The sequence below is a fragment of the Vreelandella halophila genome, from assembly GCF_019903425.1.
GTDB lineage: Bacteria > Pseudomonadota > Gammaproteobacteria > Pseudomonadales > Oleiphilaceae > Halospina > Halospina halophila.
This window is the reverse complement of the sequence record NZ_JACHUZ010000013.1, coordinates 2,420,711-2,477,827: the sequence shown is the minus strand read 5'-3', so window position 1 is coordinate 2,477,827 and position 57,117 is coordinate 2,420,711. Positions and strand designations below refer to the sequence as shown.

At 59.5% G+C, this 57,117-nt stretch carries 55 protein-coding genes (2 of these 55 only partly in view); 36 read left to right on the top strand and 19 right to left on the bottom strand.

What is annotated here, in order from left to right:
• The 6 genes from H4I92_RS15800 to H4I92_RS17040 form a co-directional block, all read right to left on the bottom strand.
• Nucleotides 1-409 carry the 5' portion of a cupin domain-containing protein gene (locus tag H4I92_RS15800; RefSeq protein WP_077531482.1) on the bottom strand. 779 nt of this gene lie to the left of the window's left edge, so only the first 409 of its 1,188 coding nucleotides appear in the window; the start codon lies at nt 407-409; its stop codon lies off the left edge, out of view.
• 28 nt (nt 410-437) lie between these two features.
• Nucleotides 438-1,835, bottom strand: a complete 1,398-nt coding sequence (gene purB, locus H4I92_RS15795) for an adenylosuccinate lyase (RefSeq protein ID WP_077531481.1) — start codon at nt 1,833-1,835, stop codon at nt 438-440.
• Nucleotides 1,836-1,904: 69 nt separating this feature from the next.
• Complete coding sequence (gene hflD / locus H4I92_RS15790; RefSeq protein WP_077531480.1) at nt 1,905-2,531, bottom strand: high frequency lysogenization protein HflD; 627 nt, start codon at nt 2,529-2,531, stop codon at nt 1,905-1,907.
• Nucleotides 2,528-3,694, bottom strand: coding sequence for a tRNA 2-thiouridine(34) synthase MnmA (gene mnmA, locus H4I92_RS15785; protein WP_077531479.1), 1,167 nt, complete (start codon nt 3,692-3,694; stop codon nt 2,528-2,530). The genes hflD and mnmA overlap by 4 nt, the downstream gene beginning before the upstream one ends.
• Before the next feature lie 34 nt (nt 3,695-3,728).
• Nucleotides 3,729-4,178 carry an NUDIX hydrolase gene (locus tag H4I92_RS15780; RefSeq protein ID WP_077531478.1) on the bottom strand — a complete coding sequence of 150 codons (450 nt, stop codon included), beginning with the start codon at nt 4,176-4,178 and terminating at the stop codon, nt 3,729-3,731.
• 126 nt (nt 4,179-4,304) lie between these two features.
• On the bottom strand, nt 4,305-4,625 hold the full coding sequence (locus tag H4I92_RS17040) for a cold shock domain-containing protein (protein ID WP_077531477.1): 321 nt from the start codon (nt 4,623-4,625) through the stop codon (nt 4,305-4,307).
• A 314-nt stretch (nt 4,626-4,939) separates the two neighbouring features.
• Here H4I92_RS17040 and clpS point away from each other — a divergent pair, with 314 nt between their 5' ends.
• Both clpS and clpA read left to right on the top strand, forming a co-directional pair.
• Entirely contained in the window at nt 4,940-5,293 is a 354-nt protein-coding gene (gene clpS, locus H4I92_RS15770; RefSeq protein WP_077531808.1) for an ATP-dependent Clp protease adapter ClpS, read from the top strand.
• A gap of 14 nt (nt 5,294-5,307) precedes the next feature.
• On the top strand, nt 5,308-7,593 hold the full coding sequence (clpA, locus tag H4I92_RS15765) for an ATP-dependent Clp protease ATP-binding subunit ClpA (protein ID WP_077531476.1): 2,286 nt from the start codon (nt 5,308-5,310) through the stop codon (nt 7,591-7,593).
• Between the two features lie 103 nt (nt 7,594-7,696).
• Here the strand turns inward: clpA and infA are convergent, their stop codons facing one another.
• The 9 genes from infA to H4I92_RS15720 all read right to left on the bottom strand — a co-directional run bounded on the left by infA (nt 7,697) and on the right by H4I92_RS15720 (nt 14,465).
• On the bottom strand, nt 7,697-7,915 hold the full coding sequence (gene infA / locus H4I92_RS15760; protein WP_077531475.1) for a translation initiation factor IF-1: 219 nt from the start codon (nt 7,913-7,915) through the stop codon (nt 7,697-7,699).
• A 122-nt stretch (nt 7,916-8,037) separates the two neighbouring features.
• Nucleotides 8,038-8,778 carry an arginyltransferase gene (locus H4I92_RS15755; RefSeq protein ID WP_077531474.1) on the bottom strand — a complete coding sequence of 247 codons (741 nt, stop codon included), beginning with the start codon at nt 8,776-8,778 and terminating at the stop codon, nt 8,038-8,040.
• Nucleotides 8,775-9,488, bottom strand: a complete 714-nt coding sequence (gene aat / locus H4I92_RS15750; RefSeq protein WP_077531473.1) for a leucyl/phenylalanyl-tRNA--protein transferase — start codon at nt 9,486-9,488, stop codon at nt 8,775-8,777. Before aat ends, H4I92_RS15755 begins: the two co-directional genes overlap by 4 nt.
• A gap of 9 nt (nt 9,489-9,497) precedes the next feature.
• Nucleotides 9,498-10,442: a thioredoxin-disulfide reductase gene (gene trxB / locus H4I92_RS15745; protein ID WP_077531472.1), complete on the bottom strand. Its 945-nt coding sequence runs from the start codon at nt 10,440-10,442 to the stop codon at nt 9,498-9,500.
• A gap of 69 nt (nt 10,443-10,511) precedes the next feature.
• Nucleotides 10,512-11,429, bottom strand: a complete 918-nt coding sequence (locus H4I92_RS15740) for an AAA family ATPase (protein ID WP_218668238.1) — start codon at nt 11,427-11,429, stop codon at nt 10,512-10,514.
• On the bottom strand, nt 11,429-12,331 hold the full coding sequence (locus H4I92_RS15735) for a carbon-nitrogen hydrolase (RefSeq protein ID WP_077531471.1): 903 nt from the start codon (nt 12,329-12,331) through the stop codon (nt 11,429-11,431). Before H4I92_RS15735 ends, H4I92_RS15740 begins: the two co-directional genes overlap by 1 nt.
• On the bottom strand, nt 12,324-13,367 hold the full coding sequence (locus tag H4I92_RS15730; RefSeq protein WP_143512739.1) for an agmatine deiminase family protein: 1,044 nt from the start codon (nt 13,365-13,367) through the stop codon (nt 12,324-12,326). The genes H4I92_RS15735 and H4I92_RS15730 overlap by 8 nt, the downstream gene beginning before the upstream one ends.
• 49 nt (nt 13,368-13,416) lie before the next feature.
• Nucleotides 13,417-13,794 carry a hypothetical protein gene (locus tag H4I92_RS15725; protein WP_143512738.1) on the bottom strand — a complete coding sequence of 126 codons (378 nt, stop codon included), beginning with the start codon at nt 13,792-13,794 and terminating at the stop codon, nt 13,417-13,419.
• Nucleotides 13,795-13,868: 74 nt separating this feature from the next.
• Entirely contained in the window at nt 13,869-14,465 is a 597-nt protein-coding gene (locus H4I92_RS15720; RefSeq protein ID WP_143512736.1) for a PilZ domain-containing protein, read from the bottom strand.
• 92 nt (nt 14,466-14,557) lie between these two features.
• On the opposite strand from H4I92_RS15720, the gene H4I92_RS15715 reads away from it, so the two are divergent.
• Together H4I92_RS15715 and H4I92_RS15710 are read left to right on the top strand one after the other, a co-directional pair.
• Complete coding sequence (locus H4I92_RS15715) at nt 14,558-15,799, top strand: lipoprotein-releasing ABC transporter permease subunit (protein WP_077531468.1); 1,242 nt, start codon at nt 14,558-14,560, stop codon at nt 15,797-15,799.
• Nucleotides 15,792-16,481: an ABC transporter ATP-binding protein gene (locus H4I92_RS15710; protein ID WP_077531467.1), complete on the top strand. Its 690-nt coding sequence runs from the start codon at nt 15,792-15,794 to the stop codon at nt 16,479-16,481. The genes H4I92_RS15715 and H4I92_RS15710 overlap by 8 nt, the downstream gene beginning before the upstream one ends.
• On the opposite strand, the gene H4I92_RS15705 is transcribed toward H4I92_RS15710, so the two are convergent.
• On the bottom strand, nt 16,462-16,995 hold the full coding sequence (locus H4I92_RS15705) for a DUF2062 domain-containing protein (protein ID WP_077531806.1): 534 nt from the start codon (nt 16,993-16,995) through the stop codon (nt 16,462-16,464). The genes H4I92_RS15710 and H4I92_RS15705 overlap by 20 nt on opposite strands.
• A 52-nt stretch (nt 16,996-17,047) precedes the next feature.
• On the opposite strand from H4I92_RS15705, the gene H4I92_RS15700 reads away from it, so the two are divergent.
• The 12 genes from H4I92_RS15700 (at nt 17,048) to prpD (ending at nt 29,384) form a co-directional block, all read left to right on the top strand.
• Entirely contained in the window at nt 17,048-19,114 is a 2,067-nt protein-coding gene (locus H4I92_RS15700) for a ComEC/Rec2 family competence protein (RefSeq protein WP_179105743.1), read from the top strand.
• A 36-nt stretch (nt 19,115-19,150) separates the two neighbouring features.
• A complete protein-coding gene (locus H4I92_RS15695) occupies nt 19,151-19,786 on the top strand; it encodes a MotA/TolQ/ExbB proton channel family protein (protein ID WP_077531465.1) in 636 nt (211 codons plus the stop codon).
• Nucleotides 19,783-20,211, top strand: coding sequence for an ExbD/TolR family protein (locus H4I92_RS15690; protein WP_077531464.1), 429 nt, complete (start codon nt 19,783-19,785; stop codon nt 20,209-20,211). The genes H4I92_RS15695 and H4I92_RS15690 overlap by 4 nt, the downstream gene beginning before the upstream one ends.
• A complete protein-coding gene (gene msbA, locus H4I92_RS15685; RefSeq protein WP_077531463.1) occupies nt 20,201-21,961 on the top strand; it encodes a lipid A export permease/ATP-binding protein MsbA in 1,761 nt (586 codons plus the stop codon). Before H4I92_RS15690 ends, msbA begins: the two co-directional genes overlap by 11 nt.
• Before the next feature lie 17 nt (nt 21,962-21,978).
• Nucleotides 21,979-23,004: a tetraacyldisaccharide 4'-kinase gene (gene lpxK, locus H4I92_RS15680; protein ID WP_077531462.1), complete on the top strand. Its 1,026-nt coding sequence runs from the start codon at nt 21,979-21,981 to the stop codon at nt 23,002-23,004.
• Nucleotides 22,997-23,188, top strand: coding sequence for a Trm112 family protein (locus H4I92_RS15675; protein ID WP_077531461.1), 192 nt, complete (start codon nt 22,997-22,999; stop codon nt 23,186-23,188). The genes lpxK and H4I92_RS15675 overlap by 8 nt, the downstream gene beginning before the upstream one ends.
• A gap of 11 nt (nt 23,189-23,199) precedes the next feature.
• On the top strand, nt 23,200-23,982 hold the full coding sequence (gene kdsB, locus H4I92_RS15670; RefSeq protein WP_077531460.1) for a 3-deoxy-manno-octulosonate cytidylyltransferase: 783 nt from the start codon (nt 23,200-23,202) through the stop codon (nt 23,980-23,982).
• A 6-nt stretch (nt 23,983-23,988) separates the two neighbouring features.
• Nucleotides 23,989-24,474, top strand: a complete 486-nt coding sequence (locus H4I92_RS15665) for a low molecular weight protein-tyrosine-phosphatase (protein ID WP_077531459.1) — start codon at nt 23,989-23,991, stop codon at nt 24,472-24,474.
• Nucleotides 24,471-25,508, top strand: coding sequence for a UDP-N-acetylmuramate dehydrogenase (murB, locus tag H4I92_RS15660; RefSeq protein WP_077531458.1), 1,038 nt, complete (start codon nt 24,471-24,473; stop codon nt 25,506-25,508). Before H4I92_RS15665 ends, murB begins: the two co-directional genes overlap by 4 nt.
• Before the next feature lie 78 nt (nt 25,509-25,586).
• On the top strand, nt 25,587-26,468 hold the full coding sequence (prpB, locus tag H4I92_RS15655; protein WP_077531457.1) for a methylisocitrate lyase: 882 nt from the start codon (nt 25,587-25,589) through the stop codon (nt 26,466-26,468).
• A 37-nt stretch (nt 26,469-26,505) separates the two neighbouring features.
• The gene (prpC, locus tag H4I92_RS15650; protein WP_077531456.1) at nt 26,506-27,630 is read left to right on the top strand and encodes a bifunctional 2-methylcitrate synthase/citrate synthase; all 1,125 of its coding nucleotides are present in this window, start codon (nt 26,506-26,508) and stop codon (nt 27,628-27,630) included.
• A gap of 266 nt (nt 27,631-27,896) precedes the next feature.
• Nucleotides 27,897-29,384: a 2-methylcitrate dehydratase gene (gene prpD, locus H4I92_RS15645; protein WP_077531455.1), complete on the top strand. Its 1,488-nt coding sequence runs from the start codon at nt 27,897-27,899 to the stop codon at nt 29,382-29,384.
• 89 nt (nt 29,385-29,473) lie between these two features.
• On the opposite strand, the gene H4I92_RS15640 is transcribed toward prpD, so the two are convergent.
• Together H4I92_RS15640 and tviB are read right to left on the bottom strand one after the other, a co-directional pair.
• Complete coding sequence (locus tag H4I92_RS15640; RefSeq protein WP_218668237.1) at nt 29,474-30,184, bottom strand: PEP-CTERM sorting domain-containing protein; 711 nt, start codon at nt 30,182-30,184, stop codon at nt 29,474-29,476.
• Between the two features lie 164 nt (nt 30,185-30,348).
• Nucleotides 30,349-31,629: a Vi polysaccharide biosynthesis UDP-N-acetylglucosamine C-6 dehydrogenase TviB gene (gene tviB / locus H4I92_RS15635; protein ID WP_077531454.1), complete on the bottom strand. Its 1,281-nt coding sequence runs from the start codon at nt 31,627-31,629 to the stop codon at nt 30,349-30,351.
• A gap of 216 nt (nt 31,630-31,845) precedes the next feature.
• Here tviB and H4I92_RS15630 point away from each other — a divergent pair, with 216 nt between their 5' ends.
• From H4I92_RS15630 to H4I92_RS15585, 10 genes are all read left to right on the top strand, one after another.
• Entirely contained in the window at nt 31,846-33,267 is a 1,422-nt protein-coding gene (locus H4I92_RS15630) for a TIGR03013 family XrtA/PEP-CTERM system glycosyltransferase (protein ID WP_077531453.1), read from the top strand.
• Between the two features lie 98 nt (nt 33,268-33,365).
• On the top strand, nt 33,366-34,001 hold the full coding sequence (locus H4I92_RS15625) for an XrtA/PEP-CTERM system exopolysaccharide export protein (RefSeq protein WP_077531452.1): 636 nt from the start codon (nt 33,366-33,368) through the stop codon (nt 33,999-34,001).
• A 23-nt stretch (nt 34,002-34,024) separates the two neighbouring features.
• On the top strand, nt 34,025-35,560 hold the full coding sequence (locus H4I92_RS15620) for an XrtA system polysaccharide chain length determinant (RefSeq protein WP_077531451.1): 1,536 nt from the start codon (nt 34,025-34,027) through the stop codon (nt 35,558-35,560).
• Complete coding sequence (locus H4I92_RS15615; RefSeq protein ID WP_218668236.1) at nt 35,557-36,456, top strand: P-loop NTPase family protein; 900 nt, start codon at nt 35,557-35,559, stop codon at nt 36,454-36,456. The genes H4I92_RS15620 and H4I92_RS15615 overlap by 4 nt, the downstream gene beginning before the upstream one ends.
• A 28-nt stretch (nt 36,457-36,484) precedes the next feature.
• Complete coding sequence (locus H4I92_RS15610; RefSeq protein WP_179105742.1) at nt 36,485-37,762, top strand: outer membrane beta-barrel protein; 1,278 nt, start codon at nt 36,485-36,487, stop codon at nt 37,760-37,762.
• A 3-nt stretch (nt 37,763-37,765) separates the two neighbouring features.
• On the top strand, nt 37,766-38,644 hold the full coding sequence (locus tag H4I92_RS15605) for an XrtA system polysaccharide deacetylase (RefSeq protein ID WP_077531449.1): 879 nt from the start codon (nt 37,766-37,768) through the stop codon (nt 38,642-38,644).
• A complete protein-coding gene (locus H4I92_RS15600) occupies nt 38,644-39,798 on the top strand; it encodes a glycosyltransferase family 2 protein (protein WP_077531448.1) in 1,155 nt (384 codons plus the stop codon). The genes H4I92_RS15605 and H4I92_RS15600 overlap by 1 nt, the downstream gene beginning before the upstream one ends.
• A gap of 196 nt (nt 39,799-39,994) precedes the next feature.
• Nucleotides 39,995-41,167 (top strand): glycosyltransferase, encoded by a 1,173-nt coding sequence (locus tag H4I92_RS15595; RefSeq protein ID WP_179105741.1) that lies wholly within the window; start codon nt 39,995-39,997, stop codon nt 41,165-41,167.
• A 93-nt stretch (nt 41,168-41,260) separates the two neighbouring features.
• Complete coding sequence (locus tag H4I92_RS17100; RefSeq protein ID WP_143512732.1) at nt 41,261-42,238, top strand: glycosyltransferase; 978 nt, start codon at nt 41,261-41,263, stop codon at nt 42,236-42,238.
• A gap of 126 nt (nt 42,239-42,364) precedes the next feature.
• Nucleotides 42,365-43,759 (top strand): phenylacetate--CoA ligase family protein, encoded by a 1,395-nt coding sequence (locus H4I92_RS15585; RefSeq protein WP_143512730.1) that lies wholly within the window; start codon nt 42,365-42,367, stop codon nt 43,757-43,759.
• A gap of 108 nt (nt 43,760-43,867) precedes the next feature.
• Here H4I92_RS15585 and H4I92_RS15580 read toward each other — a convergent pair whose 3' ends face one another.
• Complete coding sequence (locus tag H4I92_RS15580) at nt 43,868-45,283, bottom strand: hypothetical protein (protein WP_077531445.1); 1,416 nt, start codon at nt 45,281-45,283, stop codon at nt 43,868-43,870.
• 231 nt (nt 45,284-45,514) lie between these two features.
• Here H4I92_RS15580 and H4I92_RS15575 point away from each other — a divergent pair, with 231 nt between their 5' ends.
• The 10 genes from H4I92_RS15575 to H4I92_RS17095 all read left to right on the top strand — a co-directional run.
• Nucleotides 45,515-46,507 (top strand): polysaccharide pyruvyl transferase family protein, encoded by a 993-nt coding sequence (locus H4I92_RS15575; protein ID WP_077531444.1) that lies wholly within the window; start codon nt 45,515-45,517, stop codon nt 46,505-46,507.
• Nucleotides 46,497-47,564, top strand: a complete 1,068-nt coding sequence (locus tag H4I92_RS15570) for a glycosyltransferase family 4 protein (RefSeq protein WP_077531443.1) — start codon at nt 46,497-46,499, stop codon at nt 47,562-47,564. The genes H4I92_RS15575 and H4I92_RS15570 overlap by 11 nt, the downstream gene beginning before the upstream one ends.
• A 347-nt stretch (nt 47,565-47,911) precedes the next feature.
• The gene (locus H4I92_RS15565; protein WP_077531442.1) at nt 47,912-49,021 is read left to right on the top strand and encodes a glycosyltransferase family 4 protein; all 1,110 of its coding nucleotides are present in this window, start codon (nt 47,912-47,914) and stop codon (nt 49,019-49,021) included.
• A 79-nt stretch (nt 49,022-49,100) separates the two neighbouring features.
• Nucleotides 49,101-51,032, top strand: coding sequence for an asparagine synthase (glutamine-hydrolyzing) (gene asnB, locus H4I92_RS15560; RefSeq protein WP_077531441.1), 1,932 nt, complete (start codon nt 49,101-49,103; stop codon nt 51,030-51,032).
• A gap of 20 nt (nt 51,033-51,052) precedes the next feature.
• Nucleotides 51,053-52,294, top strand: coding sequence for an ATP-binding protein (locus tag H4I92_RS15555; protein WP_179105740.1), 1,242 nt, complete (start codon nt 51,053-51,055; stop codon nt 52,292-52,294).
• A gap of 1 nt (nt 52,295) precedes the next feature.
• On the top strand, nt 52,296-52,913 hold the full coding sequence (locus H4I92_RS15550) for a GNAT family protein (RefSeq protein WP_143512728.1): 618 nt from the start codon (nt 52,296-52,298) through the stop codon (nt 52,911-52,913).
• Between the two features lie 235 nt (nt 52,914-53,148).
• Nucleotides 53,149-54,309: a GNAT family N-acetyltransferase gene (locus H4I92_RS15545; protein ID WP_077531439.1), complete on the top strand. Its 1,161-nt coding sequence runs from the start codon at nt 53,149-53,151 to the stop codon at nt 54,307-54,309.
• Nucleotides 54,310-54,324: 15 nt separating this feature from the next.
• Nucleotides 54,325-55,485 carry a glycosyltransferase gene (locus H4I92_RS15540; protein ID WP_077531438.1) on the top strand — a complete coding sequence of 387 codons (1,161 nt, stop codon included), beginning with the start codon at nt 54,325-54,327 and terminating at the stop codon, nt 55,483-55,485.
• Entirely contained in the window at nt 55,485-56,468 is a 984-nt protein-coding gene (locus H4I92_RS15535) for a polysaccharide deacetylase family protein (protein WP_077531437.1), read from the top strand. Before H4I92_RS15540 ends, H4I92_RS15535 begins: the two co-directional genes overlap by 1 nt.
• Nucleotides 56,465-57,117: the start of an O-antigen ligase family protein gene (locus H4I92_RS17095; RefSeq protein WP_143512726.1), read on the top strand. It continues 745 nt past the right edge of the window; only the first 653 of its 1,398 coding nucleotides appear in the window; it begins with the start codon at nt 56,465-56,467; its stop codon lies off the right edge, out of view. The genes H4I92_RS15535 and H4I92_RS17095 overlap by 4 nt, the downstream gene beginning before the upstream one ends.

Here is a 57,117-nt window from a genome sequence, read left to right as displayed (position 1 = left end):
GGAAGACATCGTAGCGGTCGAAATGCGGGCCGACGCTGCCGCCCACGGGCGCAAAGCTGGCCATGATGTCGTCCAGGCGCCAGTTGGGCACGAAGCGGAAGTACTCCAGCAACTCCGCCGCCTCCGGTACCCAGTGGTCCAGGCCCTGGACCAGCAGGGTCCAGTCCCGGTCCGGAAGCGACTGCAGGTAGGTCTCCTCAAAGGGTCCGTTGTGCAGCTGCCAGGGTTTGTCGTTCTCCGTCTCGAAGACAAGGCGGGATTCCACCGCCTCCTCGCAGGCCAGTCCGGCAAGCTCGTCCACCGACACCGGTGACTCGAGATCCGGAAAGGCGTTGCGGATGATCAGCGGCTTCTTCTGCCAGTAGTCGCTGAGGAAGGTCTCGATGCTGGTTTCGCCGAGTACGGACATGAGGTTTTGCGGCCTTTGGTTTCAGGGGTCACTTCGGGGAACGGTCGCGGATCGCGCGCGCCTGTTCCGCGGCATTACCGGTGTAGCGCGCCGGCGTCAGGCTGCGCAGCTGCTCCCGGGCCGTTTCGGGGATATCCAGACCGTCGATGAACTCATGGATGGCGTCGGGGGTCATATCCCGGCCGCGCGTGAGTTCCTTGAGCTTCTCGTAGGGCTTTTCCACGCGGTAACGGCGCATCAGGGTCTGTATGGGCTCGGCCAGGATCTCCCAGGCCTGCTGCAGATCCTCGTCCAGGCGCTGTGGGTTGATCTCCAGCTTGGAGAGGCCCTTCAGGGTGGCCTGCCATGCGATCAGGCTGTGCGCCAGGCCCACGCCCAGGTTGCGCAGGACGGTGGAGTCGGTCAGGTCGCGCTGCCAGCGGGAGATGGGCAGCTTGGCCGCGAGATGGTCGAGTATGGCATTGGCCAGCCCCAGGTTGCCTTCGGAGTTCTCGAAGTCGATGGGATTAACCTTGTGGGGCATGGTGGAAGAGCCCACTTCGCCGGCAACGGTGCGCTGCTTGAAATAGCCCAGGGAGATGTAGCCCCAGAGGTCGCGGTCGAGATCAATCAGCGCCGTATTGAAACGGCTCAGGGCGTTGAAAAGCTCGGCCACGCAGTCATGGGGTTCGATCTGGGTGGTGTAGGGGTTCCAGCTCAGGCCCAGCCCCTCCACGAAGCCGCGGCTCAGCGTCTCCCAGTCCACTTCCGGATAGGCGCAGAGGTGGGCGTTGTAGTTGCCCACGGCGCCGTTCATCTTGCCCATGAGCGCCGTGCCACGCAGCTGCTCGCGTTGGCGGGCCAGGCGGTAGGCGCTGTTGGCCAGTTCCTTGCCCACAGTGGTGGGCGAGGCGGTCTGGCCATGGGTGCGCGCCAGCATCGGCTGTTCGGCGAGCTCTTCCGCCATGCCCTGGAGGCGTTCCAGCAGCTCGTCCATGGTCGGCAGGATCTGGGTGTCCATGGCCTCGCGCAGCATGAGCGCGTGGGAGAGGTTGTTGATGTCCTCGGAGGTGCAGGCGAAGTGGACGAACTCGGAGATGTCAGCAAGCTCAGGCAGCGAATCACTGACCGAGGCGATGCGCTCCTTGATGAAATACTCCACCGCTTTCACGTCATGGTTGGTGGTGCGCTCGGTGGCCTTGATGGTCTCGGCGTCCTCCAGGCTGAAGCCGGTTACCAGATCGTCCAGGAAGCGGTTTGCGGCATCCGAGAAGGAGGGCACCTCGGGGATGTCCTGCTGGGCGGCCAGGTGCTGGAGCCAGCGTACTTCGACGGTGACCCGGGCGCGGATGAGCCCGTATTCGCTGACGATTTCACGCAGCGGCGCCACTTTGCTGCCATAACGACCGTCGACGGGCGAAATCGCCGTGAGGGCGTTCAGATCCATGGAGACAAGCCTCTCGTGCAATGGGTAAAGACCCTATTATACACAAGCGGGCAGGGTGCAGGCAGGCGCTCAGTCGAGGTCGTGAAGGATGCCATCGGCGATGGCGACATGGCGCTTGCGGCGGAAGAGCAGCTGCCAGCGCCGGCCACCCAGCTGGCGCCAGAGTACCGCGGAGCGGATACCGGCCAGAAGGCAGGCACGTATTCGAACCGCATTCTCTTCAATTTCAAGGTACTGGCGGTGACCGTTCACGTTGATTTTGATCCGGAAGGTGCTGAGTGTGTCCTGGTAGATGCTGGCCAGGTTGCGCTGTACGTTCGGGTGGGTTGGGCCGAAGTGCTCGACGGTGCGCCGTGCCTGCTCAATGCGTTCACCGATGGTGTCCATCATGTCCGGCTGCTTGCGCAGGCGTGCTTCAAGCTGGACCAGGCTCAGGCTGTAGCGCAGGATCTGGGTGTCCTGGCCAGCGGGCTGTTGGCCCATGGCCCGGCGCAGGGTTTTAAGGCCCTCGCGCAGGCCGTAAAGGTCGCCGTAGACATCCAGTGTGTTGCCGGGGTCCGTTTCAAACAGGGAACGGATGGTGGTTTCCAGCGGATCCTGTGGACACTGGCCCTTGGTGGCCGTGTGGTGCACCAGGCTGGCAGCCTGGAAAATGCCGGCCAGCGCCAGGGTCTGGTCACGCAGACTACCGCTCACGCGGACTGCCCCTGAATGGGAATGGATTCGCCGGGTGAGCCAGCCTCGTCCATGAAGGTGCGCTCGATGACGCCCCCGCCGAGGCAGATCTCACCCTGATAGAACACCACCGACTGGCCGGGCGTGACCGCACGCTGGGGCTCATCGAAAAGGACACGATAGCCATCCCCGGCCGCCTCCAGGGTGCAGCTCTGGTCGGGCTGGCGATAACGGTTCTTGGCCACGCAGCGCAGCGGCAGTTCTGGCGCCCCAGTGATCCAGTCGATGTGCCATGTGTACAGGCCGCGCCGGTAGAGCAGGGGGTGCTGACCGCCCTGGACAGCGACCAGGACGTTGCGGTCCAGGTCCTTGTCCGCCACGTACCAGGGCTCGGTGCTGTAACCGGAAAGCCCCCCGATTCCAAGGCCCTGGCGCTGGCCAATGGTGTGGTACATCAGGCCCTGGTGACGCCCGATCACATCACCGTCGGAGGTTTCGATGTTCCCGGGCTGTGCCGGCAGGTACGTCTTGAGGAAGTCGCTGAAGCGGCGCTCCCCGATAAAGCAGATGCCGGTGCTGTCCTTCTTGTCATGGGTGACCAGGCCGGCGTCTTCCGCGATCCGGCGGACTTCGCCCTTATCCATGTCCCCGAGCGGGAAGAGGGTTCGTGCCAGGCGCTCACCGGCCACGGCATGCAGGAAATAGCTCTGGTCCTTGTTGCCGTCGAGCCCCCGAAGCAGCTGGGCCTGGCTGCCGTCACCGATGACGCGGCGGCGGGCGTAATGGCCCGTTGCGATGTAATCGGCACCCAGTGTCACCGCATGGTCCAGAAAGGCCCGGAACTTGATCTCCTTGTTGCACAGGATGTCCGGGTTGGGGGTGCGGCCGGCGCTGTATTCGGCCAGGAAGTGCTCGAACACCCGGTCCCAGTATTCGCCGGAGAAGCTGGCGGTGTACAGCGGAATCCCGATGCGCCCGGCCACGGCCTGGGCATCTGCCAGATCCTCCATGATGGTGCAGTGCTCGGTACCGTCCGCCTCGTCCCAGTTCTTCATGAACAGGCCTTCCACGCGGTAGCCCTGCTGTTTGAGCAGCAGGGCAGCCACGGAGGAGTCGACACCGCCGGACATGCCGACGATGACGTGGGGCGCGGTCGCGTTACCGGGATTCTGTACTTCGGTCATAGGGCGCCTATTGTAGGGGATTGGCGCGGGTGCGTCACTGCGGCTCGATTTCCCGGATCAGATCCAGCGGGAAACGGCGGCCACTGCGGTAGTCACTGATGCAGTTGGCGACCAACGGGCTGCGCAGCTGATCACTGCGGGCATCGAGTTCCTCGGGGGTGAGCCAGTGTGCGGCGATAATGCCGTCATCAAGGGCGTCCGTTTCCCTGGGCCCAGCTTGGCCAATGAAGGCATAGCGGTGATAGGTGAGTCCGTTGTGGGGGGAGCGGAACACATAGATGCCGAGAAAGGCCTCAAGCGTTACGAGGTAGCCGGTTTCCTCCAGGGCCTCGCGCCGCGCGGCCTCCAATATGGATTCGGCTTCCTCGATGTGGCCTGCTGGCTGGTTGAGAACCACGGCGCCTTCGCTGTGCTCCTCCACCATCAGGAACCATTCGCCGTCGGGGACGACAACGGCAACGGTGGCATTGGGCTTCCACTGCATCGGGCAAACTCCGGTCTGACACTGATGGATGCAGACTCTAGAATGCTGAGTGGCGGAAGGGAAGAGCGGACGCAGACCACCATTGCGGGGCACCATGGATGCCCCGACAGGGGAAGCGGGGCGTATTCAGGCTGTCTGCCGCTGGGATTCCGGCTGTCGTGCACGCGACTCGTTGCCTGCGCCAGCAGCAGTGCTGTTTTCCTGTGACGCGGTCTCACTGCCTTCCCTGCGCCGTGACGGCGCTTCATGGGGGATGATGTTGACCGCGTGGATGCCCTTGGCACTGGGTTGTTTCTCGAATTCAACACGCTGGCCCGCCTTGAGCGTCTTGTAGCCTTCCATCTGGATGGAGGAGAAATGGACGAAGAGATCCTCGCTCTCTCCCTCCTCAATGATGAAGCCGTACCCCTTGGCGTTATTGAACCACTTGACCTTGCCCTGATGCATCACTTCCTCCTTGCTCTCAGAGAATCCCTGACTGCCGACTGCCTGGTTGGCGTCTGGAGGCGGTTCCCCCGAACCGCTCCTGGTCACAGCGGGCGAATGGGCGAATGAATGTAACGCTTTGTAAAATCATCAGGGAAACTGTTGACCAAAAATCCACCAGAGTCAAGAGACGTATGACCAATTTGAGGACTGGTCGTGGGTGAGCTGGGCGGGTGTCGGGCGGGATGAACGTGATAAAATCCAGTCAGGCGATGGTGAGCATAGCCGGAATCCGTACATGGCGACACATTATGATTGAAGACAGGTTCGTAAAGATGGATCAGGCTCTACTAGTATGGAATCAGGATGGTGGAGAAGAAGACCCGGGCCAGGACGACGGCACCGCCGTTGAAACGGAGAAACCCGAGGTCAAGCACCCCTCGCTGTACCGGGTGGTGCTGATGAATGATGACTACACGCCGATGGACTTCGTCGTGGAGGTTCTAATGACCTTCTTCGCCATGCCGGAGGAAAAAGCGACACAGATCATGCTGGCGGTACACACTCAGGGCAAAGCGGTCTGTGGCGTCTATACTCGGGATATAGCGGAAACGAAAGCGGCCCAGGTGAATCAATATGCTTCCGAGCACGATCATCCGCTGCTGTGTGAGATTGAACGAGCTGACTGAAACCGGGGTGGCCCATGCTCAGTAAAGACCTCGAACTGACCCTCAACGAGGCATTCCGTAACGCGCGGGACAAGCGTCATGAGTTCATGACCGTGGAGCATCTGCTGCTGGCATTGCTCGACAACGAATCCGCCGTACGCGTGCTCAAAGCCTGCGGGGCCGACCTGCCGCGACTGCGCGAGGAGCTCAACGACTTCGTGGATTCCACGACGCCGCTGATCCCCTCCAATGACAGTGAGCGCGAGACCCAGCCCACGCTGGGGTTCCAGCGCGTGCTGCAGCGGGCTGTGTTCCATGTGCAGTCCTCCGGCAAGAAGGAGGTAACCGGCGCTAACGTGCTGGTGGCCATCTTCAGCGAGCAGGAAAGCCAGGCGGTATTTGTGCTCAAGAAGCAGAACATTGCCCGCATCGACGTGGTGAACTTCATCTCCCACGGCATCTCCAAGGTGTCAGGGCCGGATGAGAAAGAAGGTGGTTCGGAGTCGGAATCGATGCAGCAGGAAGAAAGCGCGGAGGAAGGCACCAGCTCCAATCCTCTGGAAGCCTACGCCCAGAACCTCAACGAGCGCGCCACCCAGGGGCATATCGACCCACTGATCGGGCGCGAGCACGAAGTGGAGCGCACCATCCAGATCCTGGTCCGCCGGCGCAAGAATAACCCGCTGCTGGTGGGCGAGGCCGGTGTGGGCAAGACCGCCATCGCCGAGGGCCTGGCGAAGAAGATCGTTGACGGCGACGTACCGGACGTGATCAAGAACGCCGAGGTGTTCTCGCTGGATCTGGGCGCGCTGCTGGCCGGCACCAAGTACCGGGGTGACTTCGAGAAGCGCCTCAAGGCACTGCTGGCGGAACTCAAGAAGCGCGAGCACGCGATCCTGTTCATCGATGAGGTCCACACCATCATCGGCGCCGGTTCGGCCTCCGGTGGTGTCATGGACGCCTCCAACCTTCTCAAGCCCATGCTTGGCTCCGGCGAGATGCGCTGCATTGGCTCCACCACCTTCTCGGAGTTCCGCGGAATCTTCGAGAAGGACAGTGCCCTGGCGCGGCGTTTCCAGAAGATCGATGTGAACGAGCCGAGCGTTGAGGACACCTACCGGATCCTCAAGGGGCTCAAGACCCACTTCGAGAAGCATCACGAACTCAAGTACACCGACAAGGCGCTGCGCAGTGCCGCGGAGCTGGCCGGGCGCTACATCACCGACCGGCACCTGCCGGACAAGGCCATCGACGTGATCGACGAGGCCGGCGCGCGCCAGCAGCTGTTGCCGGTATCCAAGCGCCGCAAGGTGATCAACGAAGGCGCCATTGAGGACATCGTGGCGGCCATTGCGCGGATTCCACCGAAGAACGTCTCCACCTCGGACAAGGACGTGCTGCGCAACATCGAGCGCGACCTGAAGATGACCGTCTTCGGTCAGGATGAGGCTATCGAGTCCCTGTCCACCGCCATTAAGCTGGCCCGCGCCGGCCTCAAGGCGCCGGAAAAACCCGAAGGGGCCTTCATGTTTGCCGGCCCCACGGGGGTGGGCAAGACCGAAGTCACGCGCCAGCTTGCCAGCCTTCTGGGCATCGAGCTGGTGCGCTTCGACATGTCCGAGTACATGGAGCGCCACACGGTGTCACGGTTGATCGGGGCGCCTCCGGGCTACGTGGGCTACGATCAGGGCGGGCTGCTGACCGAGAACGTCAACAAGCACCCGCACTGCGTGCTGCTGCTTGACGAGATCGAGAAGGCGCACCCGGAAGTGTTCAACTTGCTGCTGCAGGTCATGGACCACGGTACGCTCACGGACAACAACGGGCGCAAGGCGGACTTCCGTCATGTGATCCTGGTGATGACCACCAATGCGGGCGCAGAAGTGCTGACCAAGCGCTCCATCGGCTTCGCCAACCAGGACCACAGCACCGACGGCATGGAGATCATCAACAAGACTTTCACGCCGGAGTTCCGAAACCGTCTGGATGGCATCATCCAGTTCCGCTCGCTCAGTCCGGAGATCATCTCGCACGTGGTCGACAAGTTCCTTACGGAGCTTCAGGCCCAGCTGGACGAGAAGCAGGTGGTTCTGCACGTGGACGACGAGGCCAAGCTCTGGCTGGCCCAGCACGGCTACGACGAGAACATGGGCGCTCGCCCCATGGGCCGCCTGATCCAGGAGAAGATCAAGAAGGGTCTGGCGGAGGAGATCCTGTTCGGACGCCTCTCGAAGAACGGCGGCGACGTCTCCATCCATGTGAAGGACGACGACCTGGCGTTCGAGTTCGAGACGGAAGAACCGGCAGAGCCTGTCGAATAACGACAGGCCCCGTAATGGAAAACCCCGGTATCCCTCGGATGCCGGGGTTTTTTAATGCCGGAACGTTACGGCAGCGGGACGGGGCTCCCGCTAATGGACGGTGTTAACGGTAACGGTAGGTGATCCGGCCCTTGCTCAGGTCATAGGGCGTCAGCTCCACCTTGACCTTGTCGCCGGTCAGGATGCGGATGTAGTTCTTGCGCATCTTGCCCGAGATGTGAGCGGTAACGGTGTGCCCGTTCTCCAGCTCCACACGGAACATGGTGTTGGGAAGGGTATCGACGATCACGCCTTCCATTTCAACGGCATCGGACTTTGCCATTCAGTTGCTACTCCGTACTTTGATGAAACGCTGGTATGCGCCCGGCAGGGAATGAACAGAAAACGGCGTATGCCGGGGCAGAGTGGCGCAATTCTGCCTTAATTTGCGTTCATTGCCAAATATCAGGCGGGCGAATTGTGCAGGATGCCGTCGCTGGTGACCAGCTCGGTCCAGTGCCCGCTCACCAGCTGCTCCAGCGGGCGGAAACGGGTTTTGTAGTTCATCTTGCGGCACTGGCGGATCCAGTATCCCAGATACAGGTGCGGCAGGCCGCGCCTGTGGGCCTCCTGGACCTGCCACAGGATTGCGAAGGTGCCCAGACTGCGTTTTTCCTCGCCGGGCTCAAAAAAGGTGTAGATGGCCGATAGGCCGGTATCGAGCACATCCACCACTGCGACCGCGATCAGCCGCCCCTCGCGCCGCATCTCCAGGAAGAAGCCGTCGATGCTGCCCTCGATCAGAAAAGAGGTGAACTGTTCCCGGCTGGGCGGGTACATGTCGCCGTCGTGGTGGCGTTCCACAACATAGCGCTCATAGAGGTCGTAGATTTCCTCGTCGAAGCGTACCGGCGTCTGGATCAGGGTCAGGTCGCGATTGTCGCGTCGCACGCGGCGCTGGGAACGGTCCGGTTGGAAGCGGGCGACCGGGATACGCACCGGGATGCATGCATTGCAGCCGCGGCAGTGCGGGCGGTAGTAGTGGGAGCCGCTGCGCCGGAAGCCCAGCTCCGTGAGCTGGGTATACAGGTTGCGGTCCACCTCTGCCCGGGGATCGACGAACATGGTCGTTGCCTGACGGTCAGTCAGGTAGCTGCACGGATGCTCAGGAGTGGCAAAGAAGATCAGCGTCTTGAGACTGCTCATGTATCGGACTCCCGGCCCCAGAACCAGTCCATCCGCCAGTCGTGCCCGGCGGGACGGTCCACCTTCTCTCTGAGTATAGCCAAAAAGCGCCGGCGTGAAATCCGTTCGGCGCCCAGGCTCAATAGATGACTGTTTTCCACCTGACAGTCCAGCAGAGCATAGCCCCAGCGTTCAAGCTGACGGGCCACGTGCACGAACACGATCTTGGAGGCGTCCCGCTCTCGGCTGAACATGGATTCCCCGAAGAAGCAGCGGCCGATGGCGACCCCATAGAGGCCGCCCACCAGCTCGCCGTCGGCGTTCCAGGCTTCGAAGGAATGAGCATGGCCGAGCTCATGAAGGTGGCAGTAGGCCGCTTCCATGTCGCCCGTGATCCAGGTGCCTTCGGCGCGCAGGCGGCCGCAGTCGCGGATCACGTCCTCGAAGGCGCAATCCACCGTGATGCGCAGTTCATCCCGGTTCAGCCGGCGGCGCAGGCTGCGGGCAATATGAACACGCGACGGGAAGAGCACACAGCGCGGGTTGGGAGACCACCACAGAATGGGCTGGTCGTCCGAGAACCAGGGGAAGATCCCCAGGCTGTAGGCCCGGATGAGGCGTTCGGGGTGCAGGTCGCCCCCGATGGCCAGTAGCCCGTCCGGTTCCTCCAGGGCCGTTTCCGGATCCGGGAACCAGTGGGAGCGCGTGTCCAGCCAGGGGAGCGCGGACATGGTCGCTGGTCAGGCGAGGCCGTCGAGGTATTTCTCGGCGTCCAGCGCCGCCATGCAGCCGAACCCGGCCGAGGTCACCGCCTGGCGGTAAACGTGGTCGGCCACGTCACCCGCGGCGAAAACACCGGGCACGCTGGTCTCTGTCGCCATGCCTTCCAGGCCACTGCGGATCCGGATATAGCCACCGCTCATATCCATCTGACCCTCGAAGAGGTCGGTATTGGGTTTGTGGCCGATGGCGATGAAAACGCCGGCGACATTCAGATCCCGGGTTTCGCCGGAGTGCTTGTTCTTCAGGCGGGCGCCGGTGACACCGGTAGCATCACCCAGGACTTCGTCCAGGGTGTGATCCCAGATGATGTTGACGTTGTCCTTGGCGAACAGCTTGTCCTGGAGGATCTTTTCCGCACGCAGCTGGTCGCGGCGATGGACGAGGGTAACGCTGTTGGCGATGTTAGACAGGTAGAGCGCTTCCTCCGCGGCGGTGTTGCCGCCGCCGATCACGGCCACATCCTGGTTGCGGTAGAAGAAGCCGTCACAGGTGGCGCAGGCGCTCACGCCCTGGCCCATGAACTTTTCCTCGGATTCCAGGCCCAGGTACATGGCGCTGGCGCCCGTGGCGATGATCAGGGCATCGCAGGTGTAGGTGCCGGAATCACCGGTCAGGGTGAAGGGGCGCTGGCTCAGGTTGGCGCCGTTGATGTGGTCGTACACCAGCTCGGTGTTGAAGCGCTGGGCGTGATCCTTCATGCGCTCCATCAGGTCCGGGCCCTGGAGGCCCTCAATATCGCCGGGCCAGTTCTCGACGTCCGTGGTGGTGGTGAGCTGGCCGCCCACCTCGATGCCGGTGATGAGCGTCGGATTGAGGTTGGCGCGCGAGGCGTAGACGGCCGCCGTGTAGCCCGCGGGGCCGGAGCCGAGAATGATCAGGCGATGATGGTTGCTGTCGCTCATGCTGTTCCTCTATCGGAAAGTCGGTGTCAATCAATGGTACCCATGGTAACGCCGGGGCAGGGGCCGGCGCTACACGATAACGGGCACGTCGCGCAGGATCCGCTGGGAGAGCATCTCCTGCCGGTTGTGATGGTCATCCACCAGGCGGTGTTCAACCACGCTGGGCAGAACCGCCTGGACGTCGTCCGGGAGTACGTGACCACGGCCCTCCAGCAGCGCCCAGGCGCGGGCGGCCCGCAGCAGGCCCAGACCCGCCCTGGGAGAGAGCCCGTACAGAACGCCCGGGATGTCCCGGCTGTAGGCGAGGATGCGCTGGATGTAATCCAGAAGGGTGTCGGAGACGCTGATCTCGGGCAGTAGCGCCTGCATCCGCTGGAGGGATTCCGGTGACAGCAGTGGCGTCAGCTCAGCAGTCATGTGGCGCCGGTCTCGGCCCATGAGAAGCTCACGCTCGGCGCGTTCGTCCGGGTAGCCCAGGGTCAGGCGCATCAGGAAGCGGTCCAGCTGGCTTTCCGGCAATGGAAAGGTGCCGCGCTGGTCCAGCGGGTTCTGGGTGGCAATGACGAAGAACGGCTCCTCCAGCGGGCGGGTTTCCCCCTCGATGGAGACCTGGCGTTCCTCCATGGCTTCAAGCAGCGCGCTCTGGGTGCGGGGCGAGGCGCGGTTGATCTCGTCCGCCAGGATCACCTGGGCGAAGATCGGGCCGGGATGGAATACCAGGTCGCCGGCTTCCTTGTCGTACATGGAGAACCCGAGCAGGTCCGCCGGCATCAGGTCGCTGGTGAACTGGATCCGGTTGTAGCTGAGCCCGAGTGTGCCGGAGAGCGCGTGGGACAGCGTGGTCTTGCCCATACCCGGAATGTCTTCGATCAGCAGGTGCCCCTGGGCGAGTACGCAGCACAGCGCCAGGCGCACTTGCTCACGCTTACCGAGCAGGACCCGGTTGAGCTGATCGGCGGTCTGCTGCATCAGGTCGGCGTTCTGCATCAATCCCTCACGCGTCGGGTCAGTTGCTCGTAGGCGTCCACGCGGCGATCCCGCAGATACGGCCAGATACGCCGCAGGCTGTCGGTTTGGTCAGGGTCGATGATCGCCAGGAGGATGTCGTCGCCCTCCGCCTCGCTGCGCGCCAGGAATTCGCCCTGGCCGCCGCAGATGAAGCTGTTGCCCCAGAACTGAATGCCGTTGCCGGAGCCATCCGGGGCTTCCTCGAAGCCATGGCGGTTGGGCGCGATCACGGGCAGGTTGTTGGCAATGGCATGGCCCCGCTGGACGGTCACCCAGGCATCCAGCTGGCGTACCTGTTCGTCGCCATCGTCTTCGGGCGCCCAGCCGATGGCGGTCGGGTAGATCAGAACCTCGGCGCCGGCCAGCGCCATCAGGCGCGCGGCTTCCGGGTACCACTGGTCCCAGCACACCATGACCCCGAGCCGGCCGAGGCGGGTCTCGATGGGACGGAAGGCCTCTGGGCTGGCATCGCCGGGCGTGAAGTAGAATTTCTCGTAGAAGCCCGGATCGTCCGGGATATGCATCTTACGGTAGCGGCCGACCAGGCTGCCGTCGCTGTCCAGCACCACCGCCGTATTGTGATGAACCCCCGCCATGCGCTTCTCGAAGACGGACCCCACGATCACGACTCCGAACTCGGCCGCCAGTTCGCCCAGGAAACGGGTGGTAGGGCCGGGAATGGATTCGGCCCGGTCGAAGACGTCCGTGGCTTCCTCCTGGCAGAAATAGGGGCCGGTGTGAAGCTCCTGCAGGACCACCAGATCAGCCCCACGCTCCGCGGCGCTCTCGATCAGGCGCGCGGAATGGGCCAGGTTGGCATCGCGATCCGCACCACAGCTCTGCTGGATGGCAGCGGCGGAAAACGGGCGGTTATCAGGCATTGGGCACGGCTCCCGGTGGCAGCTGCATGGTCAGGCAGTGAAGGCTGCCGCCCTGGTGGATCAGCGGGCAACACTGGACGCCCTGAACCCGGCGATCCGGGAAACAGTCGGCCAGGACACGGCAGGCCTCGTCATCCTGTGGCACGCCATAGCATGGCACCAGTACGGAGTGGTTGGTAATCAGGAAGTTCGCGTAGGTGGCTGGTAGCCGGTTGCCGTCGCCGTCGTACACCGGGTCCGGCCAGGGCAGGGCCGTGAGCCGGTAGGGCTGACCGTCGGCATCCCTGAACGCCGCGAGTTCCCGGGCCATTGCCTGCAGCTCCGGGTAATGCTCATCGTCCGGGGCATTGCAGCCCTGATAGACGATGTGGCCGGCGTCGGTGAAGCGGGCCAGTGTGTCGATGTGACCATCGGTATCGTCACCTTCCAGGTGGCCGTGATCCAACCAGAGTATGCGCTCCGCGCCGAGCCGCTCATGGAACCATTGCGTCATCCGCTCGAACGCCGGCTCAGGGTTGCGACGATTGGGGTTGAGGACGCAGGGGCGGTTGACCAGCAGGGTGCCCAGGCCGTCGGTTTCCAGTGCGCCGCCTTCCACCACCAGGGAGTCACTTTCCAGGGGCAGGCTGCCCAGTGCGCCCTGGGTGTGGAGAGCCTGGTTGACCGCGTTATCCAGGTCAGAGGGGAACTTGTTGCCCCAGCCATTGAAGGTCGCGTCCAGTAGGCGCCACTCAGTGCCATTGCTCAGCGCCAGGGGACCGAAGTCGCGGGCCCAGGTATCGTTGGTGGCCACGACCACGGTGTGCAGCCGGCCCTGATCCGTTCCGGAAACAAGGTGGTCATGGAGATCAAGGGACTGGCGCTCACTGTTGACGCAGAGGATGAGGTCCTGCTCGGCCAGGATCGCCCGTGCTATGGCGGTGAAGGTGGGCTCGGCGCGATCGGCGAGGCCAGCCCAGTCGGAATCCGGCTGGGGCCAGGCCATCAGGACAGAGCCCTGGTTTGCCCATTCGGCGGCTAGACGGAAACGGCTCACGGCTCCGGGGACCTCCGGTGTCGATTCTGGGCGCGTAACAATACCGGGTTCAGTCCGTGCTGTCAGGCTCCACGACGGTGTCGATGACCCATTCGCCTTCGAAGACCACGACAAAGCGCGGGTACTGCCAGCGTGTGATCGGCGGCTCACCCACGGGGCCCTGGCGGGACTCCGGAGCACCGAAGCGGCTCTCGACGGAGTCCATGCTCTCACCCCGGCGTGGGGTGCGGACATTGCCTTCCTGCTGGATCTTCAGGCTGAGGGGGCGGGTGGTGCGCTCGGCCTGCTGTTCCTGCTGGTCGCGAGCGCTGTCCGCGTCGGATTCGGGGTTGGCCATCTGCTGGGCAGGGGCCAAGGATGCCGCCAGAGGCAGTAGTGTGAGCGTGGCAAGCCGGCAACAGAATTGTCGGGGAGTCAGTGTACGCATGATTGTGGTTCCGGTGAGACTCGGTGATCCATGAGTGTTTCCCTAACTATAGCGTAAGAGGCGGCTGCGTCGAGTCAGGGGGTGTCTCCGCGCTGCTCACGGCGCTGTCGGGCCTGCTGGCGCTCCCGGGCCTGGAGCCTGAGCACATGCCGGGCGATCTGCTGGCGCTCGGCATCCTCCATGTTGTGGAACTGGAGGTGCAGGCGGTTGCCGTTGTCCGTTTCATCCACGGATACCACGCGGCCATAGGCGGCAACCTGGCTGAGTTCGGGCATCAGGGTCAGGCGCACGGCCATCAGTGAATCCAGCTCGGGCACGGGGTCCGTGGTGATGAAGGAGAGGCCTCCCTCACTGAGGGTGACATGAACCCACTCACTGTCTTGCAAGGGATTCTGCTGAAAGGTCATAATCCGCGCCACCGTGTCGAGCTTCTCGTTGAGGGCACGGGCAAGCTGGGAGAGGACCCGGTCGCTTTCCGAAAGCAGCCCGAGCTGATGACGGATCTCCGCATCATGCCGGCGCAGCTCCTCCTCCAGTGGAAGCGTTTCACCGCCCTCGAAGAGGGTTTCCGGGGGACCGTCTGGTTCCCCCTCGAGTTGACGGCACTCGAGGCCCACGCGGTCCTCGATCCGGTAGAACTGGCGACGCTCGGGATCGTGTTCTGATGGCATGACGTTCTCCTGGAGCCGATCCCTCTGAGTGTAACAGTGATTCATGACAGTGCAGGCGCGGCCGACCTGCCCAAGGATTCCGGTAACCATCTATGTTCAGACCCCTTTCCGTATTCATCGGCCTGCGCTACACCGCCGCCAAACGACGCAACCACTTCATCTCCTTCATTTCCCTAGTCTCGATGCTGGGCCTGATCCTCGGGGTTATGGTGCTGATCACCGTGCTTTCGGTCATGAACGGCTTCGACCGGGAGTTGCGTGAGCGCATTCTCGGCATGGTGCCGCACGCCGTGGTCCAGAGCCCCGAGGGCATGGAAGACTGGCGCGATGTGGCCCGGGTCGCCGAGTCAAACCCCAAAGTGACGGGCGTGGCGCCTTTCTCACGGGCGGAAGGCATGCTCACGGGAAGGGGGGAAGTGCAGGGCGCACTCATCAACGGCGTTGACCCGGAGCATGAACCCGACGTCTCGATCATCCAGAAACACATGACCCATGGCAGTCTATCGAACCTCAAGGCGGATGAGTTCGGCATCATCCTGGGGGAGGCGCTGGCACGGCGCCTGGGTATCCGAATGGGAGACCGGGTGACGGTGGTGCTGCCGGAGGCGTCCGTTTCTCCGGCGGGTGTGCTGCCTCGGATGAAACGGTTCACGCTGGTAGGCACCTTCAGCGTCGGGGCGGAACTCGACAGCACCTACACCCTGATCCACTACCGGGACGCGGGCAAGCTGCTGCGGCTCGGCGACCGCGCCCAGGGGGTGCGGATCCAGGTGGAGGAGCTCTTCCAGGCCCCGATGGTGGCCAACCGCATCGCGCAGTCGCTGCCGGGTGCCTACCGGACCATGAACTGGACGCAGACCCACGGTAACCTGTTCCAGGCGATCCAGATGGAGAAGACCATGATCGGCCTCCTGCTGATGTTCATCGTGGCGGTGGCCGCGTTCAACATCGTCTCGGCGCTGGTCATGGTGGTGACGGACAAGAAGGCGGATATCGCCATTCTCCGGACCATGGGCATGACCCCGGCCGGCATCATGGCGGTGTTCGTCATCCAAGGCGGTGTGATTGGTGTGGGCGGCACCCTGATTGGCACCGGCCTGGGCGTACTGCTGGCGCTCAACATCAGCAGCGTCATCGAGTGGGTTGAGAGCGTTCTGAGCATGCAGTTCCTGAGCGCGGATGTGTACTTCATCAGCTACCTGCCGTCCGAGCTTCAGCTTAACGACGTGCTCATTGTGGGCGGCGCGGGCCTGGCCATGAGCCTGCTTGCAACCATCTACCCGGCGTGGCGTGCCTCCCGGGTGCAGCCGGCGGAGGCCCTGCGTTATGAGTGAGACACCGATCATCCAGTGCCAGGACCTGGCCAAGACCTACCGCGAGGGACGTGAAACCCTGCGCGTGTTCTCGGATGTGAACCTGAGCGTTGCACCCGGGGAAACACTGGCCATCGTGGGCAGCTCAGGCTCGGGTAAGACCACGCTGCTCAACATGCTGGGTGGGCTGGACCGGCCCAGCGAGGGAGCGGTCTGGATCGACGGCGAGGACATCCACGGCATGCGCGAGCGTGAACGCTGCCGCTTCCGCAACCGCACACTGGGGTTCGTGTACCAGTTCCATCACCTGCTGGCGGAATTCAGCGCGCTGGACAACGTGGCCCTCCCGGCGGCATTGGGTACTTACAGCCCCCGGCAGGCGCGGGCGAAGGCCCGGGACCTGCTGGAACGCGTGGGCCTGGGCGAGCGCCTGAAGCACAAGCCCTCGGAGCTTTCCGGGGGTGAGCGCCAGCGGGTGGCGATCGCACGGGCGCTGGTCAATGATCCCCGCTGCGTGCTGATGGACGAACCCACCGGCAATCTGGATGACGATACCGGCGAGCGCATCCAGAGCCTGATGCGCGAACTGAACGAGCAGCTGGATTCCGCCTTTGTGGTGGTAAGCCATGACCTGGAACTGGCGCAGGGGATGGGGCGGGTTCTGCGCCTGGATCACGGCGGGATCAGTGAGGCCCATTCCTGAGGCGGCGTTCGCGCTGACGCTGATGCCAGCGCTGGCGCACGCGCCGCCGCCATAACTGCTGTATGGCGAGATAGGCGCAGAGTGAAAAGACCACACCGAGAATCAGGGACCCGATGTACAGCGGCACGCCCACCTCGATCAGGCGGCTGCTGATCCATTCCCAGCTGAGCTGGAACTGCTCCGCCTCTCCCGGGCGCCCGAGCACCAGGACGCCGACGGCGTAACCCGCGTAGAGCAGTGGCCCCATTGTCAGGGGGTTGCTGATCCAGAGGGTGATCAGGGTCAGCGGCAGGTTGGCATTGAACCAGATCGCCGTCATGGCGGCCGGCAGGCTCTGGAAGGGCATGGGCACCATGCACCAGAACACGCCAAGCAGGATGGCCCTGGAAACCGAGTGGCGGTTGATGTGCCACAGGTTGGGTTCATGCAGGACGTTACCGAGCAGCTTCAGGGCACGGAACCGGCGGAGCTGGTCCGGGTGCGGGATGAGGCGCTTGAAGAAACGTCTGTCCATGAGTGAAGCTCACCTCATCCGAATGAAAACAGGTATGACAGGGAAGGGTGCTATGCGCGCAGGGATGCTGGCGCTGACAGTTGTGCTTATCCTACTGGAATGGCCGGGGGTACAGCCACCCGCTGAGCCGGAGGCATGGTCTGAAGTCGTCACCGTCAAGGGCTATGTCTGCGAGCCGGCCCGGCGCACCAGCAGCGGTCAGCTGGCTTTCGTGCTCTGTACAGCGGGAGACCAAAGAACAGTGCCCGCCCGGATCAGGGCCACGGTGGAAGGCGACAGATCCCGCCATCGGATCAGTGGTGGCTTGGTTGTGGAAGCCCGTCTTGATCCGCCTCATGGCCCACTGAATGCGGGTGGTGGTGGCTTCGAGCGATGGCTCTGGCGTGAGTGCATCGGCGCTGTTGCCAGGGTCCGAAGCATGGAGCCGGCGCCGGAAGCCTGTGGACCCGCCTGCCATTATCATTCGGCCCGCATTGCTCTCATCCATCGCCTCAGTCGCCACGGGCAGCGTCTGCGCAACCCGGAGCTGGTGGAAGCGCTGCTGTTCGGCAGCCGGGCGGGTCTTGAGAAAGAGCATTGGGCGCGGCTGGATGCCACGGGCACACAGCACCTGGTTGCCATATCCGGCCTGCACGTTGGCCTGGTCGCAGCCATTGCCGGCCTGGCCCTGGGAGTGCCCATCACCCGCCTTGCTCACAAGCGACCCACAGCCGGGCGGCTGGTTGCCTTTGCGCTGGTGGGGCTGGTGGCGATGGGCTACGCATTGCTCGCCGGTCTGACCGTGCCGACCCAGAGGGCGCTGGTGATGGTGGCCGTGGCAGGCTGGATGCTGGCCTCCGGGCGCCAGTGGCGGCTCTGGGATGGCTGGCTGATGGCGCTCATGGTGGTGGTGATGCTGGAGCCACGGGCTTTTTGGGGGCCGGGGTTCTGGCTTTCATTCGGGGCCGTTGCCTGTCTCATACTCGGGCTGGGTGCCCGCTTCCGATCCCCTGGCGCCGTAAGGGGACTGGTCCTGGCCCAGTTTTCAGTGGTGGCCGGCCTTGCACCGCTGCTTCTGTGGCATGGAATGGCTCCCTCCGGCGTCGCCTTTGCTGTGAACCTGGTTGCCATTCCCTGGCTTTCCATTGTGGTGATGCCCGTGATTCTGGTTGCCGCTCCATTGCTGCTGCTCCATCCGGAATCCGCAAGCTGGGTGGTTCCGGGCGTGGACATGGCGGTCACCGGCCTCTGGTCATTCCTGGGGTGGGCTCAACAGTGGGCCTTTGAACTGCCGGTGCCTGCCCCGGGCATCGCACTGCTGGGTGCCGGCGTGGTGCTGTGCGCGCTCCTGCCGCTTGGCTGGCACTATCGTGTGCTGGCCACTGGTGTGGTGTGCCTGCTTCCGCTCTCCGCGCACCAGGCAGGGGCACCCGTTGCGGATGCCCATGAGCTGCGGATAGCGGATGGCGTGGGCGGGCCAGTGGTGCTGGTGCGGGAAGGCAAACGGACGGTGCTGTTTGATGGGCGCGACCCCGGTGCGCGGACCCGGGCCATTACCCGCGATCGCATCGGCGCCTGGCTGGACGCCCTGGAGGTTGGCACGATTGACCAGCTGGTGCTTGGCCATCCCGGAATGGATCCGCAACGGCACTGGACCTCCCCCAGGCTTCCGGAGATCAGGCGTGTGACCGCGGCTTCTGAATGCAGACTGGAGGAGCAGGCGGGCAGGGGGCATGCCTCCCTGCGTGGTTTGGCTGCCGGCGGCAAATGCAGTCTGTTGCTGCGCCGTGGAGAGCACACAGCGCTGCTTACCGGCCCTGTGGACCGTCGCGGGGAAAGGCGGCTTCTGCGGGAGCTCGGCCGGAGCCGTGAGGTTGATCTTCTGGTGGCGCCAAGGGGTGGCCAGGGGCGGTCCTCCCAGCTTGGTTTCATCGAGGCGCTGTCGCCGGTGGTGTCAGTGATCGCGCCGCCCGACTGGTATCAGGGGGAAGCCGGAGCGCCGGCTCTTGAGCGTTACGAAAAAGCGGATACGCGGGTGCTGTTCACTCCTCGAACCGGGGAACTGCGATTGCTGCCGGAAGAGGGCGGGTGGCGCGTGGAACCCGCGCGGGATTGTGGCCAGAAGGTGCGCCTGTGCTAAAGTGTCGGCGCTTGTTCAACGGCATGGAGAAGGCGTGTGCTCGAGCTTCTGAGGCCCGGCGGATTCATCATGATTCCGCTGCTCATCTGTTCCATCCTGGCGCTGGCCATCATCATTGAGCGATTCTATGCGCTGCGGATCAGCCGCGTGGCGCCGGCGGCGACCACCAATGAGCTCTGGCGGCTGATCAAGAAAAAGGAGCTGAACTCGCGCCGGCTCAAGGCGATCCAGGAATCCTCGCCCATCGGCCGGATCATGGCGGCCGGTCTCAGCAACGCCAAGCATGGCCGCGACATCATGAAGGAGAGCATCGAACACGAGGCCTCCCAGGTGGTGCACGAGCTTGAGCGCTTCCTCAACCCGCTCGGCACAATCGCGGTCATCACGCCGCTTCTGGGGCTTCTGGGCACGGTCATCGGTATGATCAAGGTGTTCTCCCAGATCCAGCTGGCCGGCGTGGGCGACCCTGGCGTGCTGGCCGGCGGCATTTCCGAGGCCCTGATCACGACGGCGGCGGGCCTGACGGTGGCCATCCCGGCCCTGATCTTCCATCGGTTCTTCATCCGCCGTGTCGACGAAATGGTCGTCAATATGGAGCAGGAAGCGATCAAGCTGGTGGAAGTCGTCCACGGTGACCGTGACATCATTGTCGACGAGGGCGGTGAGCAGTGAAGTTCCGGCGCCAGTCGCAACAGGAGGTTTCGGTCAACCTCACGCCACTGATCGACGTGGTGTTCCTGCTGCTGATCTTCTTCATGGTCTCGACCACCTTCACGCGCGAGACCGAGCTCCAGATCGACCTGCCCGAGGCCGAGGGAACCAAGGCTGAGCAGGAGACCGAACTGATCGAGGTGGAGATCAGTGCTGACGGCGTCTACTCCATCAACGGCGAACGCCTTGAGGGTGTTGAGCGCGCGGCGCTCAACGAGCGCATACAGAGCGTGGCCGACGGTAATACCGATCTTCCGTTCATCATCACCGCCGACGCCGACGCCCGCCACGAGCTGGTGGTACGCGCAATGGACGTGGCCGGCAGTCTCGGGTTCACCGGCCTGAGCATCAGCACCCAGAACAGCCCCGACGCCAATGGCGAATGATTCCGATATCGCAGACCTGACCAACTGGCAGGTCTATAAACGACTCCTGCGCTACGCCATTCCGTTCTGGGTGGCGTTTGCCGTCGCAACCCTGGGCAACGCCGTGTACGCCGGGGCCTCCACGGCCATGGCCTGGTCCATGGAGTTCGTGATCGAGGCGCTGCAGAATCCCACGCCCGAGAACCGGCGCTTCCTGCCGCTGCTGATCATCGGTGTGTTCACGATCCGCGGTGTCGGTTTCTTCCTGAGCAAGTACTACATGAACTATGTCGGGCGGAACATCGTCAACGTCATGCGCGTGCAGGTGTTCGACCATCTCATGCGGGTGCCCTCAAGGTTCTATGACCAGACATCCTCCGGGCACCTGGTCTCCAAGATCACCTTCAACATCGAGCAGGTGACCGACGCCGCCACAGAGGCCGTGACCATCATCCTGCGCGAGGGGCTGACCGTGGTCGGCCTGCTCGGGTTCATGTTCTACACCAACTGGAAACTGACTCTCCTGTTCCTGGCGGTAGGGCCGATCATCGGCTGGATCATCAGCTATGTGAGCCGCCGCTTCCGGCGCATCAGCCGGCGCATCCAATACTCCATGGGGGATGTGACCCATGTGTCCTCGGAGGCCATCACCGGCTACCGGGTGGTGCGCACCTTTGGTGGCGCACAGCGTGAATCCGGGCGCTTCCGCAAGGTCAGCTGGGACAACCTGCGCCAGAGCCTGAAAATGGCCAAGACCCAGGCCATCAGCACCCCGGTTGTCCAGGTCCTGGTCTCGCTGGCAATCGGTTTCCTGATCTGGGTGGCGCTGTCTCCGGAATTCCGGGATGCCATGACCACTGGGCAGTTTGTGGCCTTTATCACCGCCGCCTCCACCATGGCCAAGCCCGTGCGTCAGCTGACCTCGGTCCATGCCAAGATCCAGAAGGGGATCGCAGCCTCCCAGAGCATCTTCGAGAGCATCGACTACCCCGAGGAGGAGGACACCGGGACCCGCGATCCGGGTCGTGTGGATGGCCGGATCGATTTCCAGGACCTGTGGTTCCATTACCAGGAGCAGTATGAGTACGTGCTCAAGGGGATCAACCTGAACGTGGCGGCCGGGGAGACCCTGGCGCTGGTGGGTCGTTCCGGCAGTGGCAAGTCGACCCTGGTGAGTTTGATCCCGCGCTTCTATGAGCTGACGGACGGGGATATCCGGATCGACGACGTGTCCGTACGGGACTTCACCCTGGAAGCGCTGCGGCGCCAGATCGCGCTGGTGACCCAGAGTGTGGTCCTGTTCAACGATACCGTGGCCAACAACATCGCCTATGGCGAGATGAGTGGCGCCAGCCGCGAGGTTGTGCGGGAGGCGGCGCGCAAGGCCCATGCGCTGTCGTTCATCGAGGAGCTGCCCCAGGGCTTTGACACCATGGTCGGGGACAACGGCGTGCTGCTGTCCGGCGGCCAGCGCCAGCGCCTGGCGATCGCCCGCGCCCTGATCAAGGATGCGCCCATCCTGATCCTGGATGAGGCCACCTCCGCACTGGATACCGAGTCCGAGCGCCATATCCAGGAGGCCCTGGAAGAGGTCATGGCCGGGCGGACCACCCTGGTGATCGCCCACCGCCTGTCGACCATTGAATCCGCGGATCGCATCGCGGTGATGGACGGCGGGCGCCTGGTGGAGATCGGCAGCCACCGTGAGCTGATCGAGCATGACGGGGCCTACGCGGCGCTGCACCGGCTCCAGTTCTCGGACGACGCCTGACCAACGGGGCCGGAACGATGGGGGATACGCTGGAACGCCTCTGGTATACGGACAGCCGCCCCCTGGCATGGCTTGCGCCGCTGGCGTGGCTGTACGGCTGGCTGGTGAACCGGCGCCGCAGGGCCTACCGGAATGGTCGGCGGCCCGTCCATTATTCCCCGTTGCCGGTGCTGGTTGTTGGCAACATTACCGTCGGCGGTACCGGCAAGTCCCCCTTTACCGCCTGGCTGGTAAGCCATCTGCAGGCAAAGGGGTGGCGCCCGGTCATTCTGAGCCGGGGGTACGGCGCAAAGCCGGAGCATTACCCATGCCTGGTCGGGCCGGACTCGGATCCGGCGGCCTGCGGTGATGAGCCGGTCATGCTGGCGCAGCAGACCGGTGTACCGGTTCTGGTGGATCCCCAACGCGCCCGCTCCGCCGCCTATGTGGAACGCGAGAAACTCGGAGATGTACTGGTCTGCGATGACGGCTTGCAGCACTACGCACTGGCAAAGACCCTGGAATTCTGCATTTTCGATGGCGCCCGGGGCGTCGGCAACGGGGCCCTTATGCCGGTGGGCCCGCTGCGCGAGCCGCTGGAACGCGTCCGCTCCGTCGATTTCTGCCTCATCACGGGCCAGCCGGAACACGCTGTCTTCCGGGCCGGGTTGCCGGGGGGCAGGCAATGCCACGGGGTAACGCTGGTGCCAACAGTCCTGCGCAACCTCAACAGCGGTGAGATCCAGGGCCTGGAGTGGCTCAGCGGGCGCGTGGTCAACGGTGTCGCCGGGATAGGGAACCCCGCGCGTTTCTTTGATACGCTGAACGACCTCGGTGCCCGGGTTATTCCCCATCCGTTCGATGATCACCATCGTTTCCACGCGGATGATCTGGAGTTTCCACACGGACCGGTCGTGATGACCGCCAAGGATGGCGTAAAATGCCGCGCAATCGCCGGTGACGATGTCTGGGTCCTGGACGTGATCTCCAGACCGGACGGGGCACTGGTAGCGGAACTGGACCAACAGCTTGAACAGCCGGGGAAGGACAGAACCCATGGATAAACGCCAGATCGCACTGCTTGCCTGCCCCGTGTGCCATGGCAAGCTCATCTACGACGCCGAGGCACAGGAACTAATCTGCCGCAATGATGCCATGGCGTTCCCCATCCGTGAGGGCATCCCCGTAATGCTGCCCGAGGAAGCCCGCACCCTGACCACTGACGAACGGCTTACGCCGGTACGCTGAACGGATCCCCCATGGCCTTCACTGTTGTCATCCCCGCGCGTTACGCCTCAAGCCGCCTGCCGGGCAAGCCCCTGGCGGCCATCGGTGGTCGTCCCATGATCCAGCACGTCTGGGACCGGGCTGCTGAAAGCGAGGCGGGCAGGGTCATCATCGCCACGGACTCGCCGCGCATTGGTGAGGCGGTGCGGGGCTTTGGTGGCGAGGCCGTCATGACCCGGGATGATCATCCCTCGGGGACGGATCGGCTGCAGGAGGTGGCCACCACACTGGAGCTTGAGGACGACGCCATCATCGTTAATGTCCAGGGGGATGAGCCGCTGCTGCCCGCCGGGCTGATCAACCAGGTGGCCGGTCTGCTCGAGGGCGCGCCGGATGCCGCCATCGCCACTCTCTGTGAGCCCATCAGGGACCCGGAAGAACTCTTCAATCCCAACGCCGTGAAGGTGGTGATGGATGAGGTAGGGCGGGCACTCTATTTCTCCCGCGCGCCCATTCCCTGGGACCGGGATACCTTTGAGGCCCAGCACCGGCCGGAACAGGTCCCGGAGACAGCCGGCTGGTACCGTCACGTTGGACTCTATGCCTACCGGGTCAGCCTGTTGCACCAGTTCGTGGGCTGGCAGCCGGCGCCGCTGGAACGCGCGGAGTCCCTGGAGCAGCTGCGCGCACTCTGGCACGGCGCGCGCATCCAGGTGGGCATCGCCGAACAGACCCCGCCGGCAGGCGTGGATACGGAAGCGGACCTGGAACGGGTCCGTGCGCGCCTGGCCGGCCCATCACCCCATCAGGAGTGACGCACTATGACACAACCGGTTTCCATTCTGTTTGTGTGCCTCGGCAACATCTGCCGCTCACCCACGGCGCAGGGCGTGTTCGCAAAGCAGATCCAGGATGCGGGGCTGCAGGACCATATCCGGATCGATTCCGCGGGCACGGGCCACTGGCACGTGGGCAAATCCCCGGACCCCCGGGCCACGGATGCCGCCCGCCAGCGCGGCCTTGATCTTACCGACCAGCGGGCACGCCAGGTCTCGCTGGAAGATTTCTACACCTTTGACCACATCCTGGCGATGGACCGCGCCAACCATGGTGACCTGCGCTCCATGGCACCGCCCAACGCCGATGCCATGGTGGAGCTGTTTCTCAGCTACGCCCGTCACGCGGATACCGATGAGGTCCCCGATCCGTACTATGGCGGGGAATCCGGGTTTACGCGGGTGCTGGACCTGATCACGGACGCCGGCGAGGGCCTGCTTGCCGAGTTGCGCTCGCGGCATGGGCTATGAACCAGGGGGTTCTTGAGCAGGGGGTGGACCTGCAGTCGCATAACACGCTGCGACTGCCTGGCCAGGCGCGATGGTTCGCCCGTATCACTGACCCGGATTTGCTTCCAGAGCTTCTGGAATGGGCAGACTCCCAACAGCTGCCGGTACAGGTCCTGGGTGGCGGCAGTAACGTGGTGCTGTGCTCGGATATCCATGGGGTGGTGCTGGGCATTGCCATCCGCGAGTGCCACTGGCAGGTTCTTGACGAAGACCAAGCCATACTGACCCTTGGGGCGGGCGAGAACTGGGATACGGTCGTCCGTTACGCGGCCTCCATCGGCTACCGCGGGCTTGAGAATCTGGCCCTGATCCCGGGCACTGTCGGTGCCGCGCCCATCCAGAACATCGGGGCCTATGGCCGGGACCTGAGCGATGTGTTCGAAAGCCTGGATGCCTGGGACAGGCAGCAAGCGCGATTCCGGACCTTGGGGCCGGAGGAGTGCAACTTCGGCTACCGGGACAGCCTGTTCAAGCGCGATCCAGAACGTTTCATCATCGTGCGCGTTCGGGTCCGCCTGTCGCGCTCGGCGCCTTTCCGGCTGGATTACGGCGAGCTCGCGCGGGAAGTCGCGGACCATGCGGACCTACAGCAGGAGCTGACGCCGGAGGCGATTGCCGACACGGTCAGCCGCATCCGTCTGGCGAAGCTGCCCGACCCCGCCGTGCTGCCCAATGCCGGCAGCTTCTTCAAGAACCCGGTGGTGGACCAGGCAACTGGCGAAGCGTTAAGGCAGCAGTTTCCGGGGCTGGTGGCCCATCCGGATCCGGGTGGGCTCAAGCTGGCGGCCGGATGGCTGATCGAGCAGTGTGGCTGGAAAGGGCACAGGGAAGCGCACGTCGGGGTACACTCGAAACAGGCCCTGGTGCTGATCCATCACGGCAATGGCACCGGGGCGGAACTGCTGGCGCTGGCCGGGCGCATCCGCGAGGACGTGCGGGCGCGTTTTGGCGTGACGCTGGAAATTGAGCCGAGGCTGATCGGCAACGAAGGGTGATTGACAGTTGTGCACTGAGTCACGAGTATTCCGTGCTGACAGCCTCATTAAAAGAGATCCGACACGACAGGTGCTCTCATGACAGATTCGCGTTCCCCCGGCAAGCGCTTCCGCGATGCGCTGACCGACCAGCCACTCCAGATTGTTGGCACCATCAATGCCTACACCGCCATCATGGCCGAGAAGAGCGGCCACAGGGCCATCTACCTCTCCGGCGGCGGTGTGGCCAACGCGTCGTTCGGTCTGCCGGACCTGGGCATGACCACCATGAACGACGTGGTCGAGGATGCCCGCCGGATCACGTCCGCCTCGAACATTCCGCTGCTGGTGGACATTGATACGGGCTGGGGTGGGGCGCTCAACATCGCCCGTACCATCCGGGAAATGGAGCGCGCCGGCGTTGCCGCCGTGCACCTGGAAGACCAGGTCGCCCAGAAACGCTGCGGGCACCGGCCGAACAAGGAGATCGTCTCAAAGGAGGAGATGGTTGACCGCATCAGGGCCGCCGCGGACGCCCGCCAGGATCCGGATTTCTTCATCATCGCCCGCACCGATGCCTTTGCCCAGGAAGGCCGCGACTCCGCCATCGAGCGTGCCCAGGCCTGTGTGGATGCGGGCGCGGACGCCATCTTCGCGGAAGCGGTGGCGGACCTCGAGGACTACCGGGCCTTTGTGGAGGCGCTGGACGTACCCGTGCTGGCCAACATCACCGAGTTTGGCAAGACGCCGCTGTTCAACCGCCAGGAACTGGCGGACGTGGGCGTCGGCATGGTGCTGTACCCGCTCAGTGCCTTCCGGGCAATGAACAAGGCCGCGCTGAACGTGTACCAGCACATTCTCAACGACGGTGACCAGAAGGCCGTTGTGGACCAGATGCAGACCCGTGACGAGCTCTATGACTTCCTCGACTACCACGAATTCGAGGCCAAGCTCGACGAACTCTTTGAGCAGAAGAAATAGCAGCAACAAAAAGCATGACAGGTGAGAGGAAAGAACCATGAGCGATAAACCACAAGGCGGCGCCGGCCTGCGGGGTCAGGTTGCCGGCGAGACGGCACTCTGTACGGTAGGCAAGACCGGTACCGGCCTCACGTACCGCGGCTACGACATAACCGACCTGGCCAACAATGCCCAGTTCGAGGAAGTGGCCCACCTGCTGATCCACGGCCATCTGCCGAACCAGCGGGAACTTGAAGCCTACCGGAAGCGCCTGGCAGCCAAGCGTCACCTGCCGGACGCCCTGAAAGAGGTGCTGGAGCGGATTCCGGCGGACGCCCACCCCATGGACGTGATGCGCACCGGCTGTTCCATGCTCGGCAACCTTGAAACCGAGCAGAGCTTTGACGAACAGGACGACCACATCGACCGCATGCTTGCGGCCCTTCCAGCGGTCATCTGCTACTGGTATCGCTATACCCATGACGGCGTGCGCATCGACACCGACCTGGACGACGACACCATCGGCTCCCACTTCCTGCACATGCTGCACGGCCGCAAGCCCAGCCAGCTGCATGCCGATGTCATGAACGTCTCGCTCATCCTCTATGCCGAGCATGAGTTCAATGCGTCTACCTTCACGGCCCGGGTCTGTGCCTCCACGCTCTCGGACATCCACTCCTGCGTCACCGGCGCCATCGGCAGCCTGCGCGGTCCGCTTCACGGCGGCGCCAACGAAGCCGCGATGGAAATGATCGAAGGCTTCAACGACCCAGACGACGCCGAGGAGAAACTGCTCGGGATGCTGGAGCGCAAGGATAAGATCATGGGCTTCGGCCATGCTGTCTACCGCGACGCCGATCCGCGCAACGCGATCATTAAGAAGTGGTCCAAGGCGCTGGCCGATGACTATGGCGACACCAGCCTCTACGATATCTCCGAGCGCTGCGAAGAGGTGATGTGGCGCGAGAAGAAGCTGTTCCCGAACGCCGACTTCTTCCACGCCTCCGCGTACTTCTTCATGAACATCCCGACCAAGCTGTTCACGCCCATCTTCCTGATGTCACGCGTCTCCGGCTGGACGGCCCACGTGAAGGAACAGCGCGCCAACAACCGCATCATCCGCCCGAGCGCCGACTACACCGGCCCGGAACACCAGGACTGGTTGCCGATCGACGAGCGGTAATTTCTGGCGGTACTGACACGGCCTGAAGAATCAGGCGTGAGGGACTGCTTACCGGGAAGCTCGGTCGCCAGGGGTCAGGCCGAAAGGTCTGACGGGTTGCCATGGAAGGCAACCCAGGACCAGTACACGAAGCAGGAAAGCGAAGTGTACTGGGCGACCGCGCAGCGTCCAGGGATGGATTCATAGCGATTCCCGGGAAGCAGTCCCTCTCGACTGATTCCTGCATCAGATTCAACAATCCAGACAGGAAACATAAAGGAATCAGTATGAGCGCCAACGTAGAATCCAACGTCCGCCCGGACTACGACGACATCATCCAGAAAATCGCCGACTACGTCCTCGATTACAACATCAAGAGCAAAGAAGCCCTGGACACCGCCCGCAACTGCCTGATGGACACCCTCGGCTGCGGCCTGCTGGCCCTGCGCTTCCCCGAGTGCACCAAGCACCTCGGCCCGCTCGTCGAAGGCACCCAGGTCCCCAACGGTGCGCGCGTGCCCGGCACCCCCTTTCGTCTGGATCCCGTAAAAGCCGCCTGGGACATCGGCTGCATCATCCGCTGGCTCGACTACAACGACACCTGGCTCGCCGCCGAGTGGGGCCACCCCTCCGACAACCTCGGGGGCATCCTCGCCATTGCCGACCACCTCTCCCAGAAGCGCGTCGCCGAGGGCAAGGACCCGCTCACCATGCGTGACGTGATCGAAGGCATGATCATGGCCCACGAGATCCAGGGTGTGCTGGCGCTTGAGAATTCCTTCAACCGTGTCGGCCTGGACCATGTGGTGCTCGTGAAGGTCGCTTCGACCGCCGTCACCGCGAAGCTCATGGGCTGTGACCGTGAGGAGATCATGGCGGCGCTCTCCCACGCCTGGGTGGATGGCCAGTCCCTGCGGACCTACCGGCACGCGCCCAACGCCGGCTCCCGCAAGTCCTGGGCCGCCGGTGACGCCACCTCCCGTGCCGTGCGCCTCGCCGACATCGCCAAGCGCGGCGAGATGGGCATCCCGGGCGCCCTGAGCGCGCCGCAGTGGGGCTTCTACGACGTGCTGTTCAGCAAGACCAACCGGGATCAGCAGGTGAAGCCGGAGGAAGACCGCCGGTTCAAGCTGCCCCAGGACTTCGGCAGCTATGTGATGGAGAACGTCCTGTTCAAGATCTCCTTCCCGGCCGAATTCCACGCCCAGACCGCGGCCGAGGCCGCCGTCACCCTGCATCCCCAGGTGAAGGACCGGCTGGACGAGATCGATAAGATTGTGATCACCACCCACGAATCCGCGATCCGCATCATCTCCAAGGAAGGCAACCTCGCCAACGCCGCCGACCGTGACCACTGCCTGCAGTACATGACCGCCGTGCCGCTGATCTTCGGCAACCTCACGGCCGAGCACTACGAGGACGACTTCCACGCCAACAACCCGATCGTTGACGAGATCCGGGGCAAGATGGAGGTCCAGGAGGACGAGCGTTACACACGGGAGTACCTGGAAGAGGACAAGCGCTCCATCGCCAATGCGATCCAGGTGTTCTTCAAGGACGGGTCCAGCACCGACAACGTGGCCGTGGAATACCCGATCGGGCATCGCCGCCGCCGTGAGGATGGCATTCCGCTGCTGGAGCAGAAATTCCGCAACAATCTGGCAACCCGCTTCACCCAGAAGCGTTCAGAGCAGATCTTCAGCCTCTGCAAGGACCAGAAGACGCTCGAGAACACCCCGGTCAACGAGTTCATGGACCTGTTTGAAGGGTGTTAAATGAACTGACGTTTAGGTTTTTGAAGAATCCAGAAATAGAAACGGCACCCATAAGGGTGCCGTTCAGGTTCTAAGCCCAACAGGGGCAATCAGGCACGGCGGCGGTAGCTGAAGCCAAGACCCGCCAGACCAAGGCCAAGCAGCGCAAGGGTGCCCGGTTCCGGCACACGGCCGACGGTTACGTCGTCGATGCCATAACCATCGTTCGGATCGTTTGAGTGAATTTCGAAGCTGTCGAGCCCCTCATTATCAAACAGTGAGATGTAGAACAGACCGCCACTACCTAAAGATTTCCCGAAAACGTCGCTGAACGCGAAATTGGAACCATTGATGCTGAAACGGCCGCCCGAGTCGTTCGGATCAGTCATGAAAAAGCCAACCGCGTTGTTTTCAGCATTCGGTGTAAACTTCACGCTCTGGGCATCCATGCTGTCCAGCCACTGGGTGGGGGATGTGGCAAATCGACCGTTGAACGGTGTCTCATCATCGTTAAGGACGGCAAGGCCAGCTCCACACTTGAAACCTTCATCATTACAGTTCTCTGTGGGTGAATTAGAAGCCGGCTGAGTCACGTCAAAGGTTCCGACAGAGGAAGCGAAAGACGTGGTCTGATTGTTGAAATCAGTGGCTACGGCGTAGCTTTCAAAATTGTCGGTCGCATAGCCGGGTTGCAGTGTGCCCTGGAACGAACTCTGCGCATTTGCGCCATCATCGCTGATTTTCAGCACAGGCACTGCATTCGCTGTAGCTACCCCTACCGCCAGCAGACCGGCGTTAAACAACTTTGTATAGGTTTTCATCGCACTATGCTCCTTGCATATAAGGTGGAACGCGTGAATATTTATGCAAGGAGTGGGCCAAAAAATAATTTCCTTTAAATACAGGTAGTTAATCGGACCCGGAGGCTCTTATCGACCTTTGTCTGTAAAAGAACCTGACACTCCGGAGTGTAGAGCGGCGCGTCTCACAGCCGGCCGTCGACGGCCTGCTTCGGCAGAGCGTATTTGACGTCAAAGAGAATGGAGCCGGCGGGTTTACCCAAAGCTCTGAGATCCTCGACACCGCGTTCGATGAAGTCCCGGTGTCCGACAGCCAGGATCATCGCGTCATAGTGGCCCCGAGCCGGCTCCTGCACCAGTTCAATGCCGTACTCCTCGCGCACTTCGTCCGGGTCCGCCCAGGGATCCCAGACATCCACGTTGGCGTGGTAGTCCTGGAATTCGTGGACCAGGTCGATGGCCCGGGTGTTGCGGATGTCAGGACAGTTCTCCTTGAACGTCAGGCCCATGATGAGAACGTTGGAGTCCACCACCTGGATGCGGCTGCGGGTCATCATCTTGATCACGCGTTCCGCGACCTCGGCGCCCATACGATCGTTCAGGCGCCGGCCGGAAAGGATCATCTCGGGGTGGTAGCCCACGGCCTGGGCCTTGTGGGTCAGGTAATAGGGGTCCACGCCGATGCAGTGACCGCCCACCAGCCCGGGCCGGAAGGGCAGGAAGTTCCACTTGGTTCCCGCGGCCTGGAGCACTTCCTCGGTATCGATCCCCAACCGTTCGAAGATCAGGGAGAGCTCATTGACCAGGGCAATGTTCACGTCCCGCTGGGTGTTCTCGATAACCTTGGCGGCCTCCGCCACCCGGATGGAGCTGGCCAGATGGGTGCCCGCCGTGATCACCGAGGCGTACAGATCATCCACAAAGCGTGCCGTCTCGGGCGTGGAACCGGAAGTCACCTTGAGGATGCTGGTAACCCGGTGTTCTTTATCACCGGGGTTGATCCGTTCGGGGCTGTAGCCGGCGAAGAAGTCCTTGTTGAAGGTCAGGCCGGAGCCGGCTTCCAGAAGCGGGATACAGATTTCCTCGGTGGCGCCGGGGTAGACCGTGGACTCGTAGATGACAGTGTCGCCCTGTTTGAGCACTTTCGCCACGGACTGGGAAGCGCCGCGCAGGGGGCCGAAATCGGGGGTCTTGAAGGCATCGATCGGGGTGGGGACCGTCACGATGAACACATTGCAGTCGCGTATGCTCTCCAGTTCCGAGGAAAAGCTCAGCTGGCTGGAGGCCGCAAGCTCCCCGGGCTCCACCTCGCGGGTGTCGTCAAAGCCGTCCTTGAGCTGCGCGATCCGGTGACTGTCAATGTCGAATCCCAGGGTGGGGTACTGCTTGCCGAATTCCACGGCGAGGGGAAGCCCCACGTACCCCAGGCCGATAACACCGATCCGGACATCCTTAACGGTTGCCATGATGCTGTAATCCCTTGGTGATGAAGATGCGATATTGTGCCTCAAGGTGCCGAGGTTGACGAGACGCTGTTAAAAACCTCAAATCAGTGAAGTTACAAATTGAAATTGAAATGGTCAGGTGTAGAATGAATTCCAGTTAAGCGGAGCTTAAGTCAGGCGGCACAGGGTGTGCCGTTGAGCTGCTCCGCGTTGTGACGGCGCAAGGAAGGAGATGCTGTGGCGCACGTCCGTCTGTTTCGACATTACCTCCATGTCCCTTTTCTGGTTCTGGGGCTGCTTGATCTTCTGGCGTTGGTCGTTGCGCTGTATCTCGCGGTGTTCTTCCGTTATTTCGGCGATCCCGGCATGCTGGCGTCGTATTGGACCTATGTCCTGCCTTCAGCCCTGGCGTTCGGGCTGGCCAATCTCATTGTCATGGTCGCCCTGGCCGTGCATCAGGCCAAGCTCGAGGAAGGTCTCACGGGCATGATGCTGCGGACCATCATGGGTCTGATTGTCAGCCTCCCGCTTTCCTATGTGCTGGCCTTCCTGCTGCCTGATTATTTCTGGTACCTGGGCGGCGAGGGCGTGGTGACTTCCGCGTCCGTCTTCGGTTTCCTGCTTCTCGGCATTGTCCGTAGCCTGTTCTTCCGTCTTATCGGGGCCAACCGGTTCCGGCGCCGGGTCCTGATGCTGGGCGCGGGCAAGCGTGCCCACCAGATGGAAGAGGAACTGCAGTCGCCGATGAACCGGAAAGGCTTCGAGCTGGTGGGGTTCCTGACCGCCAACGAGGACCGCATCCATGTGGATGAAACACGGCTCTGCAGCCCCCGGGAGGGCGAGGATCTCGCCGCCATGGCGGATCGCCTGCGTATTGATGAGATCGTGATCGCGGTGGACGACCGGCGCCATGGTGGGCTCCCCATGGAGGGGCTGCTGGAGTGCCGTATGCGGGGCGTCCGGATCATCGAGGGCGCAAGCTTCTATGAGCGCGAGACCCGCAAGGTGGCGCTGGAGATGATCACGCCGGGCTGGCTGGTGTTCTCGGAAGGGTTCTCCCTCTCCACGATTTCACGCCTGAGCAAGCGCCTTATCGATATGGTGGCCGCACTGGTTCTGCTGGCCGTGACCTGGCCCTTGATGCTCCTCACCGCGATCGCGATCAAGCTCGAGGATGGCCTCACAGCACCGGTGCTCTACAGCCAGGAGCGTGTTGGCCTGAACGGGCGCATATTCCGGGTCCACAAGTTCCGCTCCATGCGTACGGACGCGGAGAAGGGCGGGGCGGTGTGGGCGCAGAAGGACGACGACCGGATCACGCGGGTAGGCCATGTCATCCGCAAGGTCAGGATCGACGAGCTGCCGCAAATCTTTAACGTGCTCAAGGGCGAGATGGCGTTCGTTGGGCCACGCCCGGAACGCCCCGTCTTTGTCGACCAGCTTTCCGAAAGTATCCCGTTCTACAGTGAACGCCACCGGGTCAAGCCGGGGCTCACGGGCTGGGCACAGCTGTGCTTCGCCTATGCGGACAGCGAGGAGGACACCCGGGAGAAACTCCGGTATGACCTCTATTACATCAAGAACCAGAGCCTGCTTCTCGACATCCTGACCATGGTGCAGACAGTGGAAGTGGTGCTGTTCAAGAAAGGAGCGCAATGATGAATGCGCAATCTGTAATGCATTTCACCGAAACGCCGGGACCCGTTCTGACAGAATCCCGGTTTGATCAGAGCGGATCATGGCGGTCAGGGAGGTTGATGATGAGACAGACCGTGGGTGCAGGCCTGCTGCTGATGGTATTCCTGCTTATAGCTGGTTGTTCAGGAAGTCCCTATTCTTCGGAAAACCGGATCCAGAAGGCGCTTGAGCGTGAGACCGAGCCGGTGGAGCAATACCGGATTGGCCCCTCAGACACCTTGAGGATCGTTGTGTGGCGCAACGAGGACCTGAGCGTTCAGGTACCGGTACGCCCGGACGGGCGCATCTCGGTCCCCCTGGCTGGCGATGTGTCGGCCAGTGGTGAAACCCCGGAAGACCTGGCGGCGAAGATTGAGGAAGGGCTGGACACCTACATCCGTCAGCCCGAGGTCAGCGTGATTGTTACCCAGATGGGGAGCCACGAATTCAGCCACCGGGTCCGTGTCACCGGCGCGGTGAGCCAGCCTTCTTCCCAGCCCTACCACCAGGGCATGACGGTCATGGATGTGGTGCTCGGAGCCGGCGGATTGAACGAATTCGCCAACGGGGATGCGGCGACGCTGTATCGCCAGCTGGATGGCAACGTTGTGGCGATCCCTCTGGATCTGGACGCCATCCTCAACGACGGGGACATCAGTACGAATCATCGCCTGGTTCCCGGCGACATCATAACGATTCCGGAACGTCGATTCTGACGGGCCCCTGGAGGTAAACGCCGATGGCATTACCACTGTCACGCCTTCCCTTTGAACTGCTGCGGGAACTCCGCCATTACCGGTGGGCGGCTGTCGGGCTTTTCGCCCTGACCAGCTTTGCGGTGCTGGCGGTGGGGTTCGTGTATCCCTACCAGTACCGCTCGGAAGTGGTCATTTTCGTGGACGACAGCAACATCATCCGGCCCCTGATGGAGGGGTCCGCGGAGATGACCGGGATTTCGGACCAGACCTCCTCCGCCCGCGAGCTGTTGTACTCGCGCCGTGTCCTGGAGCGTCTCCTGGAATCCGACCGGATTTTCAACGAGAACATTTCCCAGATGTCCACAGAGCGCCTGGAAGGCCTCTATTCGCGGCTGCGACACAATATAAACGTCAATGCCCAAGGTGACAGTTACTTTACGATCAGCTATCAGGATACGGATCCCAGGCAGGTTTACCTGATTGCCCAGAGGCTGGGGCAGCTGTTCCTTGAGGAGACCAATCGGCGCAAACGCAAGGAAAGCCGCAGCGCGTATGAGTTCATCGACAAACAGGTCAAGTCCTACGAACAGCAGATCAGCAACACCGAACAGAAGCTGAAGGAGTTCCTGTCGCGCAACGTCGAGGGCACGGAGCAGGAAGCCAACTCGCGGATGGCCCGGATCCGCTCCGATATTGACTCTGCGGAGCTGGAGCTGGAGGAAATTCAGGCCCAGATTCGCTCTCTTGAAGAGCAGCTCGCATCGTTTTCCAGCGGCCAGAGTGTGAGCAGTGCGAGTGATGCTGCCGCGGGACCGCTGGCCGAGCGCATCAACCGCATGGAAGAGCGGCTGGATGAACTCAAGCTTCGCTATGAGGACTCTTACCCGGATGTGGTCAGTCTTGAGCGCCAGATCCAGGAACTCAAGGATCGCCGGGCCAACAACCCATCCGGGCAGACAGAAGGGGACGGTGGTAGCGGGCTCATGTTCAACCCGGTGTACCAGGAACTCAAGACCGAACTTTCCCGGGCAACGACACGAGAGGAGTCCCTTCGAACCCGCATCAGTGCCTTGCAACGGCGCTTGGCCGAGCAGAAAGGCCGGATGGAGAAAATCCAGGAAAACAAGGCGGAACGGGCGGAGTTGACCCGGGATCTTGAGGTTAACCGTGAGATCTTCAATGACCTTCTGAAACGGCGTGAACGGGCCCGGGTCTCTATGCATCTGGATGTTGAAGGGCAGGGGATGTCTTTCCAGATTCATGAGCAGGCCCGCTATCCTCTTAACCCGTCGGGCCTCCAGTTCGAGACTTTCGCCTCGGTAGGGTGGCTCCTGGGGCTGATGGCACCGTTTGGCCTGCTGGCGGGCATATTGCAGATTGATCCCAGGGTAAGAACCACGGAACAGATGCGTGATGCACTGGACATTCCATTGCTGGGGAGTATCCCCAGGGTACGGACCCCCTATGAACGGCGACGGGAAAAACGCGGCTACGTGGTCATGGTGATCTGCGTTGCGCTGGTCGGCGGTGCCTATGGGGCTGTCGTGTTCCTGAGGATGACAGGAGTGCTTGGATGAGTGATTCAGGACAGGGGCGTGACGACCACGACCGGGAAGTGTCGCCGAACACCCGGAGCGAATGGGGAAGTGACGACGCGCGTTTTGACCGGGTACCCCCGGATGCGACCGAGAAGGGTGATGGCGGCCCACACGCCCGGCGCCAGTCCCATGGGGCGTCCAGTGAGGGCCACGAGCTGGTCAGCAGGCGGGGTGACCTGACGGAAAAGATCCAGGCCAGCAAGCAGATCGCCAACATGCAGGAGCCCCGGCGCCTTAATCGGGACGACCTGGATGAACGGCGCATCATCTACCCCGAGTCGCCCGACCGGAACCTGGTCAACCGTTTCCGCCAGTTGCGGACCCAGCTGCTGGAAGTCAGCAACAATACCAACTTCTCCCTGGTGGTGACCGGGGCGGTGGAAGGCGCTGGTTCCTCTTTCATGTCCGTGAACCTCGCGGCCGCGTTCGCATTCGACCAGTCCAAGACGGCGCTGCTGGTGGACTGCAACCTGCGCTATCCCTGTCTGCACTCGTTGCTGGACATCATGCCGGACGCGGGGCTGACCGATTTCATCGAGGATCCGGAGTACGATATCGGGCGCATCATCTACCCGACGGGTATCCCGCGCCTGCGCCTGATTCCCGCCGGCAGCCGCCGGGAGTCACCCTCCGAGTTCTTCACTAGCTGGCGGATGGAGGAGTTTATCAATGCCATCCGCGAGCGCTACCCGGACCGGTTCATCATCCTGGATACTTCCAGCATTGCGGATTCGCCGGATGCCCGGATCCTGACCGAACTCTGTGATTACACCATGCTCGTGGTCCCCCACGGGAAGGTCACCACCACCCAGGTGGAAAACGCCGTTGGGGGCATCGACCCCAACAAATTTGTCGGAGCCATACTGAATGCCTGAACGGACCCTTCAAGGTCCCGGTTCAAGGATGAACGGAACAAAACGGGTCGTTTTCGGTGCAGTCCTGACGCTGTGGCCAATGGCGGTAGCGTGGGCGAATCCTGCCACGGTGGATGTGTTCGCGAACACCCGTTATTCGGACAACATCGACAAACGGGCCTCCGGTAACGAGGAAGGCGACTTCGAGCACCGGGTCGGTCTGGGCATCAACAAGGCCTCGGATCCGGGCACCTGTGAAACGGCCATCGGTGGCGACATCGCCTTCGTGACCTATCAGCACGGCACCAACAGCGACGAAGTCAGCGCGGATCTTAATGCCTCCGGTAACTGTCAGCCCAACCGCAACGTCCGGTGGAGCGCCCGGGGCAGTGTGCGCGACGTCCGAACCACCACCGAGGCGCCGGATTCCCCGGACAACCGCGAACGGCGCAATTTCTTCGCGACAGGCCCCAGCTTTATTGCCTACCCGAGCCGCCTGGATACCCTCACACTGAACGTGGAATACCAGATGACCCGCTTCCAGGAATCCACCGAGGACGACAGTGACCGGGTAGTGACCACAGGCCGCTGGCAGCACCTGTTCAGTCGCAACTTCAACGGGGGGCTGGCCCTCAGCCAGAGCAATATCGAATACCGGCGCACCGAGGAGGAACTGACACGCCGCACGGCCAATGGGTTCTTCAGCTGGCAGCGGGGCAATGGCGCCTGGAACGGCGAGCTGGGCTACTCCTGGCTCGAGAGCGAGCAGGGCCCGCTGGCAAATGACTCGGAAGGCGTTACGGGCGAACTGGGCTACAGCTACCAGTGGGGGAAGGGGACCAGCGCGTTCGCGCAGGTCCGCCGCTCCATCACGGATGTCTCCTCGGAAGTGGACCTGAGAATACCGGGGCTGGACCTGAACCTGACCGAAACCTCCGCCGTCGTGGTGACCGCGTTCAAGGTCGGCGCAGGCCAGCAATGGACGGGGCGAACCCGCACCGACCTCAGTGTGTCCGCGACCCGGTCTGATTATGAAGCCTCCGGCACCACCGAAGACCGCCTCAGCAGCGAATTATCCCTAAGCCACAAGCTTACCGAGAACCTCAGCGGACGGAGTAGTGTTGGCTATGCACGGGAAGAATTCGGCCAGAGCGGCGATGACCAGCGGGATACCGTGCGCGGGCAACTGGGCCTGGATTACCGCCGGACACGGGATCTTACCCTGAACGCCAGCATTGGCCACGAGACCCAATCCGCCGACAGCCAGGGCGCTCGTAACTACGACGAGAACTGGATCCAGGTCGGCGTGCGTTACAACCTCAGGTAGCCTATGAACACCATACCCAATGCACTGACCATCGATGTGGAAGACTACTTCCACGTGGCGGCCCTTTCCGAGGTGATCAGCCCCGAGGACTGGTCGTCCATGGAATACCGCTGTGAGGCCAACACCGACCGTCTGCTGGAGATCTTCGACAATGCGGGCGTCAAGGGAACCTTTTTCGTACTGGGCTGGGTGGCGGAGAAATCCCCCGCGCTGGTGCGACGCATCGCCGAAGCCGGCCACGAGATCGCCAGCCACGGCTACAGCCACCAACTCGTCTACAACCAGACCCCGGAGGTTTTCCGCGAGGAAACCATCAAGTCCAAGGCCCTGCTGGAAGACCAGGTGCAGCAGCCCGTGAACGGCTACCGCGCCGCGAGCTATTCCATCACCAACGAGTCCCGCTGGGCCCTGGACATCCTGGCCGAGGCCGGCTTTACCTGGGATTCCTCCATATTCCCGGTCCGCCACGACCGCTACGGCATGCCGGGCAGCCCCCGCTGGCCCCACCGCCTGACCACGGACAAGGGCCATGAGCTGATCGAGTTCCCGCTGACAACGCTCAAGCTCGGCGGTTTCACGCTGCCCATCGCCGGCGGCGGCTACTTCCGGCTCTACCCGTACCCGTTCAGCCAGTGGGGCCTGAACCAGGCGAACCGCCAGGGCGAGCCCTTCATCTTCTACCTGCACCCCTGGGAGATCGACCCCGGCCAGCCCCGGTTCGACGTCAAATGGTTCTCCAAGTTCCGCCACTACAACAACCTGGGCAAGTGCGAGGCCCGCCTGGAAAAACTCGTCAATCACTTCGAGTTCACCACGGTCGCCAACGTCCTGGACCAGAAAACCACCCAACTTGAAACCTTCAACCTGAGAGCCGCCACCTGATGCTCGAAACGCTCTTCTGGCTCTCCGCTGCCCTGGTCGTCTACATCTACATTGGTTACCCCGCCCTCATGGGCCTGCTGGCGTTGAAAAAGCGCCCGGTAGCGTACGACGACAACTATCAGCCCAACGTCTCCATCCTCATCGCCGCCTACAATGAGGAGAAGGACATTGCCGAGACGCTGGAGAACAAGATCGCCCAGCAATACCCCAGGGACCGCCTGGAAATCCTCGTCGTCTCCGACGAATCCGAGGACGACACCGATCAAATCGTCCAACGCTACGCCCGCCAGTCCGACGTCAGCATCCGCCTCTTCCGCCAGACCCCCCGCCAGGGCAAGACCGCCGGCCTCAACCTCATCGCCCCCGAGGCCAAGGGCGAGATCATCATCTTCTCCGATGCCAATTCCCAATGGGCACCAGATGCCGTGGCTAAGCTCGTGCGCAACTTCGCGGACCCGGGAGTGGGCTATGTGACGGGCAAGATGGTCTACACCCACGACGACGGCTCCCTGATGGGCGATGGCTGCAGCAGTTACATGAAATACGAGAACTGGCTGCGTGCAAAGGAAACGGCCGTGGGCTCCATCGTGGGTGTGGATGGCGGCATCGATGCCATGCGTCGGAATCTGTATGAGCCGCTGAGTCCGGATCAGCTCCCGGACTTCGTCCAACCCCTGAAGGTTGTAGAGAAGGGGTGGCGGGCCATCTACGAACCTGACGCACTGCTCAAGGAAAAGGCCCTTAAGGACTCGGAAAGCGAGTTCGCCATGCGCCTACGCGTCTCCCTTCGGGCCATCTGGGCATTGTACGACATGAGGCAACTATTCAACCCGTTCAACCATGGCCTTTACGCATTCCAGCTGCTGTCCCATAAGGTTCTGCGATACTACGCTTTCGTGCCGTTGGCAATTCTGGCGTTGGTTTCCACAGTCCTGTCCAACGACGGCTTGTGGTACACGCTGGCCTTCTGGGCCCAGATTGGCTTTTACGGCGTGGCCTGTGCCGGGCATAGCAAGGAGAGCAAAGGGGAAGAACTCTCGAGCCTGTTCGCGATACCGTATTACTTTGTGCTTCTCAATCTCGCTTGCCTTTACGCCGCCCAGGCATTTCAGCGTGGCGAGAAGCGGACCACCTGGGCGCCAAGGAAAGGTTAACTCTCTGGGAATGTTGACCTGATGAGCTCCAACGTACAACGGAAGACGATTTTCCGGACTACCGAACCATGATGATTCATGGCTCACACAACGGCTTTCTGGTGCCCGTAGAAGCGGATCGCCTGTCAAATGAGGTGTGCGAAGGCGACCAGGAAACGAAAACCCGCTCCGCTTCTGTTGCGGAGCTATGAAAGTCTTGCACTTGATCGACAGTGGCGGGCTTTATGGCGCTGAAAAGATGTTGTTGAGTTTGGCCACTGAGCAGCAAGCGCTCGGACTGGATGTGACTATTCTGAGCGCGGGAGAACATGGTTGCGGTGAGAAGCCGATTGAGGCAGAAGCTGCGCGGCTCGGTTTGAAGATTATCGCGTGGCGCATGAAACCAGGATTGAATATTAAAAGCATGCTCAAGCTTGTTCGCTGGGCAAGAGCAAAGCAATTCGAGCTACTGCATTCACATGGCTATAAGTTCAATATCCTGACTGCAATCATGCCCCGCAAATTCCTTTGCATCCCAGTCGTCACAACATTGCACGGCTTCGTCCGGGCGCGTCGTTATACCAAGATGTGGTTTTACGAACTGCTTGACCGGTTTGCGCTCAAACGGCTCGATGCAGTTTGTCCCGTGAGCGAAAGCATGCGCGATGAAATTACTCCGTGGGTTGCATCTCACACGATTGTTCAAGTCGTATCGAATGGTCTGGACCTGCGAGAAATTCATCGGCATGCAGACGATTCATTGGCGCCAACAGAAATAAAGGAGTTCATCGCCCACCACAGTCCCGTTGTTGTGGGGGTGGGGCGGCTCTCTCATGAGAAGGGATTTGATCTATTGATTGGCAGCTTTGCGACGGTCAAAGAGTATTGGCCCAAAGCAGGGCTGATCATTGTTGGTGAGGGCCCCATGCGCTCTGAGCTACGAAAAAAGGCCGACGAGACCGGCCTTTCCGACTCTTGTCTAATGCCTGGTTATGTTGCAAATATTCCCTCGATTCTATCAGCCGCGTCGGTGTTGGTACTGTCTTCCAGGACTGAAGGGCTGCCCATTACCTTGCTTGAGGCAATGGCTGTCGGGGTGCCTGTAGTGGCATCAGATGTCGGGGCTATTCCATCGGTACTCGAGGAGGGGGAGTTAGGCCGATTAACCCCAGCTGGCGATTGCAATGCCTTGGCAAATTCCATCACTGAAACGTTGACGGACAGTGCATCCGCTCACAGGAAGACCGAGGCTGCCAGGTCGCACGTTGAAGCCTGTTACTCAGCACGCACCATGGCACAGACGTATACGGACGTTTATCGCAGTGTTCTGGGAAGAGACGGGGGCCACCTGAGGAATGGAACTTCGACGGAAGCAGTGTCGAATGGGTGATCTCAACCACTGGATATTTCGCATCCTTTTTTATCTGATAAAAAGCCGACGTGTAGCGGTGTTAGGAGATTATAAGTGAAGGATAGGTTATGGGTGACGTGGGAAGACCATCGACGCTCTCGCGTTCTTGCCGAGCAGTTCAAATGTAAATACAAGCCGCTTACCCTGGAGGCTTCACGATATATCCGATATCCAGCTTTGGCTGCGCTTACCCTCGCGCTCTTGGTGCGGGAAAGGCCGAAGTATCTCTTTTGCCAGAATCCGTCAGTGGTGCTCGCGGCGTTATGCGTGCTTCTGAAACCTCTCTTTCGTTATCGGTTGATTGTTGATCGACACTCCAATTTCAAGTTTGAAACGGCTGACTCCAAGGCATTGAAAGCCCGTATTTTTCACGCGGTAAGCAACTTTTCTATTCGTAATGCTGACCTTAACATCATCACCAACCATGTCCTTGCAGACATTGTGGAACAAACAGGTGGTAGGGCAGTCGTGTTACCTGACAAGATTCCGCAACTTGATTCGAGTAAGCCCGCCCCCAACTTTTTCTCACTGAGTGATACCGCTAAAGTCGTTTGCATCACCATGTTTGATGATGATGAGCCGATACAAGAGTTGGTACAGGCTGGGGTTGGCCTTGGGGATAGGGCCACTTTATTTATGACCGGTAATTACCGGAAGACGTACAGTGAAGCGGAGAAAGAGGCTCTAGAAGAAAAAGGTGTACATTTCTGCGGATTTGTGGACGAAGAGACGTATGCCAGTGCGCTGGCTAATGCTGATGCTGTCGTGGTCCTTACGAAAAAGGACTTAATTCTCAACTGCGGTGCGTATGAAGCATTATCACTCGCGAAGCCATTAGTTCTATCCGACACTCCGACATTGCAACAGTATTTTGGGGGCTGCGCAGTCTACGCAGACCCACGTAATCCACGCTCGATTATAGATAGCATCATTAAGGCATTGAACTGCCGAGATCAGTTGTCATATAAGGCTAAAACTTCGGTGGAGATCTTAGACCGGGAATGGAATATCCAGTTTTCACGAGTCTGTGAGTCCGCGGGAATTATCTGATAAAAAATGGGACTTAAAGGTAGCTAACAAAATATCTAGTTTTGCAATGGCTCAAAAATATAAGAAAGTATATTTAAATGTGGCTAACGTTTTGATTCAGTTGGTACGGGTGAGTGATAAATTACTATGAATAAGGTCGTAGAATTTTTCTATTATAACGCACCTGTAATTTTTCAAAATCTTCTTGTTAGTGCTTATGGATTTTGGTTGTGGCGAAGTCGCTATTCGAAAGAGGCGCCAGAGTTTCTTGAGTTCCTGAAAAAAACCGAACTGTATTCCACTGAAAAGTTAAAGCTATTGCAAGAAGAAAAGTTTGTTGATCTAGCGAGACATGCCATAAGAACAGTTCCTTATTATTCGCGGTGGGCTTCTAATAATGGTATTAATGAGTGCGACATAACAGGTCAGACGTGCATTAAACGTTTCCCTGTCATAAGTAAAGATGATATTCGGAAAAATCCAGATGACTTTATTTCATCTGACTATAGAAAAAAAGACTTAATGACTCTCAGTACGAGTGGCACTACGGGATCTCCCCTGAAGATCTGGTGTGATAGAAGGTGTCGAACATACCACTATGCGTTTTTTTCCCGGCTAAGATCTTGGTTTGGAATTAGTGCTAGGTCGAAGCGCGCCACTCTGTTTGGTCGGGTTATTATGAAGGCCTCCCAAGAAAAACCTCCCTTTTGGCGCTATGATATTGCACAGAGAAATCTGATTTTTTCGTCTTATCATCTCTCGGAAAAAAACATTCATCACTACTATAAGAAGCTCTGTGATTATAACCCAGAAGAGATAATAGGGTACCCCTCAAGTCTCTATCAAATAGCGTTGTATGTGCTCGACTCTGAAGCTGAGCCCCTAAGACCTAAGCTGGTGATCTGTACGGCAGAAAATTTACTTGATTATCAGAGAGAAGCCATTTCCAAAGCTTTTGATGCACCAACCATAAACCAGTATGGCTGTACTGAGATGGCGTTTTTCGCATCCGAGTGTGAACATGGAAAAATGCACTTTCATCCGGAGCATGGAATTTTTGAAGTATTGAATGAGAGGGGGCTAGAGGTCTCCAAAGAGGAGGGGCGATTAATTGCGACGGGGCTTTTAAATCGCGCAATGCCTCTTATTAGATATGATACAGGGGATATTATTTCGGTATCACACGAGAGTCGTAGCTGTAACTGTGGCCGGTCTTTCCCTGTAATTGAAGAAATCGAGGGGCGGGTTGATGACTTGGTTTACAGGCTGGATGGAACGCCAGTAGGAAGACTGGATCCTATCTTTAAAGGAGGTGGCTCTATTATCGAAGCGAAGGTCAAGCAGGATAAGGCGGGGAATATTCAGGTTTTGGTTGTACCTGATCATGGGTTTACTAAGAATGAGGAAAATAGGCTGCAGTATGAGCTCCGAAAGCGAGTAGGAGCTGATACTGAAATTGAGATATTAGCAGTGGATACGATTGAGAGAGAGAAGAATGGAAAATTTCGAGCGGTGGTTAGTGAGTTTGAACCAAGATCCTGAGTTCAGATAATAGCTGAAGCACATTAGAGGTAGGAGGGCCGCCGGTTTACTCCAAAGTGCTGCAGTTATTATCTGAATTCAGAGTTGTTTTGAATGTCCGAAAAACAGTCACTGTACCGACTCGATGGACGGTGGATTCGGGGGAGACACCACTTTGAGAGGGTATCCCTCTGGGTTTTTCACACCATTGCGGTCAAAAATGAAGAGATAGTATGTATTATCATCCGTCGGCAGCTGACCTTGGGTAAAAGCGAATTCAATGCTGTTTTCGGACCAACGCAGCGGGCGTTGCAGTTCGTAGGAAGTCGCTGACTCAAGGTTCCTTGAGTCGGCGACAATAACTCGCTGCCAGGTGCTGTCCATGTAGGGTTCGCTGATTTCAAAGGTGTTTAGGCCAAAGTCTCCGGTGTTCTGGCCTACCAATTGGAGAGTCGGGCTGGAGTCGGCATGCTCAGTAACTGAGGGATCAAAACTGAAGCTGCCTTGCTTCTCGAAATTGACCCAGTACTCCGCAGTACCGCGGGATTTATCAATCATGTATTCCATTAAATTCCAAGCCTGAGGTTCCAGGTCGGCTCGAAACCAGTCGCTGCCCGCATCACCAGGCCCAGTTTTCGGGGATACATAGATTCTATCCAGTGCCCAAGACGCTCGAAGGCCGTTGGAGCCACCCCCTGTTTCCCAGATGCGTGCATATTTTCCTGGGCTAGTGAATTTACTGATCGTCCCACTGTCATCAGAAATGTAAGCCTCTGCGCCAGTCGATTGCCCAATGAGCGTTTTGCCAGCCAACCGGTCGACATTCGACATGGTATCAAACTCGATCTCGAGCCATCCGTTGTCGTTGATGCCGATGACCCAGCCATCGACATCAATACCTTGGGCGCCGCCGCTGGGAACAACAAAGCGCTCCCCTCGGGTTAGTTCGGACTCGCCGAAGTCGAAGTTACCGGAGATGCCAGTTTGCTGAATCTCAACGTGCTTCTGGGGATCAAACTCAGTTCGTATCCACCAGGATACGTATATTTGGGTGTTACCGTCGGGGCGAGGGTATCGCCTCAAGGATGGGTCCAGGTTGTGATCGCCGCCGTAAGCCATTGGAAGACCGACGAAAGCGCCTCCACGCATACGATAATGGGCGCCCACATCCTCATGCCGCAGGTCGCCGCTTCGAATGAAGGCCGTCGGTGCGCGATCAATATTCCCTCCCGGGGTTCCAACGCCATCCCAGACGCGCATGCGCTCGTCGTTGGCGTCATGCATGTATTGTCCATGAGAAAAAAAGTTGCCCTGAAAATTGTTCCGCGTGCCATTCTCAAAAGTGTATGTGCCGAAGTCATGCAGTACGGGGGGGCCTTGCTGCTTATCCCCGAAGCCGGACCCGGTAACCCGGAAGAACTGAGTTCCCTCTTCCTCGGCCCGATCGACAGGCTCAACGGCGGATATGTTGGGTTGGCCATAGGCTGTAGCGAAGAAGCAAGCCGAGAGAAGGCAAGCGATTTTCCGGAAGCCAAGCGTATTCATGTCGACACTCCAAAGTGGGTTTGGGCGGGCAACAGCCTATACCGTCAAATCAAGTTAAATCGATCAGCGGTAGGTTACAAGCCTGTTATCCGTTACAGTTTGTTATAGCTTGCGCACTCATTGCCCGCGATTTCCTGGAGTTCGCCCGAGCTTTGGGACCGCACCACTCTTGCTCATCACTCGCCTCCTCTGGAGGTGGTGAATCTTGACGAGCTGATAAAAAGGATTCAAATGACTGACGACACAGTAAAAGCGGGGATTTTGGATACAAGCATTGCGACTGAGAATACGGGGGATCTCATCATCATGGAGTCGGCCGGGGAGGTCCTGGATTCACTTTTGAATGCGCAGGCGTTTCACTTCCCGACCCACGAGAAGCTGGGCAGGACCAGTTATAGTATTCAAAAACAGCTTTCCTACAACATCGCTTGCGGAACAAACCTGCTCCATGCCCACATGGGGCTGGTTAAGCAATGGAACGTGGGCTTGATTGACGCATTCAAGCTGAAGCCCGTGGTGCTGATGGGGGTCGGGTGGCGGAGCCAGGCTTCCCGGAAAACGGATTTCTATACAAGATGGTTATTGCGCCGGCTCCTTGATTCACAGCGTTACCATTCAGTACGGGATTCCTACACCGAAGGCCGGCTCAGGGAAATCGGTTTTGACAATGTGCTGAACACCGGCTGCCCGACCTGTTGGAGCCTTACGCCCGATCATTGTGCCAGTATTCCACAAACCGCTGGTGATTCGGCCGTTTGCGTGCTTACTGATTACAGCCGCAATGAAGAAAGGGATGCCGAGCTTCTTGACCTGGTCTGTTCCAGGTACGCCAACCGTTTTTTCTGGTGTCAGGGCTCCGGGGATTTGGACTACATCCGGAGTTTGGGGTTTGATCGTCATTTCCAGTTTATTCCGCCGACCTTGAGGGCTTATAACCGCCTCTTGAGCGATTCATCCTTGGCACTGGATTACGTTGGCAACCGCCTTCATGGCGGCATCTATGCACTGAAACACGGGCGCCGAGCGACCATCATAGGGGTCGATCACAGGGCTAACAGTATGGGTAAGGACATCGGACTACCCGTGATTGATCGTTACAGGCCGTTCGAGGAAGTCAAATCAATGGTTCTGGATGAGCGTGCTATAGAAATTTCGCTCCCTGTTTCAAACATTGAGAAGTGGTCCAACCAATTCAAGGAGGAAGTTCAACCTGATGGGCAGTAATGAAGTCCCTAGGGTTCTGGTCGTCGGTTATTCACCAAGGATGTCCGGTGGTGTCGTCAAGGTGACCGAAACGCTGAGGCAGGCCTATCCCGGGATGGATCTCCATGTGTTTCATCATTGCTATACGCCGAAATCCCGGGCAGTAACAACCTACCTGCAAAGCCTCCTGGGTTTCATGTTCGGGTTGTACCGCATCCGGAAATTCTATGATGTATTGCACGTCATCGTGGGGTCGTCCGGCGATGCCGTGAGAACGTTGCCTTATATCTGGCTCGCAAAGCTGGCCGGCCTGCCGTTGTGCATTCAACACCACAAGAGCGCTGATGTTGTTCGCGATTATCTGCCCGGTTTTTTTCCCGTTGCATTGATTACGTCGACGTGGCGCTCGGTAGCGGCCCATGTATTCCTGAGTGAGAAGCTCAGGACAGGTTTTGAAACTGTATTCTGCGCCCGCGACGGTTTGTTCGTTATTCCGAATGCCATCGATGAGACATGGATAAGGTCGGATTCCCCGGGTAGCTTGCACGACCGTACGCGGGACGTCGTCTTTTTCGGGCGCTGGAGCTGGGAAAAAGGTGTGGGTGACATGCAGCGTGCGGCGGAGGCCCTCGCCGATATCGCCAAATTCGAGTGCTACACGAATGTCCAGAAGCCCACCGTGGAGGGGCAATGCCAGCTTTATCCCTGGCTGGAGGAGAGAGAGGTTCAATCTATCCTGCGGTCTGCCAAGCTGTTGATTCTCCCATCCTACTCGGAGGCTTTCCCGACCGTGCTTCTTGAGGCGTGCGCATGTGGAACGCCCTTTGTTGCATCCGATGTTGCCGGCATACCGGATATTGCCCGAAACAGTGGGGCAGGGCTTACTTTCCCGGCTGGCAATGTTGAGGCTATTGTGCGGTCTGTGAGACAGGTCCTAGATGATGCTGACGGTTGGCAGCAAATGGCTGAAAACGGCGCCGAATGGGCGAAGGAACTCAAGCCGGAGGGGATCCGTGCGCAGTGGGAACAACTCTACCGGCGGCTATCTACGGGTAATCATTCAGTTGAACAAATCTGACCGAATGGTTCTTATTCAACGCGACTGATTGCGGCAAGGATGATTTCCAATGGAACAGAAGATGAAATACCGGTTCTTCGAACATCTTTCCTTGGACTATATTGGCCCCTTTGAAGCACTTGATGAGGTTTACAGCAAGCTCCGGGAAACATCCTTCTGAGGTGATACCCATGGGGTGGCGGCATTGGATGCTATCCCACCTGATACTGCATTTCTTACCCAAGGCTTTGGAGACAAATTGGAAGCTCGATACGCTCGCGACACGCGCATTCATGACATTGCGGCGGATAAAGGGCGTTGACAGTCTGGTGCAGCCGGTTGTCGTGTTCTGGTTTTAAGGAGGTCTCATGGAGGTTTTAGCATTTGCCCGTCATCCGGGGGGAGGGATCCGGACCTATATCTACTATGTGTACAGTAATGCAGCTTTTTCTGACACCAACATAACGCTCCTTACGCCTGAAACGGATTCCATGGATTCCCTCCTGGCAGGGATGAATAACGTTGGATCGCACGTAAAAAGCAAGGAGAGTGTGGTTTACCTTCTGATTTCGATTATCCGAACTCTGTTAAAGGTTAAACCCCAGGTCCTGCATTCCCATGGCTTTACCGCCGGGCTGCTGGCAGTCATTCCAGCACGGTTGCTCGGCGTGCCTCATGTGATCACAACCCATGATGTCTTACGGGATGCCCAGTTTCAGGGGGTTGTTGGACGTCTGAAACGGCGCTTGATCGGTCGGGTTCTGTCGCTTGCAACGGTCATCAACCCGGTGGGGAAGGATGCAGCGCGAAATCTGCAGGACAATTACTCCTACCTGAATGGTAGCCGTCGGATGGTGAGCATCAGGAACGGAATTGATACAAATCAGTTCCTGGGCGACCAACGGCGGGATGTCAGGGAGGAAGCCGGCGTTGCGCAGTGCGATCTGCTCGCGGGTTTTTTTGGCCGTTTTATGGCTCAGAAAGGATTTTCAACATTGGTTGAGGCAGTAGCGCAGTGGAACAGCAGGGAGGGGCGAACCTTGAAAGTGGCCTGCTTCGGCTGGGGAGGATTTATTCGGGAGGAACAGGCCGAGCTGACGCGCAGGGGCCTGATGGAATACTTCCATTTTTTCCCAGGCACGGATGAGATGGCGGAAGCTCTGCGGGGCGTGGATGCGGTGGTCATTCCCTCGCGCTGGGAAGCATGTCCATTGCTTCCCATGGAGGCGTTTGTGGCTGGAGTGCCGGTGATCGCGTCTACCTGTATTGGTCTGAATGAAGTCGTGCACGCGACGCCTGCCCTGACATTCGAAGTTGAGTCAGTGGAAGGACTGCTTCAATGTCTGGAGCGTTTTGCGAACGAGGAGGATGCCTTGAAAGAGCGCGCGGAAGCGTTCCGTAGTGAGGCCGCGAGTCGATTCGATGTGGCCGGGACGGCCAGGTCATTAAAGGAGCTGTTCATGGACGTGGCTAAGTGATGGGTTCGAGCGGTCCGATATACTTATACAGAGCGCGCTTGCTTCGGCAGCCGACGACCGATGGAACGGGGAGCTAAGGATGTGTGGACTGGCTGGTTTCTGGCCACTGAACGGCGCCAGAGTCGAAGGGCGCGATGCTGTGTTGGCTGCGATGGGCCAGGAACTCCAGCACCGTGGCCCCGACGCCCAGGGCGCCTGGATAGATGACACCACCGGCCTGGGGCTGGTTCATAGGCGCCTGTCCATCCAAGATCTGTCTCCGACCGGCGCCCAGCCCATGACGTCCACATCCGGGCGTTACGTCATTGCCTTCAATGGCGAGATCTATAATTTCAATGCGCTGCGGAAAGAGCTTGAAGCATCAGGTAACGTATTTCGGGGCCATTCGGACACGGAGGTGATGCTGGCCGGGTTTGAACACTGGGGCATTGAGGGCGCGCTTGACCGGTTTAATGGCATGTTTGCCTTCGCGCTCATGGACCGGCGCGAGCAGCGCCTTTACCTGGCTCGTGACCGGATGGGGGAGAAACCGCTTTATTATGGGTGGCAGGGCAATACCTTTCTGTTTGGTTCGGAGCTCAAGGCTCTCAGGCAGCATCCGGACTGGCAGGGTGAGATCGACGGGAGTGCGCTGCCACTGTTGCTTCGTCATAACCTGATCCCGGCGCCTTATTCCATTCACCGGAATATCCGCAAGCTGCCGCCGGCGTCCTATATCGCGCTGGACCTGAAAGACAGCAGGGGCTCCGTTTGGCCGGAGCCCAAACGGTACTGGGTACTGGAATCCTTCATCGGCAATGAGTGGCCCGGCACGGTCGAGCAGGCATCCTTTCAGCTCGAATCGCTTCTGGAGGGCGTCATTGGCGAGCAGATGATCTCGGATGTGCCCCTGGGCGCCTTTCTTTCAGGGGGGATTGATTCGTCCACGGTGGTGGCCCTGATGCAGAAGCAGGCCTCGCGCCCGGTGCGCACCTTCAGCATCGGATTTGACGAACCAGGCTTCAACGAGGCGGAGCATGCGGCAGAGGTGGCGCGCCATCTGGGCACCGATCATACGGAACTCTATGTGACCCCCGAGGACGCATTAGCCGTGATTCCGGGGTTGCCGCAGATGTATGATGAGCCCTTTGCCGACTCGTCTCAGATTCCCACCTATCTTGTAAGCCGCATGACACGGGAACATGTGACGGTGGCGTTGTCCGGCGACGGCGGCGATGAGCTTTTTTGTGGCTACACGCGTTACCAGGCCACGGCGCGGGCCTGGCAGTCGCGTTCCGGGCTTTCGCGCCAGCTGGCGGCGTTAATGCGGTATTTGCCGAAAGGATTGATTGCCCCCGTGATCCGGGCAATGATGCCGTCTCAGTGGCAGCGTTCCTCGGGGGCGGTCCGCCAGCGGCTGGTGGCAGAGGCTGCCATGGGTAATGCAGGGACGCTGTCCGAATACTACCGCCAGAGAGTGTCCCATTGGCCGGAGCCGGCCGAGGCACTGGTGAATGCTGAGGAACCCGAGTATGCGCTTACCAGTGGGCTGCCGGGAGCGGTTGCCGGGGACCCATTTAAGACGTTGATGTGGCGCGACCTGAACTGGTACCTGCCCGACGATATTCTGGCCAAGGTAGATCGGGCGGCCATGGCCTGTAGCCTGGAAACACGCATTCCCCTGCTGGACCGGCGAATTGTGGAGTTCGCGCTGGGGCTGCCGACCGACCTCAACATGGAAGCTGGTGTAGGCAAGCAGGTGTTGCGCCGGGTACTGCATCGCCATGTGCCCCCTGAACTGATCGACCGCCCCAAACAGGGCTTTGCGGTGCCGCTGGGGAGCTGGCTGCGCGGGCCTCTCAGGGACTGGGCCGAGCCGCTTCTGGCAGAGCAGCGCCTGAAAGAGCAGGGGCTCTGGCATACTAACCGTGTGCGCTGGTTCTGGCACGAGCATCTGAGTGGACGCGAGGATTACAGCTTTGAATTGTGGGGGGTACTGATGTTCCAGGCATGGTTTTCATCCCTTAAATGAATACAGCTAAGGATCCAGGTTTGGCCGAAGGATTCGTTTTTCTAATGGACTGCGAGCAAAGGTGCTCTGAGGGCATCATATATTCTCTCGCAACGAGAGGGTTTTCCGTCATTGGGTTAAGTCCTGACAGATTCTTCCCCGCTCGCTTTTCAAGCCATCTTCATCGGCGGGTACAGTCTCCAAAACTGGATAACGGATTCCAGGAATATTTTGAGTTTCTCTGCTCCTTAGAAAAAAGAGGGGTTATAGTTCCTTCTGGCGATTTAAGTGTCAAGTTTCTTAGCGGATTCAAAGAGCGTCTCACTTCTGAAGGTTTTCTCGTCAATGTACCTGACCCTGATACCCTGCATCACCTTTTCGATAAATGGGAATGCAATCAAATTTGTGAGAGACATGATATACCAGTTGCTAAGTCCGCATTAGCTAATGATTTGTCAGACGCCGAGCGTTTTTCGAGTGACATGACTTGGCCGTTAATTGTAAAGCCAACCTCATTAGCCGGAGGAAACTACGTCAAAGTCCACTCACAAGAAGAGCTAAAAAATGCATTTAACTCTCTTTCCAATATAATTAAAAAGGAGAACTTCAAGCTTCATGAATCTGGGGTTTTAATCCAGGAGTGGATAGATCTTAAGATGTCAGATAACTGGAGTTGCGATGTATATTTTGATCAATACGGGGAACTTATAGATTTCGTAACCATAAAAAGAATTCGGACGTCCTTGAGTGAGAAGGGTCTGCCAACAAGTAGGATGTACTGTGGTCAGATCCAGAACAATACCTTGCTCAAGGAAAGGACATTTGACTTATTAAAGAAACAGAACTGGAAAGGGTTTGCGCACGTTGAGTATATCTTTTGCAAAAAACGGAATGATTATGTTTTAACGGAAGTTAATCCACGTCTTCCCGGTTACTCATACCTTTTGAGTGCCTCTGGTCATGAGCAGGGATGCTATTACAGTCTGGATCTGTTTGGATTACCTTTTCAGGTTAATCGCTGCAGTAAGTATGAGCGGTTATATTATTTTGAAACTCTTCGTTATCCGGGAGACCTAAGTGACGGGATAGTCAACTATTGGCGAGGTTATTTAAAACTAAAAGACGTGATACGCAGCTATCTGGTTCTCGTACAAAAACCGAGGCAAGTTGTGGTCGATTATTTTAATATTAAAGACTTGCGGATGACGGTTGCGGTTCAGGTTTTTAATTTGATCAGGTTCGGATCTAAGGTGATGTTTTTTGTTAAGCGACGATTAAAATAATATGCCGAAATTAAATAGGATTCTAACAATCCTTAGAACTGAGGGGGTGATTCGGTCCTTAAAATTATTGATAAGGCGTGCTGCCAAGAAAATAATTAAGAAAGAGATGGTTTATGTTTGGCATAACGTTAACAAAGAGCGCATCTACCCTGATAATGCCAACTTTGAGATTTTTTCAAAAAAATCTAATCAAGAAAAAATTGCGCAAGTGCTTGGTAAAGATTTATTAGGAAAAACTAAATCCCGTATTGAAAATGGCGAAGTTCTGGTCTGTCTTTTTCTTGATAAGACGCTCGCAGGCTACGGGTGGGGAGGGTATCAGTCCTCACTTTATTTTTCGTATATAGCAAACGGCATTGATCTGAATAAAGAAATTTTTTACATCTACGATTGTTTTACATATCCAGGATTTCGCGGCAAAGGAGTTTATCCGCTTGTTTTAGCGAAGTTGTGTGAGGTTTCTGATAGCTCTGAGGTTTATGTTGCGTGTCAGTCTGTAAATGAGAGCTCGATAAGAGGCATTTTGAAAGCGGGATTCGAAAGGTATAAAGATTTTGTTCTTGTTGATCTTTATTTTTTCCGGTTTAAGTTTGTTATATCGTTAAAAGATCGGAAATAATGGATTACCTTAACGCATTGGGTTCTGCAATTACTCCGACCTATAACCGTTCTAAGATACAGGTGGCCACGTTGCAGAGTGGAGCCACAGCGGGAATTGTATGTAGGGACTGCATAACGATCAGTGAGCAAGAGGAAGCACTGAAAGCCTTCATTACAGCTCTCAGGTATTGGTTGCTTTACCGGGGACGCCGGCGCGTTCTTCTCGCGATACTGCTGAAAAGGCGAGGGCGTTGATGTCGGAGACTCCGCGTTCCGGGCAGGGCGTTGAGACCCTCCAGGTGGTGCGCCTTTCCGAGCAGTATTTTGCGGATATGGCGTCATCCTGGCAGGAGCTTGTATTTGATTCCGACTCGGATCCACTGTTTATGGGCTGGCCCTGGCTGTACACCTGGTGGGAGACCTGGGCAGGCTCTCTGGAACTGGAACTGGCCCTTTTGGGCGCCTTCACGGAGGAAGGCATTCTCGTTGGACTGGCGCCGTTCTACTGCCACCGTTTCCGGTTGCCACTGGGGTATGAGTTACGGCGGCTGCATTTCCTTGGCAATGCCTGGCGTATATGCCCGACGGTGCGTACTGAATACTGCGGACTGGTCATTCGTCGGGGATGGGAAAATCGGGTTGTGGAAAAGGTCATGTCGGAGGTCTGTCGTCTCGACTGGCAGGAGATGGTGGTGTGTGACCAGGGTGTCCAGGATCTTCTTCAGTGGCAGAAAACCTTCGATCGTCTGGGAGAGACCGTGAGTACCGTTCCAAGGATCATCGATTCCGGAGTACGCGTGGTCACGGATGGGAATTTCGAGGACTGGCTCGGGCAACTCGGACGCAATACGCGCCTCAAGGCCTATAACCGGCGGAATTATCTTAACCAGCGGGGTGAGCTGAGATTCCGGTATGTGTCAGACGATGCAACGGATGACTTTTTCAGCACCCTGAACCGTTTTCATGAGCGGCGATGGGGTAAGCCCTGTTTTGAACCGGACGCCTTAAGGTTTCATCAACGTCTCCTTACTCGCCTGACGCCGGACAACAGGGCGCTTTCCGTGCTGGAATTCAATGGGGAACCGGTTTCCATGCTTTATGATCTTCGGGTGGGGGACAGCCAGTACAACCTTCAGACCGGTTTCCTGGAATCGTTCGATTCCAAGGTGGCTCTGGGAACCCTACACCTTGGGTTTGCAATCGAGCAGAGTTTTATGGATCCGCGAGTGCGTTATTACGACCTTCTGGCCGGGCAAGGGAAAAAGACCTTCTATAAGCGTCATTTCCAGGGTGAACACGTGCATTTTCTGACCGTACAGTATGCGCGCCATCCGGTAATGCGGTCTATTTATCGGTTACAATCCTGGCTTCCGGGGCGCCTGCGCCAGTCAATCAACCGATTCGTCAGGCTCTGAATTAGGGATAGAGTAATGCCACATGAAGGAGTTGGCGTAGGCGATCCTGATCAGGGATTTCAGGTTCCGCGAGTTCTTTTCCTGATCGATTCGTTCAGAAATCCCTATGCCGGTAGCGAGCGACAACTCTACTTGTTGGTTGAGGCGTTGGTGGCACGGGGGGTTGAGTGTCATCTGGTTGTGCTTACGGCATCGGATTACCTCTTGAACGAAGATTTTCCGTGTGGGTTTACCGTGTTGGGTTACACGTCTCTGGGGCGCCCCGGGATTTGGGGTGCCATGTATAGCTTAGGTCGGAGATTCAGGGCGCAAGGGTTCACGATCGCGCATACGTTCTTCAATGATGTATCCGTTGTGGCGCCCCCCATGTTGGGCCTGGCAGGGCTTCAGACTGTCATTTCGCGCCGCGATATGGGGTTCTGGCATACACCGGGCAAACTCTGGTTGCTTCGGGCGATGCGCGGCCAGGTAGCGGCCTGGATTGCGAACAGCCGTGCCGTTGCGGATAAGACCATTGTTCAGGAATGGGCGAAGCCGGAGCGGACACGGGTAATCTATAACGGCTTTCCTATAGAGCATGGCGCCAGCATTGAGGGCGCGTCGGATATGGATGCGCTGCGGTCGAATGGTCGGGTTCTCGTCGGGTTGGTTGCCAATGTGAGACCGATCAAGCGTATCCAGGATCTGGTCTGTGCGCTGGGCCGGCTGAAGGAGGATGTCCCAGCGCTGAACGTGGTGCTTATCGGGGACGGTGACCAGGAACCACTGCGTGATCTGGGCCGTGACTTGGGTGTTGGCGACCGACTGCATTGTCTGGGAAGCCGCAACGATGTCCCGGCCTGCCTGAATGCGCTGGATATCGGCGTTCTCTGCAGCGAGTCCGAGGGCTTCTCGAATGCCCTGGTTGAATACATGCTCGCCGGGTTGCCCGTGGTTTGTACTGAAGCGGGTGGGAATCCTGAGGCCGTGGAGCACGGTGAGACGGGGCTCCTGTATGGCGTCGGCGACGTTGAGACATTGGCAACCCATCTGCAATGCCTGGCCGGCGACGTTGAGTATCGACAGAAGCTGGGCGAGAAGGGCCGGAGGATTGCCCAGGAGCGCTTCGCCATGGAGACGATGGTTGACGCGCACATGGCCTTATACAGCGAATTGCTCGAGGGGAGATCGCGCTGATGATTCCCTCCGCCTGGATTGACTTTGCCGGCCGCTGGGGCGGGTATGCGCTCGCGCGCCAGTACACGCGAAACCACCCGCGCATTCTCATGTATCATCGCTTTACCGGCGACACGTCCGCGGGCACGGCTATGGCTGATGTCTTCGAGGAACAGGTTCGTCACCTGGCCAAGCACTTCAATACAATGACCCTCGGCCAGCTTTTAGCCTACTTGCACGCCGGAGAGCGCCCACCACCTAACACGGTTGTAATGACCGTGGACGATGGCCATCGGGATTTCTTCGAGTTCGCCTGGCCTATCCTGAAACGGCACAATGTACCAGCCACGCTCTTCGCCGCGACGGGGTTCATTGACCGGGAACTGTGGCTCTGGCCCGATCAGGTGACCTGGCTTTTGGGGCAGTGTGGGCATCTTCCTGAACGTGTGCAGATGGCCGGGGCGTCGTTAGAGCTTGGGGACAACCCCTGGCAGGCTATTGTGGACCGTATTCTGGCGGTGTCCGACGATAACCGGCTGCGTGCGCCGTCGGAGTTGGGGGAACAGTTGGGCTGTGATCTACCATCCGAGGCGCCCGAGGGGTATGCGCCGATTAGCTGGGATGAACTGCGTGTTCTGGAGGCCAACGGTATCGAGATCGGTGGCCATACGCATACGCACCCCAATCTGGCGCGCATGCCGGAGCACCGGTTGCCGGAGGAAATCCATCGGTGCCGGGAGCGCCTGGACAGCGAACTGGGGATGCGTCCGCGACCGTTCTGCTATCCCAATGGACAGCCGGGTGATGTGACTCCGGCCGTTCGCGCGGCTGTGAAAGATGCAGGATTCACCGGGGCCGTAGTGGCATATGCCGATGGCGCCCGGCACGAGGATGTCTACCAGTTGCGGCGGCACAGCAGCTCCTCGAATCCTTTCCAGTTCTATAAGGCCAGTTCGGGAGTCGAGTGGCTCGGACGGCGTTGGCGGCGGGGAGGCCTGTCGTGAACAGTCAGCCGCTGAGTGCAACCGTTCACCGCCATGCGTCGAGTGTTCACGAGCGCGTCGTGCCGGCGGTGATTTTCGTCCTGCTCTGCTACTTCATGATCGACTACTTTGGGCGCCTGCCCGCCCGCCTGCCTGTGTATCCTCATTTTCGGCCGACGATACTGCTTGTCGGCGTCCTCACCTTGTCGCTTTTTTCCCAGGCGGATAAGGTCAAGGACCGCTTTAATGAGCCGGTTCTGAGAATTATCGTCGTTCTTCTTCTTTACGTGCTGTTGTCCTTGCCGCTGGTGGAGTGGCCGGGCAGCGTGATCCGGGAAAACATCCAGGACTTTGTTAAGGCGGTCGTTTTCCTATTCTTTGTCGCCATCATTGCGGATACAGACCGGCGTCTGAAGATGGTCGTTTATCTTTTTGTCGGCCTTCAGGCGTTCCGCATTCTGGAGCCGTTGTTCCTTTACTTCACGACAGGCGTTCTCGGCGGTAGCACCTATGTCGGGGGCGAGTTTGCGGGTCGTCTGAATGGTGCCCCCGCGGATGTAATCAATGCCAATGGGCTTGGTTTCGTTATCGTGACGACGCTCGGGTTCATGCACTTCCTGATGCTCCGCAGCCCCAGCCGCCTTGTGCGGTGGACCTACTACGTGCTGCT

Excerpts from the sequence above, each read along its gene's own strand:
- H4I92_RS15550 (WP_143512728.1), top strand. The coding sequence starts at position 52,296 with ATGCCGAAATTAAATAGGATTCTAACAATCCTTAGAACTGAGGGGGTG.
- H4I92_RS15675 (WP_077531461.1), top strand. The coding sequence starts at position 22,997 with ATGGATAAACGCCAGATCGCACTGCTTGCCTGCCCCGTGTGCCATGGC.
- H4I92_RS15715 (WP_077531468.1), top strand. The coding sequence starts at position 14,558 with ATGTTCAGACCCCTTTCCGTATTCATCGGCCTGCGCTACACCGCCGCC.
- clpS (WP_077531808.1), top strand. The coding sequence starts at position 4,940 with ATGGATCAGGCTCTACTAGTATGGAATCAGGATGGTGGAGAAGAAGAC.
- purB (WP_077531481.1), bottom strand. The coding sequence starts at position 1,835 with ATGGATCTGAACGCCCTCACGGCGATTTCGCCCGTCGACGGTCGTTAT.
- H4I92_RS15575 (WP_077531444.1), top strand. The coding sequence starts at position 45,515 with ATGACTGACGACACAGTAAAAGCGGGGATTTTGGATACAAGCATTGCG.
- H4I92_RS15580 (WP_077531445.1), bottom strand. The coding sequence starts at position 45,283 with ATGAATACGCTTGGCTTCCGGAAAATCGCTTGCCTTCTCTCGGCTTGC.
- murB (WP_077531458.1), top strand. The coding sequence starts at position 24,471 with ATGAACCAGGGGGTTCTTGAGCAGGGGGTGGACCTGCAGTCGCATAAC.
- H4I92_RS15545 (WP_077531439.1), top strand. The coding sequence starts at position 53,149 with ATGTCGGAGACTCCGCGTTCCGGGCAGGGCGTTGAGACCCTCCAGGTG.
- H4I92_RS17040 (WP_077531477.1), bottom strand. The coding sequence starts at position 4,625 with ATGCATCAGGGCAAGGTCAAGTGGTTCAATAACGCCAAGGGGTACGGC.
- prpC (WP_077531456.1), top strand. The coding sequence starts at position 26,506 with ATGAGCGATAAACCACAAGGCGGCGCCGGCCTGCGGGGTCAGGTTGCC.
- H4I92_RS15625 (WP_077531452.1), top strand. The coding sequence starts at position 33,366 with ATGATGAGACAGACCGTGGGTGCAGGCCTGCTGCTGATGGTATTCCTG.
- H4I92_RS15615 (WP_218668236.1), top strand. The coding sequence starts at position 35,557 with ATGAGTGATTCAGGACAGGGGCGTGACGACCACGACCGGGAAGTGTCG.
- H4I92_RS15585 (WP_143512730.1), top strand. The coding sequence starts at position 42,365 with ATGAATAAGGTCGTAGAATTTTTCTATTATAACGCACCTGTAATTTTT.
- lpxK (WP_077531462.1), top strand. The coding sequence starts at position 21,979 with ATGGGGGATACGCTGGAACGCCTCTGGTATACGGACAGCCGCCCCCTG.
- mnmA (WP_077531479.1), bottom strand. The coding sequence starts at position 3,694 with ATGACCGAAGTACAGAATCCCGGTAACGCGACCGCGCCCCACGTCATC.
- H4I92_RS15700 (WP_179105743.1), top strand. The coding sequence starts at position 17,048 with ATGCGCGCAGGGATGCTGGCGCTGACAGTTGTGCTTATCCTACTGGAA.
- H4I92_RS15535 (WP_077531437.1), top strand. The coding sequence starts at position 55,485 with ATGATTCCCTCCGCCTGGATTGACTTTGCCGGCCGCTGGGGCGGGTAT.
- H4I92_RS15665 (WP_077531459.1), top strand. The coding sequence starts at position 23,989 with ATGACACAACCGGTTTCCATTCTGTTTGTGTGCCTCGGCAACATCTGC.
- prpD (WP_077531455.1), top strand. The coding sequence starts at position 27,897 with ATGAGCGCCAACGTAGAATCCAACGTCCGCCCGGACTACGACGACATC.
- H4I92_RS15620 (WP_077531451.1), top strand. The coding sequence starts at position 34,025 with ATGGCATTACCACTGTCACGCCTTCCCTTTGAACTGCTGCGGGAACTC.
- H4I92_RS15640 (WP_218668237.1), bottom strand. The coding sequence starts at position 30,184 with ATGAAAACCTATACAAAGTTGTTTAACGCCGGTCTGCTGGCGGTAGGG.
- aat (WP_077531473.1), bottom strand. The coding sequence starts at position 9,488 with ATGTCCGCGCTCCCCTGGCTGGACACGCGCTCCCACTGGTTCCCGGAT.
- msbA (WP_077531463.1), top strand. The coding sequence starts at position 20,201 with ATGGCGAATGATTCCGATATCGCAGACCTGACCAACTGGCAGGTCTAT.
- kdsB (WP_077531460.1), top strand. The coding sequence starts at position 23,200 with ATGGCCTTCACTGTTGTCATCCCCGCGCGTTACGCCTCAAGCCGCCTG.
- infA (WP_077531475.1), bottom strand. The coding sequence starts at position 7,915 with ATGGCAAAGTCCGATGCCGTTGAAATGGAAGGCGTGATCGTCGATACC.
- H4I92_RS15605 (WP_077531449.1), top strand. The coding sequence starts at position 37,766 with ATGAACACCATACCCAATGCACTGACCATCGATGTGGAAGACTACTTC.
- H4I92_RS15735 (WP_077531471.1), bottom strand. The coding sequence starts at position 12,331 with ATGCCTGATAACCGCCCGTTTTCCGCCGCTGCCATCCAGCAGAGCTGT.
- H4I92_RS15720 (WP_143512736.1), bottom strand. The coding sequence starts at position 14,465 with ATGCCATCAGAACACGATCCCGAGCGTCGCCAGTTCTACCGGATCGAG.
- H4I92_RS15755 (WP_077531474.1), bottom strand. The coding sequence starts at position 8,778 with ATGAGCAGTCTCAAGACGCTGATCTTCTTTGCCACTCCTGAGCATCCG.
- H4I92_RS15725 (WP_143512738.1), bottom strand. The coding sequence starts at position 13,794 with ATGCGTACACTGACTCCCCGACAATTCTGTTGCCGGCTTGCCACGCTC.
- asnB (WP_077531441.1), top strand. The coding sequence starts at position 49,101 with ATGTGTGGACTGGCTGGTTTCTGGCCACTGAACGGCGCCAGAGTCGAA.
- H4I92_RS15740 (WP_218668238.1), bottom strand. The coding sequence starts at position 11,429 with ATGCAGAACGCCGACCTGATGCAGCAGACCGCCGATCAGCTCAACCGG.
- H4I92_RS15610 (WP_179105742.1), top strand. The coding sequence starts at position 36,485 with ATGAACGGAACAAAACGGGTCGTTTTCGGTGCAGTCCTGACGCTGTGG.
- H4I92_RS15780 (WP_077531478.1), bottom strand. The coding sequence starts at position 4,178 with ATGCAGTGGAAGCCCAATGCCACCGTTGCCGTTGTCGTCCCCGACGGC.
- H4I92_RS15565 (WP_077531442.1), top strand. The coding sequence starts at position 47,912 with ATGGAGGTTTTAGCATTTGCCCGTCATCCGGGGGGAGGGATCCGGACC.
- clpA (WP_077531476.1), top strand. The coding sequence starts at position 5,308 with ATGCTCAGTAAAGACCTCGAACTGACCCTCAACGAGGCATTCCGTAAC.
- H4I92_RS15600 (WP_077531448.1), top strand. The coding sequence starts at position 38,644 with ATGCTCGAAACGCTCTTCTGGCTCTCCGCTGCCCTGGTCGTCTACATC.
- trxB (WP_077531472.1), bottom strand. The coding sequence starts at position 10,442 with ATGAGCGACAGCAACCATCATCGCCTGATCATTCTCGGCTCCGGCCCC.
- tviB (WP_077531454.1), bottom strand. The coding sequence starts at position 31,629 with ATGGCAACCGTTAAGGATGTCCGGATCGGTGTTATCGGCCTGGGGTAC.
- H4I92_RS15540 (WP_077531438.1), top strand. The coding sequence starts at position 54,325 with ATGCCACATGAAGGAGTTGGCGTAGGCGATCCTGATCAGGGATTTCAG.
- H4I92_RS15570 (WP_077531443.1), top strand. The coding sequence starts at position 46,497 with ATGGGCAGTAATGAAGTCCCTAGGGTTCTGGTCGTCGGTTATTCACCA.
- H4I92_RS15710 (WP_077531467.1), top strand. The coding sequence starts at position 15,792 with ATGAGTGAGACACCGATCATCCAGTGCCAGGACCTGGCCAAGACCTAC.
- prpB (WP_077531457.1), top strand. The coding sequence starts at position 25,587 with ATGACAGATTCGCGTTCCCCCGGCAAGCGCTTCCGCGATGCGCTGACC.
- H4I92_RS15705 (WP_077531806.1), bottom strand. The coding sequence starts at position 16,995 with ATGGACAGACGTTTCTTCAAGCGCCTCATCCCGCACCCGGACCAGCTC.